We start from the raw sequence: 55,541 nt of genomic DNA, 5'->3' as shown, positions 1-55,541 counted from the left end.
ACCTTCCCGGTGGCCCGATCGACCACCACTGGACCAAGGACCTCACCGCCAGCCCCGACGGCAAGTACCTCTATGCCGGGGTCGGTTCGAACTCGAACATCGTCGAGAAGGGCCTGGAAGCCGAACACGGCCGCGCCGCGATCTGGCAGGTCGACCCGGCGACCGGGGCGAAGCGGCTCTACGCGACCGGGCTGCGCAATCCCAACGGCCTGACCTTCCAGCCCGGCACCAACGAGCTGTGGGCGGTGATCAACGAGCGTGACGAGCTCGGCAACAACCTCGTGCCCGATTATCTCACCTCGGTGAAGGACGGCGGGTTCTATGGCTGGCCCTACAGCTATTACGGCCAGCACGTCGATCCGAGGGTGATGCCGCAGCGACCCGATCTGGTGAAGACTGCGATCATCCCCGACTACTCGCTGAGCAGCCACGTCGCCCCGCTGGGGCTCGCCTTCCTGTCGGGCGGCGCATTCCCGTCACAATACCAGGGCGGTGCCTTCATCGGCGAGCACGGCAGCTGGGACCGCGAGGTCTACAACGGGTACGCCGTCGCGTTCGTACCGTTCGCGAACGGGCGGCCGAGCGGGCAGAAGCAGGATTTCCTGACCGGGTTCATCGAGGGAAATGGCGACACCCACGGCCGCCCGGTCGGCGTGGCGTTCGACGCTTCGGGCGCGCTGCTGGTAGCGGATGACATCGGGAACGTGATCTGGCGGGTCGCGCCCGCGGCGCGCTAGGCGTCCGGTTTCGGAGCGCGGTCCTTGTTCCGCTTGTCTGCGATCAGCGGCTGCGCGCCCTTGGGGCGGACGATGTCGAACAGGCCCGTCGCTTCGAACAGCGCGGGAAAGTTCTTCACGCCGTAGTTGCGCGGATCGATCGACGAGACCTTCTTGGCGTTGCTGCCGGCCGATGCGAGAACCGACCAGCCGTCGTCGCGCATCGCCGCGGTCACCGCGTTGCGCAATGTCTGCACCAGCTTCGCATCCTGGGCGAGCGGGTTGCCGGGCTTCTTCGCCTTGGCGGCCTTGGCGGCGGGCGGCGGGGCATTCGGCACGGCGGTGTCGGCGGCGTCGGCAGGTTCGGCCGCCCCTCCCAGACTGTCGAGATAGAGAAACCGGGTGCAGGCGTTCGAGAACGGCTCGGGCGTCTTGCGCTCGCCGAAGCCATAGACCGCCGCCCCGGCATCGCGCAGGTGCATGACCAGCGGGGTGAAGTCGGCGTCGCTGGAAACGATGCAGAAGGCGCTGGGCCGCTTGGTATAGAGCAGCTCCAGCGCATCGATCACCAGTGCCATGTCGCTGGCGTTCTTGCCGCTGGTGTAGCTGAACTGCTGGATCGGGCGGATCGCGAATTCGTGGAGCCTGTCCTTCCAGCCCTTGAGCTGGGCAGAGGTCCAGTCGCCATAGGCACGCCGCACGTTCGCCGTGCCATACTTCGCCAGCTCGGACAGGATCGTATCGATCCGGGCATGGGAAATGTTGTCGGCATCGATGAGGACGGCGATCTGCCAGTCGGCATTGCCGTTGGCGGGCGGGTCGGAAAGGGGTTGGCTCATCGGCGGGTATTAACAGGTTTGCGGCCTCGGTTGGGCAATTTCCCGCCGCGCGCCGTTTTCCTACCGACGCACGATCTGCCATAGGGCGCGGGTGAGCCATCCGCGCCCCTTTGCCCCGTTCGACGAGACCTGGCTGGACGAGGCCGATGGGCCCGATTTCCTGCAGGAAGAAACCGCCCCGGTGTTCTTCCCCAGGACCGTGTCAACTTCGTCAACTTCGATCCCGGAAGAGGCGCTGCACGCGGTCTTCGGCTTCAAGGCCTTCCGCGGCGTGCAGCGCACGGTGGTCGACCGGGTGCTGGCCGGCGAGTCGACGCTGGCGGTCATGCCGACCGGCGCGGGCAAGTCGCTGACTTACCAGCTGCCGGCGGTGATGCGCGAGGGAACCTGCGTGGTCATCTCGCCGCTGATCGCGCTGATGCACGACCAGCTCCGCTCCGCCCGCGCCAATGGCATCGCCGCCGCATCGCTCACGAGCGCAGACAGCGATGCGGTGCGCGAGGCGACGATCGATGCCTTCCGCGCAGGGCAGCTCGATCTGCTTTACGTGGCGCCGGAACGCGCCAGCCAATCGCACTTCCGCGAGCTGCTTTCCGCCGCACCGGTTTCGCTGTTCGCCATCGACGAGGCGCACTGCGTCTCCGAATGGGGTCACGACTTCCGCCCCGACTACCGCCTGCTCCGCCCGCTGATGGACGCGTTTCCGGCGGTGCCGCGCCTCGCGCTGACGGCGACGGCGGACCGGCACACCCGCGAAGACATCCTCGCCCAGCTCGGCATCCCGGCGGACGGGCTGATCGTCGCCGGGTTCGACCGGCCCAACATTCGCTACGCCATCCGCCCGCGCGACGGGGTGGCGAGCCAGCTCGCCGCGCTGCTGACCGAACAGCCGGGACCGGGCATCGTCTACGCCCAGACCCGCGCGCAGGTCGAGCGGCTGGCCGAGGGGCTCGGCAGGAATGGCCGCGCGGTGCTGCCGTACCATGCGGGCCTCCCGGCCGAGGTCCGCGCCGCCAACCAGGCCGCGTTCGTCGCGAGCGAGGACATGGTGATGGTCGCGACCGTTGCCTTCGGCATGGGCATCGACAAGCCCGACGTCCGCTTCGTCGCCCACGCCGGACTGCCCAAGTCGATCGAGAGCTATTACCAGGAAACCGGCCGCGCCGGGCGCGACGGCGATCCCTCGGTCGCGGTGATGTTCTGGGGCGCAGACGACTTCGCCCGCGCCCGCCAGCGCCTCTCAGAAGTCGAGGAAGCCCGCCGCGCCGGGGAGCTGGCGCGGCTAAGCGCACTCGCCGCGCTGGTCGAGACGCCGCACTGCCGCCGCGCCGTGCTGCTCCGCCACTTCGGCGAGGACCCGCCGCCGGCCTGCGGCAACTGCGACAACTGCCTCGAAGCGCCGGGCACGATCGACGCGACCCAGGTCGCGCAGAAACTGCTTTCCGCCGTCTACCGCACCGGGCAGAGCTATGGCCTCGGCCACCTGATCAAGGTGCTGACCGGGGTTGCCGACGAGCGGGTGACCGCGCGCCGGCATGACCAGCTTTCGGTGTTCGGGATCATCGGGGAAAGCGAGGCGAAGCTGCTCCGCCCCCTCGCCCGGGCGCTCGAGGCGCGCGGCAGCCTGTCGTCAAACGAGCACGGCGGACTGGTGCTGGCCGGCGACGCCAAGGCGATCCTCAAGGGCGAGCGGACCGTCGAGATCGTCGTGCCGCCGGAGAAGGCAAAGCGGCAGCGGCGTGACCGGGGCGTGCCGAACCCGGTCGGCGATCCGCTGTTCGACGCGCTGCGGGCGCTGCGCCGCGAACTCGCGCAGGAGGCGGGCCTGCCGCCCTACGTCATCTTCCACGATTCGGTGCTGCGCGAGATGGCGGCGACCCGACCCGCCAGCCTGGCCGAACTCGGGCAGGTCGGCGGGGTCGGAGACCGCAAGCTGGCGGCTTACGGCGACAGGTTCCTCGCCGTCATCCGCCAGCACTGACCCGCTCAGGCGTCGAAGAAGTCGACCGCCCCGGTCTTCAGGTCGTAGTAAGCGCCGACCACCTTGACCCGGCCGTCTCGCACCGGGGCACCGACGATCGGGTCGGCGGCTTCGCGCAAGCTGCGCACCACCCGCCGCACGTTGCCGTGGATCGCCGCGTCGAGCACGTCCTCGCCGTGGCCGCAGCGGGCCTTGGCGTCGATCGCGGCGGGGAGGATCGGCTGCACCATGCGGGTCAGCGCCGGCGGAAGCTGGGCGTTCTCCTCGACCACCGCGGTCGCCGCGGCCACCGCGCCGCACTTCTCGTGGCCCAGCACGACGATGAGCGGAACCTTCAGTTCGGAAACCGCGAAAGCGATCGAGCCGAAGCCCGCGTCGTCGAGGTAATTCCCGGCCGTGCGGACGATGAACAGTTCGCCCAGCCCGGCCCCGAACAGATGCTCCGGCCCGACCCGCGAGTCCGCGCAGCCGACCAGCGCCGCGAACGGCGTCTGGCCCTTGGCGATCGCGAGACGGCGGGCGGTCGAGATGTCCGCCTCGGGCTGCTCGTCGGCAACGAAGCGGCGGTTGCCTTCGCGGAGACGCTCAAGCGCTTCATCGGCGCTGAGTGCGCGGGTCAGCATATCGCTCATTTGACACTCCCCTTCTTGTTGTCCCGCCGCGTCAAGACGCGACGGGATCATTTGTTCCCCGCGTCTTCCATAGCGAGTAGACCACCCCGGCCCCGATCAGCCCGAAGGTGACCGCGAGGCTCAGAACCGGCGGGAACTTGTCCCCGCCGAGCACGAAGTCGGAGACGAAGATCTTGCCGCCGATGAACACCAGCACCGCCGCCAGCGCGTACTTGAGGTAGGCGAAGCGGTCGATCATCGCCGCCAGTGCGAAGTACAGCGCCCGCAGGCCGAGGATCGCCATGATGTTCGAGGTGTAGACGATGAAGGTGTCGGTGGTGATGGCGAAGATCGCCGGCACGGAGTCCACCGCGAACACCAGGTCGGCGATGTTGATCACCACCAGCGCGAGGAACAGTGGCGTCGCGGCGCGGACCATCCGACCGGACTTTTCGTCCTGCACCTTCACGAAGAAGTGCTGGTCGTGCAGGTCCTTCGTCACCCGCATGTGCCGGCTGATCCAGCGCACCACCGGATTGTTGCCGATGTCGGGATCGTGGTCGGAGGTGAAGAACATCTTCACGCCCGTGAACACCAGGAACGCCGCGAAGATGTAAAGCACCCAGTACGCCTCGGCGACCAGCGCCGCGCCTGCCGCGATCATCGCGCCGCGCAGCACGATCACCGCGAGAATGCCCCACAACAGCGCCCGGTACTGGTACTTTGCGGGGATGGCGAAGAAGGTGAAGATCAGGCTGATCACGAAGACGTTGTCGATCGACAGCGCCTTTTCGATGAAGAACCCGGTGTAGTACTTCATGCCCAGGTCGGCGCCCTTCTCCACCCAGACCCACGCACCGAAGGCGAGGGCGATGGTGATGTAGAACGCGGTGAGCTTGAGCGATTCGCCGATGCCCATCTCGCGGTCCTCCTTGTGGAGGACGCCGAGGTCGAAGGCCGTCAGCGCGAGGACAAGGCCGGCAAACGCCAGCCAGAACCAGGCCGGAGTACCCAGCCAGTCGGTAAAGAGAAATTCCATCAGGTGAATGCTCCGCTAGCCCCGCCTGCAAAAGCAGACGGGGCGCCGGGTAAGGAATCAGCCGCGGAGCGTGCCGGGCTTGCGGATCAGCCGCGCCAGGCGGTCCTTGATCGCGAGCTTGAGTTTCTTGAGCCGCGCCTGCTCCAACGGGTCGGCAAAACGGCGGCGCTGCAGGTTGCGCAGGCGCTCGTCGAGCTTCTGGTGCCGTTCGAGCAGGCGGAAATAACGGTCTGACATCGGTATGCTCCCTATCGGAACGAATGGACGTTCGATCGGATGCGCCGATGTGTGGTTCCGGTCCGGGAAGGGGGGGCTTGGAGCGGCCCGGACCACAAGCATCGGCGTCATCCGATGCGGTCCGACATCACGTGGCAGCTGCAGAAAGGCCCGACGACCTGTTTCACAGCATGCCGCGCCAGAGGGGCCCGGTCCCGCAGGAGTGAAAGTGGATAGAATCGGTCGGATTCGCAAGCCGGTGAATTGTATCGCTTTGTCGCAGATTGACAGCCGCGCCTCTTTCGATATTAATATGATATCACTTTAAAGGGGGATTTCCCATGTCCGATTCGCATCCCGCCATGGCCGCCAGCCGCGAACGCGCGGCGTGGAGCACCAGCGGCTACCTGATGCTCGGCGTGTTTCTCGTGCTCTTGCTGCTCGGCGCCTGGCGCGTCCTGTCGTTCGCGGCGAGCGAGCCGAGCGACGCCGAGGTCGGCGGCTTCGTTGCAAGCATCTTCCTGCTGCCGGTCGTGCTCGTGCTGATCGCCAAGGGCTTCTACATGATCCAGCCCAACCAGGCGGCGGCGATCACACTGTTCGGCTCGTACCGCGGGACGGACCGCAATCACGGCCTGCGCTGGATCTGGCCGTGGCTGGGCAAGACGCGCATCTCGGTCCGCGCCAACAACGTCGTGTCGGAAAAGCTCAAGGTCAACGACCTGCGCGGCAACCCGATCGAGATCGCGACCAATGTGGTGTGGCGCGTCGCCGACACTGCCCAGGCGCTGTTCGACGTCGACGACTACAAGGCGTTCGTCTTCGTCCAGATCGAGGCAGCGGTGCGTTCGATCGGCTCGCGCTATCCCTATGACGACATCGAGCATAGCGAGATCACCCTGCGCGGCAGCCACGACGAGGTGAACGCCGAACTGCGCGCCGAACTCAACGAGCGCCTGACGATGGCGGGGATCACCGTCGACAGCTGCGGCCTGACCCATCTCGCCTATGCGCCGGAGATTGCCGGGGCCATGCTCCGCCGCCAGCAGGCCGAGGCGGTGATCTCCGCGCGGAAGAAGCTGGTCGAGGGCGCGGTGACGATGGTCGAGATGGCGCTGACCCAGCTCAGCGAGAAGAATGTCGTTGAACTCGACGACGAGCGCCGTGCGGCCATGGTCTCCAACCTGATGGTCGTGCTGTGCGGCGAGCGCGACACCCAGCCGGTGGTCAACACGGGCACGCTCTACCAGTAAGGCCGACGAGCCATGGCGCCCCCGGCCAAGAAAGCCTTCCCGCTCCGCCTCGACCCGGCGCTCCACGCCGCGGTCGAGCGGGCAGCGGCAAGCGACCTGCGCTCGGTCAACGCCGAGATCGAATGCCTGCTGCGCGAAGCGCTGACCAGGCGCGGCGTGAAAGTCGGGCAAAGCGAGGCGCCGCGCCGCGGCCGCCCGCCGAAGGATGAGAACGATGGTTGATCGCAAGTACACGACCCGCCCCGGTGACCCCGTGGAAGGTGCCGACGACGGCGCATGGTTCGCGCCCAAGCGCTACGGCCTGGGCTCCGGCCTGCCGATCCGCTGGCAGGGATGGGCGGCGCTCGGCGGCTATCTGGCGCTGCTGGTGCCGTTCCACTTCCTGTCGCGAATGCCCGGGGCGCTGCCCAAAGCCGCTGCTTTCGGAATGCTCCTCGCGGCGACGATCTGGCTCGTCGACATCTCGCGCCGCAAGACCCGCGGCGGCTGGAAATGGCGCTGGGGCGACCGGGACTGACGCCGGCGCGGCTTACTCCTGGTCGGCGGCGGGTTCGCCGTCCTCGCCGGCCGGCTCGAGCTTGTCCTTGACGATCATCACCTTCTTCGGCGCCTTCTCGCCGGTCCGGTCGATCAGTTCGCTCTCGTCCTCGACGAAGCCTTCATCGCCGCCGCTGGCCACCTGCTTTTCGGCAGCGGCAACAGAGCTGGCGGCAGCGGCCTGCTTGTCGCGGTAGTGGAAGCCGTCGGAGAACGCGGCATAGAGGCCGGCGAGGATCAGCAAAGCGCCGACCATGGCGACCCAGCGGTTGGTAAGAACTTCCATCGGTCCAGTCCCGTTTGCGACAGTTCCGCCAGAATAGCAGGGAGCGGTTAGGCGAACCTTAAGGCCGTAGCATCGCTTAGGAGCGCGCCTCAGGAGGCCCGCTAAGCGCCGGCCCGCAATTGCTCCATTTTGGAGATATCGCTACGGCGGGCCATGAAATCCCGTCTCGCCCTGTTCGCTGCCGCCCTGTCGCTTCTCGTCGGAGCGGCGCCCTCAAAGCCATCCCCTCACGCCGCTTCGCCCCAGTTTGCGCTGTGCAGCGGGCCGCATCGCGTGACCTGCGTGGTCGATGGTGACACCTTCTGGCTCGACGGGGACAAGATCCGCATCGCCGATATCAACACCCCCGAAACCTCGACCCCGGCTTGCGCCGACGAGGCGGCACTGGGTCACCGGGCGGCGCAGCGGCTGATCGAGCTGCTCAACGCGGGCCCGTTCGAGCTGGAACTCTGGAAGGACCGCGATACCGATCGCTATGGCCGCAAGCTGCGTGTCGTGATGCGCGGCGGCCACAGCCTCGGGGCGCAGCTGACCGCGGAAGGCCTGGCGGAAACGTGGCGCGGCCGGCGCGGATCATGGTGCCCCGCAAGGGGCGATTCCGGCGCTTAACCGGGCGCTAACCATTACCTGCGAGACTTGCCGCTCCCGGTGGAAGCGGCGCGGTGGTTCGTGCGGCAGTCGGGGGAGGGCCCGGCATGGCCGACACGCAACCCGAACAGCGCACCAGCGGCGACCGCCGCCAGGTCGAGCGCCGGCGCTTTCCGCGCCACGAAGTCGAATTCACCGATCGCCGCGTCGCCGAGCGCCGCAGCGGGCAGGACCGCCGCGACGACTGATTGCGCCGTTCTCCGACGGCGCTTGCCGGGGGAGCCAAGCACAGGCAGGATGCGCTCCGGACACGAAGGGGAGTCCCGCGCATGACCGACAGCCTGCCACCCGTTCCGCCGCCCGGCACCAATCCACCCGCCTCGGGCTTCGACACCAACCGGCCGACCATCATCAGCCTCCTCTATCTCGGCTCGCTGGTACTGGGATTCACCTCGATCGTCGGCGTCGTGCTGGCGTATGTGTGGCGCAACGAGCCGCACGAGGCGTGGGAGGATTCGCACTACCAGTATCTGATCAACACGTTCTGGATCGGTCTGGTCGGCGGGATCATCGGCGTGGTCCTCAGCATCGTGCTGATCGGCATTCCGATCCTGATCGGGGTCATGGTGCTGATGATCGTCCGCTCGATTCTCGCGCTGCTCAAGGCGCAGAAGCGCGAGCCGATGCCCAATCCCTCGACACTGCTGGCCTGACACCACAACATTTTTTTCACGCACGCCGCGAGGCCCGATCGGCTTCGCGGCGCCAAGTCCTGCCTGCGCGGTAACCAGTCTTTCGCCGCGCACCGGCGGGCGGCGATGGTTGACGAGCGCTTGACCAGAACGGCTAACCGAACCTGCGCAAACATGGTCAACGCGGCAGTAACCGCCGTGCTTAAAGCCGGGTAAACGTCACGGGCGGAGGTTCGGCTCATGACCGACTATCGCCCGCATCGCCCCACCCTCCGCCGGCCCGACCCGCTAGCCGGAGGTCCTCGCCGTCACTGGTCGCTGCGCCTGTTTCACGGCCTGCGCAAGGCAACGGGCAACTTCGCGACGCTGGCAGTGGTGCTGCCATCCGCCGCGTTCGGGACCGCGTTCCTGTGGGACGGAATGCCTTCGGGCTTCACCAGCCCGGTCGCTCCTGCCGCGCTCTCCAGCAATGGCGCCGACACCGAGCACGGCCGCTTTGCCCGATGCCGCGGAAGCGAGGCCGATTGTACGGTCGACGCCGCCACCTTCCGCTATCAGGGCGCGATGGTCCGCCTTGCCGATATCGAGGCCCCCGGCCTCGCCAGCAATCGCTGCGCCGAGGAAATGGAAGCAGCCGAAGCCGGCGCGGACCGGCTCGCCGGCCTGCTCAGCCACGGCAAGTTCACGCTGGTCGCTGCAACCGGCGAGATCGACCAGGAAGGCCGCGCGCTGCGCATCGTCACCCGCGAGGGCAAGAGCCTCGGCGCGGAGATGATCCGGGCAGGGCTGGCCGATCCCGCCGGCGACGGCCGCAACTGGTGCGCCTGAGCTAGCGCAAGAAAACACTCGTCATTGCGAGGCCGCAGGCCGCGGCAATCCAGGGCGATTGCGCGCTCTGGATTGCTTCGTCGCTGCGCTCCTCGCCATGACGAGCTTAAGTCGACATCTTCGGCATCTGCTGGCTGGCGCAGTGGAAGCCGCCGCCGCCGGCGAGCACGGCATCGGCCATCAGCCCGACCACCGCCCTGTCCGGGAACAGCTCGGCAATCGCCGCGACCCCGTCGTCGTCGTGAGGCGAGCCGAACACCGGGACCACAACCATGTGCGTCGTGATGACGAAATTCATGTAGCTCGCGGGCTGGATGAAGTCGCCTTCGCTGACGAGCCCGGGCGAAGGCACCTCGACCACCTCCACCCCGAAATCCCGCGCCCGCGCCGCCGCGTCGGCATAGATCGCCGCGTTGGGGTCGCCGGGCCCCGTCGCGCGCGGCACCGCCAGCCGGTTTGGCGCAACGAACCGGGCGAGGTTGTCGACGTGGCCGTCGGTGTGGTCGTTGACCAGGCCGTCACTTAGCCAGAGCACGCGGTCAAAGCCGAGGTCGCGCAACAGCCGTGCTTCGAGATCACCGCGCGACAGGTGCGGGTTGCGGTTCGGGTTGAGCAGGCACTGCCCGGTGGTCGCGACCAGCCCGGTCCCATCACCATCGAGCGCCCCTCCCTCGAGAATCCAGTCCGCCCGTGTCGCCGGCAGCCCCGCGCTTTCCGCAAGATCGGCGCCGATCGCCTCGTCGCCCGGCATCAGGTATTTGCCGCCCCAGCCGTTGAACCCGAACAGCTTCGCCTCGCGCCGCGCTCCGTCCGACACGATGAGCGGCCCGGTATCGCGGAGCCATATGTCGCCATAGACCCGCCGCTCGAAATGGACCGACGCGCTCGCCAGGCTCCGCGCCCGCGCCTCGTTGGCGGCATCCCGGACCACGAGCCGGACCTCCTGCCCGCTCTCCGCCACGGTGCTGGCAAACCGCGCGATCTGCTCCTGCGCCGCATCGATGACGCCCGACCATTCCTCGGCGATGTGGGGAAAGCCGATCCACAGCCAGTCCTGCGGATGCCATTCGGGGGGCATCCGCATCGTCGTATCGGTCATCGTCGTCACTGTCCTCGTTCGCCCGCCGTCGCATCGCGCAGCGCGCGGAATTCGTCGCCTTCGCGCCAGTTGGGCCACGCCGTGGTCGTCGCCAGCATCCGCCCGATGCGGTAGGCGAGTTCGACGTCCTGCATGATGCCGGACCATTGCCAGTCGGGCGAATACTCGTCCGACGGCGCGTGATAGCGGTTGGTATCGTAGTCTTCGGCCTCGGCCGCGCCCTGCGCCTTGCCGCCGCGGGTCAGGTCGAGCCCGCGCTCGGGATTGAGCATCGGCACACCGCGCTTGGCGAGCGAGAAGTGGTCGGATCGGTAATAGCTCCCGCGCTCGGGATGCTCCTCGTCCGCCGCGACCAGCCGCATCTGTTCGAGCCCGGCCTTGAAGAACACGTCGAGGTCCGACTTGTCGCCGCCGACCGACACCACGTCGCGGGTCCAGCCGCCGGGACGCAGCGAATCGAGATTGATCCCCCCCGCGGTCTTCGCCAGCGGGTAGGGCGGGTTCTCGGCATAGTATTCGCTGCCGAGCAGCCCCGACTCCTCCAGCGTGGTCGCGACATAGACCTGGCTGCGCGGTGTCGGGCCCATCGCGGCGTTCATCGAGGCGAGTTCGGCCAGCGCGGCGACGCCGGTGGCGTTGTCGACCGCGCCATTGCAGATCGGGTCCTTCGCCTTGGGTTCGCACACCCCCAGGTGGTCCCAATGTGCGGTGTAGAGCACGGTCTGGTCCGCCTGGGTCGTCCCGGGAAGCACGCCGATCACGTTGTATGACTTGGCGGTGCGGATCGCGTTGACGAACGAGACGCTGGCAGAAACACCCATGTCGACCGGCTTGAACCCCGGCTGGCGCGCCGCGGTAGCAAGCGTCTCGAAGTCCTTGCCGGCCGCCTTGAAGATCTCCTTCGCCGCGGCGAGCTGGATCCAGCCTTGAACGGCGGTCGGATTGGCCGGCGCATCGGCGGCGGGCGGAAGCGCGTTCTGCGGGCCCGACCAGCCGGACTGGACGACGTTCCAGCTGTAGCCCGCCGGGTAGGTGTCGTGGACGATCAGCACGCCCGCCGCGCCCTGCCGCGCCGCTTCCTCGAGCTTGTAGGTCCAGCGCCCGTAATAGGTCATCCGCCGCCCGCCGAACGGGCCGCTGTCGGCCATGTTATCGGGGTCGTTGACCAGCACCACCGCGACCTTCCCCTTCATGTCGAGCCCGGCGTAGTCGTTCCAGCCCAGCTCCGGAGCATTGACGCCATAGCCGACGAAGACCATCGGCGCGTCCTTGAGCTCGCTCTTGGCCGGGCCGGTCGGGCTGACGGCGACGTATTCGCTGCCGAACTCGTATTGCACCGGCTGCACCCCGCCGGTGATCCGCAACGGGGAATAGCCGCTGCCGGTGATTTCGATGCTGGGCACCGGCTGGAGCCACGTGCCCTTGTAGCCCGGTTTCAGCCCCGCCGTCTCGAACTGGCGAACGATATAGTCGATGACGAACGCCTCGGCGTTGGTGCCGGGGGCGCGGCCGGCGAAATCGTCGGACGCGAGGGTGCGGACCATGTCCTGCATGTGCGCGACGTCGATCCGCGGAACGGCCATGCTCATCGCCGCGGGATCGGGCGGCGGCGGCGCGGGCGATGTCGGGCGGACCAGGGCGGGCGTCGCGGGTGCATTGCGGACGGCGACGGCCGGGGCGCCCGAGGGCGTCGGCGACGGCTTCGCACCCGGCGGCGGGAGCTCGGCGAAACCTGGTGTCACCACCGTGACTTCGGGCGATGGGGTCGCATCAGGCGACGGGGCCGCAGCCGGCTCTTCGAGCGCCTTCTTCCCGACAATGCCGGAGGCGATCACCGGGATCACCGCGGCGGCGCAGCCACCCAGCGAAAGCGAGAGGGGAGGCAGGGCGACGAGCGCGAGGCGGCCAAAGGGGCGACAGGGGAATCGCATGGGGCGATGCTTGGCAGAGCGGCCCGCGACCCGCAAGGCACGCTTGATCGCAAGGGCCGCCTCGGGCATCGCAAAAGCCATGGGCGACACCGCGACCACCGGCGATTTCGGCAAGGCCCTTGCCCGCGCCCGGAAATTCTCCCCGTTCCTCCATCGCGCGCTGGATCGGATGCCTGCGCTTGAACAGGTTCTTGCCGCCGGCGATCTCGCGCAAGCGCTCGCAATGGCCCGGGCCGCCGGCGAAGGCGCGGACGAAATCGGCGTGGCCCTCCGGCGCGAGCGGCTGGCGCTGGCGCTGGCGGTCGGCATCGGCGACCTGGCCGGGGCATTGCCCCTGGCCCGGGTGGTTCATAAACTCTCCGAATTCGCAGACCGCGCGCTCGACGCCGCGATCCGCGAAGCCGTGCTGCGCCGCGCGCCGGACGGAAGCGCGGCGAAGGGCTTTTCCGCGATCGCGCTCGGCAAGCACGGCGCGTGCGAGCTGAACTATTCCTCCGACATCGACCCGATCCTGCTCTACGATCCCGCCATCCTGCCCCGCCGCGACCGCGACGGGCCCGGCGAGGCGGCGGTGCGCGTGGCGCGGCGGGTTGTCGAAACGCTCGGCGCGATGACCAGCGAAGGCTATGTCTTCCGGGTCGATCTTCGCCTGCGCCCGGCTTCCGAAGTCAGCCCGCTGGCGATCCCGTTCGAGGCGGCCATCGTCCATTACGAATCGAGCGCGCTGGCGTGGGAGCGCGCCGCGTTCATCCGCGCCCGCGCAGCCGCCGGGGACGTCGCGGCGGGCCAGGCCTTCCTCGATACGATCCGCCCCTTCGTGTGGCGGCGCAGTCTCGACTTCGGCGCGATCGACGAGATCGGGCGGCTGACCACGCGGATCCGCGACCACTATGCCGGCGGGCAGGCCGTCGGTCCCGGCTATGACCTCAAGCGCGGGCGCGGGGGGATCCGCGAGGTCGAATTCTTCGCCCAGACCCACCTCCTGATCCACGGCGGCCGGCGGCCCGAACTGCGGCTGCGCGGTACGCGCGCGGCGCTCGATGCGCTGGCGTCGGCGGGAATCATCGCGGCCGAGGATGCGCAGGTGCTGGGCGAAAGCTACGACCGGCTGCGCACGCTGGAACACCGCCTGCAAATGGTCTCGGACCAGCAGACCCATTCGCTGCCGACCGACCCGGCGGCGCTCGACGGCGTGGCGCGGCTCGACGGGCTGGCGGACGGCGGGGCGCTAGTGGCCGAGCTTTCCGTCATCTCCGATGCGGTCGGCAGCCGCTTCGATACCCTGATCGCAACTTATGCGCCGACCGGCGCGGTCGCGGTCGCGGCGACGCCGCTGGCGCTCGAACTCGAGGCGATCGGCTTTGCAGAGGGCGAAGCCATGGCGGCGCGGATCGAAACCTGGGAGGGCGGCCAGTTCCGCTGCCTGCGCGGGGCCGAGGCACGAGAGGCGTTTGCCCGCATTCGCCCGCAACTGCTCCATGCCCTCGCCGTCGCGCCGGACCCGGAGCGCGCACTGCTGCGCTGGGAGGCGCTGCTCGCAGGCCTGCCGAGCGCGATCAACGTGTTCCGCCTGCTCGAGGCGCGCCCCGGCCTGCTCGACGTGGTCATGCGCGTCCTTGCCCACGCCCCGGCGCTGGCCGACGAACTGGCCCGGCGCGCCGACCTTATCGACATCCTGATCGACCAGAGCGCCTTCGCCCTGCCCGGCAGCGTCGAGGAGATTGCCACCGAACTGGCACGGGGCGAGGCCGGCGACGATTACCAGCGCCTGCTCGACGCGGTCCGAGTCAAGGTCGGCGAGCTCCGCTTCGCGCTGGGCGTCCAGCTGGTCGAGGGCGAGCGCGATCCGCTGGAGGTCGCCGCCGCACTGTCGCGGGTCGCCGAGGCGGCGATCGCGGTGCTGGTCCCGGCGACCGAGGCCGAGTTCGCGGCGAAGCACGGCCGGGTACCCGGCAGCCGCCTTGCGCTGCTGGGGCTGGGCCGGCTGGGCGGGGCCGCGCTGACCCACGCCTCGGACCTCGATCTCGTATTCCTGTTCAGCGGCGAACATTCTGCGGAAAGCGATGGGCCGCGGCCACTCGGGGCCACACTCTATTATAACAGGCTTGCGCAACGCGTCGTTGCCGCGCTGTCGGTGCCGACGGCGGCGGGCGCGCTCTATGAGGTCGATACCCGGCTGCGCCCGTCAGGCACGCAAGGGCCGATTGCGGTCAGCTTCGACAGCTTCGCGCGCTACCAGCGCGAGGAGGCCTGGACCTGGGAGCACATGGCGCTCACCCGCGCCCGCGTACTCCATGCCGAAGAGGCCGACCGGAGCGAACTCGAAAGCATCGTCGCCGCGGTGCTCGCAGCCGAGCGCGATCCGGCCGGGCTTCGAGCCGATATGCTGAAGATGCGCGGCGAGATGGCCGCACACAAGCCACCAAAGGGTCCGCTCGACGTCAAGCTCGCGCGCGGCGGGCTGGTCGATCTCGAATTCCTTGTCCACTTCCACCAGCTGCGCGACCGCGTTGGCGTCGTCCCGTCGCTCGGCGCGGCGCTCGATGCACTGGCGGACGCAGGCGTGCTCCCGGCAGAACTGCGCACGGCCCACGACCTGCTGACCCGGCTGCTGATCGTCGTGCGTCTCATGGCGCCCGACGGAGCCTATCCGCCCGAAGCCAGCCGGGGCATCGTCGCCCGCGCCTGCGGGTTCGAGGATTGGGCGACCTTGCTTGGCGGCGTGGTGGAGGCCAAGAGGCAGGTCGGTGCGGCATGGTTCGCCGCGTTCGGCGAGACACTGGAGGTATGACGGCATGAGCGAGCGGCCCGGCATTGGCGACCCCTTCCCCGACATCGCGCTGGAAACGCCCGATGGCGGCAGCGTGAAGGCCTCGGACTTCACCGGGAGCAAGCTGGTGGTGTTCTTCTATCCCAAGGACGATACGCCCGGCTGCACCACCGAAAACAAGGACTTCTCGGCACTGGCCGGCGAGTTCGAGACAGCCGGCACCGCGCTGCTCGGCGTCAGCAAGGACCCGCCGAAGAAGCACGCGAAGTTCGCCGAGAAGCACGGCCTCGTCGCCCCGCTCGCCAGTGACGCCGAGCACGGCGGCCTGTCCGACGCGCTCGGCATCTGGACCGAGAAACAGAACTACGGACGGACCTACATGGGCATGGTCCGCACGACGTACCTCGTCGGCCCCGATGGCCGCATCGCGCGGGTGTGGGACAAGGTGAAGGTCAAGGACCACGCGGCCCAGGTGCTGGAGGCGGCAAAGGCGCTGTGATGCAATCCGTCGCCGCAGCCATCCGCACGGCGATGCTGACCGCGAATCCGCGTGACAAGGCGATGGCAGCGCGCGCCGTCGCCCGCGACTTCGCGGCCGGGCGGCTGGCGTTCGACTTCGATGCGCCGATGCCCGACCGGCCTGCGCGGCCGGATCGTCCGGAACTGCTCCCGCCCGGGCAGATGCCGAAGCGCGGCAAGGGCGGGTCGGAGCGCGGGCGGATCGCCCTGCTGCACGCCTTGGCCCATATCGAGTTCGTCGCCATCGACCTTGCGCTCGATGCAGCGGGCCGGTTCGGTGCCGAGCGCGGGGCGCAGTTCGTGAAAGACTGGCTGTCAGTCGCCGCGGACGAAGCGATGCACTTCGCGCTGCTCGACCGCCGGCTGAGGACGCTTGGCAGCCAGTACGGCGCATTGCCCGCGCACGACGGACTGTGGGAGGCGGCACAGGCCACCGCGCACGACCTCGCGGCGCGGCTGGCGATCGTCCCGATGGTACTCGAAGCCCGGGCGCTCGACGTAAGTCCGGCGACTATCGACCGGCTCCGGACGGTGGGGGACGAACGCTCGGCCCGCATCCTCGAACGAATCCTTGACGACGAAATCCGGCATGTGCGCTTCGGCACAACCCACTTCGCGAATCTGTGCAAGGAGAGGACGATGGCGCCCGAGGTCCTGTGGAAAACCTTGGTTCAGCGCCACTTCGGCGGCACCATTAAGCCGCCGTTCAACGACTCAGCGCGTCTCGCTGCCGGTTTGTCGCGGCAAATGGTGGCGGCTGTTGCCAGCGCGTAAACCGCCCCGCATACCCCCAACACACGAGATGGCGGGGGGTTCCGACCATTTTCGAAACACTCTCCAGGCGGCCGGGCACCAGTCCTGCCAGACCGCGCCGGAGAACGTCGTACTGGGGGTTCAGCACGGCGATGGATGGCCTCAAGGCCGCCGCGCCGCGAATGATAAGGTCGAACGGGTCGTAATGTCGCACAAGTTTTCCCACTACGGTTTCGGTGCCTTCGCGGCCCTTGCTTTCGCTTCCTCGGCAGCTCCGGCCTTCGCCAACAGCGCCGCCTCCGCAGACATCGCCGCTCCGCTGCGCGCCGCCTCGGCCGCCAAGACCGGGGCCGAAGCCGGTGACGCGGAATTCCGCCAGCTCTTCGCTTCCTGGCAGTCGCTCGACAACGGGATCGTCCTCCCCTCGAAGACCAACACGACCGCCGCCGCCACCGGGGTTTCGACCCGCCGTGGCTCGGCCTCGATCCCCTCGATGATGCCGGTTGAAAGCAGCCGCGGCATGTCGAGCGGTTATGGCATGCGCGTCCATCCGGTTCTCGGTGGCCGCCGCGCTCACAAGGGCATCGATCTTCCCGCCGCCACCGGCACCCCGATCCGCGCCACGGCCGACGGCGTTGTCGAAATGGCTGACTGGTTCGGGGGCTACGGCCTTTATGTCCAGCTCGAGCATGGCGGCGCGATGGAAACCCGCTACGGCCACATGAGCCGGATTGCGGTTGCCGCTGGTCAGACCGTCCGCAAGGGTGACGTGATCGGTTATGTCGGCTCGACCGGCCGCTCGACCGGCCCGCACCTCCACTACGAAGTCCGCGTCAACGGCGAGGCGGTGAACCCCGTCCCCTACATGCACGCGCCGAGCGAAGCGCCGGTGCAGGGCGAAGACTTCAAGAAGGCGTTCGCGAGCATGGATTCGCTGGACGGCAAGGGCGGACCGGAGTAAGGCTCCCCCCACGAGTTTCGCATCTTGGAGAGGATGCAGAAAAGGGCGGCGAGAAATCGTCGCCCTTTTCATTTGCTTGCCTGACACAGCCTGCGGCGGATGACCCGCCGATTGTCCTTGGCGAATCATGACAATCCCCGGGCCTCATGCGCAATTGCGCTTTGCGGCGCTGGCGCACGGGCCTTAAACCGTCTGGTATGACGGCCGCAGGGCCGCGAGCGAGAGGATTGTCAGGCCATGCATTTCCACCCTTCGTTCCATGCGAAGAGCCACCCGGAAAAACCGGCCGTCATCATGGGCGGCACCGGCGAGACGGTGTCGTATGCCGATCTGGACGCGACCAGCAACCGCTTCGCGCAGCTGTTCCGCCAGCGCGGATTGCAGATCGGCGACACCGTCGCGCTGTGCCTGGAGAACCACCTCCACTACTTTTCGGTCGCATGGGGCGCGCAACGAGCGGGCCTTGTCTATGTCGCCATTTCCTGCCGCCTGACCGCGCCCGAGATCGCCTATATTGCCGAGGACAGCGGAGCGAAGCTGCTGATCGGCTCGGCTTATACATCCGCGACGCTCGACGAAGTGGCCAAGCTCGCGCCCGGCGTCGACCAGCTGCGGTTTGACGGCACCGGCACGCATGACCTTGCCGCCGAGCTTGCTGCGCAACTGGCCGAGCCGGTCCCCGACGAGCGTGCCGGCTGCGACATGCTCTATTCGTCGGGCACCACCGGCAAGCCCAAGGGCGTGCGCGTTCCGCTGCCGGAGGACCCGGCGATCGGTGCGACCAATTCGCTCCATGCGCTCGCTCACCAGGCCTTCGGCATCCGCGAGGATGCGGTCTACCTATCGCCCGCGCCCCTTTATCACGCGGCACCGCTGCGGTGGTCGATGACCGTGCACCGGCTCGGCGGCACCGTCGTGGTGATGGAGAAATTCGACCCCGAACACGCGCTCCAGCTGATCGAGACCTACAAGGTCACCGACAGCCAGTGGGTGCCGACCCACTTCGTCCGTCTGCTCAAGCTGCCTGACGAGGTTCGCGCCAGGTACGATATCTCGACTCTCAAGTGCGCGATCCATGCCGCCGCGCCCTGCCCGGTGCCGGTCAAGAAGGCGATGATCGAGTGGTGGGGGCCGATCCTCCTCGAATACTACGCCGGAACCGAAGGCAACGGCTTCACCTTCATCACCAGCCCGGAATGGCTGCAGCGGCCGGGTTCGGTCGGCCGCGCCCTCACCGGCATCCTGCGGATCTGCGACGAGAGCGGCGATGAAGTGCCGCGCGGCACCGAGGGCCAGGTGTTCTTCGAGCCAACCGAGGGCATGGCCCAGTTCCAGTACCATAACGATCCCGCAAAGACCGCCGACAGCCGTAACAAGCACGGCTGGTCGAGCCTCGGCGACGTGGGCTGGGAGGACGAGGACGGCTACCTGTTCCTCACCGACCGCAAGAGCTTCATGATCATCTCGGGCGGGGTGAACATCTATCCGCAGGAGATCGAGAACCTGCTCGTCACTCACCCGAAGGTCGCCGACGCGGCGGTCATCGGCGCGCCCGATGCGGACATGGGCGAGCGCGTCGTAGCGGTGGTCCAGCCCGCGAACTGGGCCGAAGCGGGGCCCGCGCTGGCCGCAGAGCTGACCGAATACCTCGCGCCCCAGCTCAGCCGGGTGAAGATGCCAAGGCAGATCGACTTCCGCGAGGAATTGCCGCGCGAACCCACCGGCAAGCTGTTCAAGCGCTTGCTGCGCGATGAATACAAGAAGGCCGCGGAAGCCGCCTGACCAGCGACATGAGGTGATAACGATGGCAACCGTTCCGACCGCTTCGCCCGAGGATGCCTGGGGCGTTATCGATCCGGCCCAGTATGGGGCGTGGGACCCGCAGCTCGACCGGCTCGACCGGCTTCGGGCCGAGATGCCGGTGGCGCGGATCGTTTCGCCCAGCGACGATCACGAGCCGTTCTGGCTGCTGACGCGGTTCGACGACGTGATGAAAGTGAGCAAGGACAATGCGACCTTCCTCAACAACCCGCGCCCGTCGGTTTTCTCGAATCGCCAGGGCGAGGCGCTCGCCAAGCAGATCACCGGCGGCAGCCCGAACCTCGTCGAATCGCTGGTCCAGATCGACGCGCCCAAGCATCCCAAGCTGCGCCGGCTGACGCAGGACTGGTTCATGCCCAAGAACCTGCGCAACATCGAGGCAAAGGTCCGCCAGATCGCCGAAGCCAATGTCGCCCGACTGCTCGACGCCGGCGGAGAAGGCGACTTCACCAAGCTCGTGTCCTCGCCCTACCCGCTCCATGTCGTCATGCAGATTCTGGGCGTGCCGGAGGAGGACGAGCCGCGGATGCTCATGCTGACCCAGCAGATGTTCGGCGGGCAGGACGAGGACCTCAACCAGACCGGCCTCAAGAACCTGCCGCCCGAAGCGATCATCCAGATCGTCGCCGGCGCGGTTGCAGATTTCGAGAACTATTTCGAAGGCCTCGCCGCGGACCGGCGAACGCACCCCACCGACGACGTCGCGACAGTCATCGCCAACGGCACCATCGACGGCCATCCGCTGGAAAAGAGGGACACGGCCGGATACTACATCATCACCGCCAGCGCCGGTCACGACACGACCTCGGCCTCGACCGCCGGAGCGATGCTGGCCCTCGCCCGCGATCCGGCGCAATTCCGGCTGGTCAAGGAGGACCGCTCGCTGCTGCCCGGCATCGTCGAGGAGGCGATCCGCTGGACCACGCCGGTCCAGCATTTCATGCGCACCGCGGCAAACGACACCGAGGTGGGCGGCCAGGCCATCGCCCAAGGCGACTGGCTGATGCTCAACTACGTTGCGGCCAACCACGATCCGGCGCAGTTCGCCGATCCGCGCCGCTTCGATGCCACGCGCGAGGGCAACCGTCACCTCGCCTTCGGCGCGGGCGCGCACCAGTGCCTCGGCCTGCACCTCGCGCGGCTGGAAATGCGGATCCTGTTCGAAGTCCTGCTCGACCGCCTCGACAGCGTCGAGCTGGCCGGTGAGCCGGCGCGGGCGAACTCTACCTTTGTCGGCGGGCTGAAGCGACTGCCGCTGCGGTGGAAGGTGCACTGACGGCCCCCTTCCCCGGCTTGTCCCTGGTCGCCCCGCTCTCCTCCACGGGCGGTGGCGGCGGGGCGTTGTAGGTCGGCAGGTCAGCCGGCTTGGCCGGGTTGTCGCTGACGACGCTGTCGCAGGTGGACTCAAGGTCACCGCAGGCGCCGCGCAGCCAGGCCGGCTGCTTCTTCCCGTCATATCCGGAGACGGTCAGGAGCACCCATTCCCCCTGGCAGAAGCTCGGCTTTTCGATGTGCAGGGTCTGCACCCCGCGCGGATCGATCCAGCTGGAGGCGACGACCGGCGAGGCCTTGTCGGGCATCTCGTAGGCATAGTCGCTCTGCACCGCGAACGAGATTGCGCTTCCCGGGATCCAGCCCGAGGCATAGACCACCGGGTCCTCGTCATAGTCGAGCCGCTGGTAGCTGGCCTTGTCGATGCGGAACCAGCCGTGGCGCGCCTCGACCACCTCGAACGTCGCCGCCTCGACCCCGCGCAGGCCCGCTTCGGTGCTGCGCGCCGCGGGCAGCGTGCCAAGCTTCGCAAACCCCGCGCCGGGCCCGGAGCGGATCGCGGTAGGCTCGGCCGCCGCCGCCCATGCGGAGAAGCGGCATTCGCCCGCGACGGCGGGCCGGGGCGGCGCGGGCTTGGGCTTGGCCGCACCGAACAGCGACCCGAAAAAGCCCGACTCCTCGTCCTTGAGCGCCTTTGTGTCCGGCCCGGCCTTCTCCCCCACCGCGCCGGTCGGCTTGCAGCCCGCGATCGCGAGCGCAGTCAGGGCGGCAGCAAGGGAAAGGCGAAGCGCGTGCATCAGCCGAGCAGCTTCCGCGCCACGGCGCGAACTTCGTCGGCCATGTCGGGGCGTTCCAGCGCGAGCGCGAGGGTGGCTTCGACGAAGCCGGTCTTGCTCCCGCAGTCGAACCGGCGACCGGCAAAGGTCACCGCGTGGAACGGCTGGCTGCCGATCATGCGCGCCATCGCATCGGTCAGCTGGATTTCGCCACCCGCGCCTTTTTCCTGGCCCTCGAGCGTCCGCATGACTTCCGGCTGGAGAATGTAGCGTCCCGAGATGATCAGGTTCGACGGCGCATCCTCGCGCTTCGGCTTCTCGACGAGGCCGACGACTTCGGTGACGACATCGTTCACCTTCGCCCCCGGCGCGATCACGCCATAGCTCGAAACCTCCTCTTCCGGCACCTCGAGCACCGAAATCAGGTTGCCGCCATGCTCATTATAAGCCTCGACCATCTGCTTCATGCAGCCCGGCTCGCCGATCATCAGTTCGTCGGGAAGGAGAATGGCAAAGGGCTCGTCGCCGACGATCGCCCGGGCGCACCAGATCGCGTGCCCCAGCCCGAGCGGAACCTGCTGGCGGACGGCGACGAGATTGCCCGGCTGAATCCGGGTCGGATCGAGCACCGACAGGTCCTTGTCCCGGTCGCTCATCGTGCGCTCGAGTTCGTATGCGGTATCGAAATGCTCGACGATGGCGGTCTTGCCGCGACCGGTCACGAAGATCATCTGCTCGATCCCGGCCTCGCGCGCCTCGTCGACCGCGTACTGGATCAGCGGCCGGTCAATGATGGGCAACATTTCCTTGGGGATCGACTTGGTCGCCGGGAGAAAGCGTGTGCCCAGGCCGGCAACGGGAAAAACGGCCTTGCGTATGGGTTTACGAGAAGTCGTGTCGGTCATGAGGCCCTTCTGCCCGCGCAATGTTACGGGAAGGTTTGGCCTTTACGCAGTTGCAGCGCAAGCATTGGTTTGCGCCGGTCTTGCGGTAAATCCGTACGCTCCCTAAACCGCCGCGATGGACAAGATCATCATTCGCGGCGGCAAGCGCCTGTCGGGGACAATCCCGGTTTCCGGGGCCAAGAACGCGGCCCTCACCCTGCTTCCCTGCGCGCTGCTGACCGACGAACCGGTGACCTTGCGCAACCTCCCGCGCCTCGCCGACATCGACGGGTTCCAGCACCTGATGAACCAGTTCGGCGTCTCGACCTCGATCGCCGGAAGCCGCCCCGAAGACTTCGGCCGGGTGATGACGCTGGAGGCGACGCGGATCACCTCTTCCGTCGCGCCCTACGATCTCGTGCGCAAGATGCGCGCCTCGATCCTCGTGCTCGGGCCGATGCTGGCGCGGATGGGCGAGGCGACGGTTTCGCTCCCCGGCGGGTGCGCCATCGGCAATCGCCCGATCGACCTCCACCTCAAGGCGCTTGAAGCGTTCGGCGCGCACATCGAACTGGCCGCCGGCTATGTCCGCGCGATCGCGCCCGACGGCGGGCTGCCCGGCGGGCGCTACTCCTTCCCGGTCGTGTCGGTCGGTGCGACCGAGAACGCGGTGATGACCGCGGTCCTCGCCAAGGGCAAGTCGACCCTTCACAACGCCGCGCGCGAGCCGGAGATCGTCGATCTCTGCAACCTGCTCGTGGCGATGGGCGCGCAGATCGAGGGGATCGGCACCTCCGACCTCACGATCCACGGCGTCCCGAGGCTCCACGGCGCGACCTACATGGTCATGCCCGACCGGATCGAGGCCGGGTCCTATGCCTGCGCCGCCGCGATCACCGGGGGCGAGGTGACGCTCGCCGGCGCGCGGATCGAGGAGATGGAAGCAACCGTCCAGGCCCTGCGCGACGCCAATGTCCATGTCGAGCCGGTGAAGAACGGCATCCACGTCGCCGCCAACGGTCCGCTGCAGCCGGTGACGCTGTCGACCGCGCCCTATCCCGGCTTTGCCACCGACATGCAGGCGCAGCTGATGGCCATGCTGTGCCTGGCCGATGGCGCATCGGTGCTGACCGAGACGATCTTCGAGAACCGCTACATGCACGTCCCCGAACTGAACCGGATGGGCGCGCAGATCGAGACCCGCGGGCGCACCGCGGTCGTGCGCGGGGTGAGCAAGCTCCACGGCGCGGAAGTCATGGCGACCGACCTGCGCGCGTCGATGAGCCTCGTGATCGCCGGCCTCGCCGCCGAAGGCGAGACCCAGGTGCACCGCCTTTACCATCTCGACCGCGGCTACGAGCGACTCGAAGAAAAGCTCGCGCTGGTCGGGGCGGAGATCGAAAGGGTCGGCGGGGATTGATGCATCGGTTTCGGAGCTGCCCCAAATCCCTGAATTTGCTAGCAAATCCATACAATTGACGGCCCACATAGGTCCATTTCCGTAGTCACACCGTGATGTGCCCTGAGGGTTAACCCCTAGACTGCTCTTCGACCCGATTCGGAGGCAGGCATGGACCAGGCGAACTTGAAGCGGCTGCACGAAGAGGCCGCGCTGTGGGTGTGGGCGGACCGCTGCGGAGAGGCCGGCGAGCGCCAGTTGCCGCGCCTGATCCTCGATTGCTGCCAGGCCAGCTACGACCTTGCGTTCGGCGATGCTCCCCCCGTCGCCCGCAAGCGCGCGGTGTTCGAGGCGGTCGCCGCCGGCCGCCTCGACGCCGCGGTCAAGGCGATGGAAGGCGACGGTCTGCGGGTCGAACTCGAAGACGAGGGCGAGAAGGGCGTGCGCGCCCGGATCGAACAACCGGAACTGGGCATTTCCGCGGCGACCAATGGACGTCACCCGCTGGGCGCGGAACTGCGCGGCCTGATGGAACTGGTCCTGCTCAGCACGCCGGAGCAGCGGGCGCTGGTGCTGGGATAGCATGGCGTGGTCCCGCGCCTGACCCGGGACAGATCAGATCCGCGACGACGTTTCCTCCTCCGTCGCACCCTCCAGCCACTGCTGCGCCAGCCACACCCGGATCGCGCCGGCCAGCCCCGGCGGCACCGCGCTGACGATCCGCTCCGCATCGATCCGCGCGACGAGGGCGTTGACCGGCACCCCCTCCCGCGCCGCCGCGGTCTTGAGCGCATCCCAGAACACCGGTTCGAGGCTGATCGAGGTCTTGTGCCCCGCGATTTCGACCGAGCGCTTCACCGGAGGGTGGTAGGGGGTGGTCATGGCCAATGACCTACCATACTCTGTCTGGGCGAGAACAACCCCGGATGCGATGCCCGATGCGAAACTTGGCCAGCCTGTTCATCGCAACGATTTTCGTTGCCGTGCCAACCGGCCTGCATTCCCAAACGAACGACCTGATACCGCAGCTTGCGCAGCTCGCTGAAGCCGGCAATGCCGAGGCCATCTATCACTTGGGAATGGCTTACCAGACCGGAAGCGGCGTCCCGCAGGATCGCCAAAAGGCCTTTGATGCGTTTCGCAAGGCGGCTTCAATGGGCGAACCGCTCGCCTCATACAAATTGGGCTGTTATTACGATGGCGACGACGCGCTCGTATCCCGAGACGAGCAAAAGGCACTCGAACTAAAGCTGGTAGCGGCGGAGGCCGGTTACGCCCTTGCGCAACAGGATGTCGCTGCAATGTATGCGCGGCGGGGTGAGACTGCGCGCGCATTGACGTGGCTTGAGCGGTCGGCCGCCCAGGGCTGGTCAGGCGGGATTAGGACCCTGGCTTCGGTCTACAACGGAGCGCCCGGGATAAAGCCTAATGCTGCCAAGACAGCCGGATACTTTCGCATCTACCTCACCCGCGAAGGGGGAAGCGACGCCCAACGCGGCTGGCTGGCAAAATTTGAAAGCCGGATGACTGCTAAGGAGAAGCTCGAAGCCGAGCAGATCGTTCAAGCCTTTCACCCCGTGCCCACCGCTTTGACGATACGGGCCCTCGCAGGCCAAGGTGCTGCCAGAGCGCTTTTATCGAAGGAATCTGCCGCGAGATAAGGACGCGACGACTCGCCTTGCAGGACGTGGGCTGTGAGATTTGCGGAGGCGCGCAACCCTCCGGCTGCTATTGGTTTTACGCCCCCGCCATCGTCAATACATATGCTGCCCGCCGTTGATGCTCATGGTCGAGCCGGTCATGAAGCCGCCGTTCTCGCTGGTCAGGAACGCCACGCCGCGGGCGATTTCCTCGGCCATGCCGAGCCGGCCGACGGGGATCTTGGCGACGATCTTTTCGAGCACCGGCGGCGGGACCGCGGCAACCATGTCGGTGTCGATGTAGCCCGGCGCGATCGCGTTGACGGTCACCCCGAACTTCGCGCCTTCCTGCGCGAGCGCCTTGGTGAAGCCGTGGATGCCGCTCTTCGCCGCCGCATAGTTGACCTGGCCGTACTGCCCCGCCTGGCCGTTGATCGAGCCGATGTTGACGATCCGCCCCCAGCCGCGCTCGCGCATGCCCGGGAAGGTCGCCTTGGCCATGTTGAAGCACCCGCCGAGGTTGATGCGCATGACATCGTTCCAGTCCTCGAAGCTCATCTTGTGAAGCACGCCGTCGCGGGTCACGCCAGCGTTGTTGATCACGATGTCAACGGTGCCGTATTCAGCCGCGACCCTCTCGCAGCCTTCGATGCACGCCTCGTGGTCGCCGACGTCCCACTTGAGGGCGGGAATGCCGGTACGTTCGGAGAACGCCTTGGCCTTCTCGTCATTGCCGGCGTAATTGGCGATGACCGTGTGTCCCTGCCGCTGCAGACGCAGGCTGATCGCCTCGCCGATGCCGCGGGTTCCCCCGGTCACGATTGCTACGCGTCCCATAAGACCTCCTGTCATCCCTCGCACTGACCTTACGGCAGGGCCGGGAAACCGCAAGAAACGCGCATACGAAAAACCCCGCCGGAGCGGGGCTTTTTAACATGAATGCAGCAGCTTTGCTGATGTCATTAGAATCGGAACTGGGTTCCGACGTAGACCGCCTGGCTGTCCTGCTTGCCATCGGTGAGCGGGGCAAGGCGGTCGCGGTCCGAGGTATAACGGACGCCGCCGATGACCTTGAGATTGCCGGTCACGCGATACGAACCGCCGAGGTCGACGCGGGTTTCGCCCTGCCCTTCGAGCGTCCGCGGAGCGCGTCCGGCGCGGTCCTTTTCATCGAGCGCGATGCGCGGCGCGAAACGGCCCGGAGCCGAAGCCTTGCCGCCCTTGGCCGCCGAGAAGCTGGACAGATCCGGCATGTCGATCTTCTGCACACTCGGCGCGACCACGGCCTTGCCGGCGGCGAAGTTCTGGTAGCCGCGCGAGACGCCGAGATTGTAGGCCACCGGGGCGATCCGGAACGGCGCTACGCCGGACTGGGCCGAAATGCCGCCTGCGCCGCCGCGTGCCGATGCGAGCCGGGCCGCATCGCCATCGACGCGGACTGCCACCGTCACAGCCCGGTCAGGGCGATTGGCGGAGCCCGCAGGCGTGAAACGGAACAGGTGGCCCTTCGACAGCGCGCCGACCCTGACGGTCGCGGCGAGGCGCGGATCAACCGAAGCCGGCGTGAACGAACCGATTGCGCCGCGCGCGTCAAGACTGACGGGCCGCGAATCGAAGCCGCTGGAAAAAGCGCTGGAGACAGTGGGAACCACAGTCGCGCCAATGAGCAACGCGCCACCGGCAAGCAGCAGCGAGCGACGGGGCGAACCCTGCGCTTTTCCGCCATTCCTTGTCCCGATGCTCACTGTAACCCAATCCCCGTAATCCGCCTGTCGTCGTCGGCGGTATCGATTCCGCCCTGCCACGAGTCCGCGACAAATGGAAGACACTCGCTGCTACATACGTTTGCAAGCCGAAAATATCCAGCGGGGTGAGCAATTTGAGTCCATTCCCGTGATACTGTGGCGCGATGTCCACAGGTGTCGGCCGGGTTCATCTGGCATTCACCGCTCGCGGGCTCAAAACCGCCCGGCGGGATGCCTGAACGCGAACCTGCTTGCCGCAGGGCGAGACGGGGTGATAGAGGCCCGCATGAGCCGCGCTGTCGGCACCCATTTTCGCGGCACCGGACCTGTCCGGGCCAGCCGCCAGCAAGGACGAAGCCCGACGTGAGCAAGCGCGCGATGACCCTCAAGGCCCGCAACATCCTCGTGCTGGGAACTGCCGCCCTGGCGCTCGCCGCCTGCGGCCAGAAGGAGCGCCCGAAGGCCGACCTCGCGGCCAGCCAGGTCACCACGATCGGCGTCAACGCGTACCTGTGGCGCGCCGCGCTCGACGCGCTGTCGTTCATGCCGCTGCTCCAGACCGACAGCAACGGCGGCGTCATCGTCACCGACTGGTACGCCAACCCGAAGAACCCGGGCGAGCGCGTCAAGGTCACCGTGACGATCCTCGACCAGGACCTGCGCGCCGACGCGGTGCGCGTCGCCGCCAGCCGCCAGGTTGCGCAGAACGGCGTGTGGGTCGACGCCCCGGTCCAGGCCGCCACCGTGCAGAAGCTCGAGGACATCATCCTCACCAAGGCCCGCGACCTGCGCCGCCAGACGATCACCGGCTAAGGACAAGAATCGCCTTTTTGAAGGTCATCCCCGCGTACTCGGGGATCCGCCTTCAGACCCCTCGATCGATAGTCCCGGTGATCTGCCCCCGCTTTCGCGGGGACGACGGCTGCAGGACAGGCCGGACGCAAAACGGGGGTGCGATTCCGGGATTCCCGCTCTAGAGGGAGCGCCATGACCGATACCCCGCCGACTTCCGAACGCTTCGATCCCGCGACCGCCGACGTGCGCTGGCAGCGCGCGTGGGACGACGCGCAGACCTTCCGCGCCGACGACGCCAGCGCCAGGCCGCGCAGCTACGTGCTGGAGATGTTCCCGTACCCGTCGGGCCGTATCCACATCGGCCATGTCCGCAACTACACGATGGGCGACGTGCTCGCCCGCTACAAACGGATGCGCGGGTTCGAGGTGCTCCACCCGATGGGCTGGGACGCCTTCGGGATGCCGGCCGAAAACGCCGCGATGGAAAAGGGCGTCCATCCCGGCGGCTGGACCCGCGACAACATCGCCAACATGAAGGCGCAGCTGAAGCGCCTGGGCTTCGCGCTCGACTGGAGCCGCGAGCTGGCGACCTGCGAGCCCGAATACTACGGCCACGAACAGGCGCTGTTCCTCGACCTTTACGAACACGGCCTCGTCTATCGCAAGGAAAGTGCGGTGAACTGGGACCCGGTCGACATGACCGTGCTGGCCAACGAACAGGTGATCGACGGGCGCGGCTGGCGCTCGGGCGCAGTGGTCGAGAAGCGCAAGCTCTCGCAGTGGTTCCTCAAGATCACCGACTTTGCCGACGAACTGCTGGAAGGGCTCTCCACGCTCGACAAGTGGCCTGAAAAGGTCCGCACGATGCAGGAGAACTGGATCGGCAAGAGCCAGGGCGCGCAGCTGCGCTTCGCCCTGTCGGACGGCAATGACCTTGAAGTCTACACCACCCGGCCCGATACGATCTTCGGCGCGACCTTCGTTGCCGTCGCCGCCGACCACCCGGTCGCGCAGGGCGTCGCGATGAACAATTGCGAAGCCGCCAAGTTCATCGAGCAGTGCAAGCGCGGCGGAACGACCGCGGCCGAGCTGGAGACCGCCGAGAAGCTCGGCTTCGACACCGGTATCGGTGCGAAGCATCCGTTCACGGGCGAATATCTGCCGGTCTACATCGCCAATTTCGTGCTGATGGAATACGGCACCGGCGCGATCATGGCGGTTCCGGGCCACGACCAGCGCGATTTCGAGTTCGCGACCAAGTACGGCCTGCCCATCATCCGCGTTGTCGCCGCGTCCGCTGCTGATGCCGACAAGCCCTTCGCCGGCGAGGCCGAGGCGGGAGACGGGATCTGCGTCAATTCCGGCTTCCTCGACGGGATGAAGGTCGTCGAAGCCAAGGCCGCGGTCATCGCCCGCGCCGAAGCGGAAGGCTGGGGCGAAGGCAAGACGGTGTGGCGCCTGCGCGACTGGGGCGTTTCGCGCCAGCGGTACTGGGGCACGCCGATCCCGTTCATCCACTGCGAGATCTGCGGCGTGGTGCCGGTGCCCAAGAAGCACCTGCCGGTCGTGCTGCCCGAGGACGTCAGCTTCGACGTCCCCGGCAACCCGCTCGACCGCCACCCGACCTGGAAGCATGTCGACTGTCCGCAGTGCGGCCATGCCGCCCGCCGTGAGACCGACACGCTCGACACGTTCGTCGATTCGTCGTGGTACTTCCTGCGCTTTGCCAGCCAGCCGGAAGATCGCCCGTTCGATCCCGAGGAAATCAGGCGCTGGCTGCCGGTCGAGCAGTACATCGGCGGGATCGAGCACGCGATCCTGCACCTGCTCTACGCCCGCTTCTGGACCCGCGCGCTGGCCCGGATCGGCAAGATCGACGTCAGGGAGCCGTTCGCCAGCCTGTTCACGCAAGGCATGGTGACGCACGAAACCTACGAGCGGACCAACCCCGACAACGGCCAGCCGGTCTTCTTCGCCCCGACCGAGGTCGAGCGAAGCGGCGACGGCGCAGTGCTACGCGCCGATGGCCAGCCGGTCGAGATCGGCCGGGTCATCAAGATGTCGAAGTCAAAGAAGAACGTGGTCGATCCCGACGAGATCGTCGCGAAATACGGCGCCGACGCAATCCGCTGGTTCATGCTTTCGGACAGCCCGCCCGAGCGCGACCTGCCGTGGTCGGAAGCCGGGATCGAGGGCTGCGCCCGCTTCGTCCAGCGGCTGTGGCGACTGTTCGGCCAGCACGACGCCGCTGCGGCAGGGGAAGACAAGGCGCTCGACCGCAAGGCCCACCAGACGGTCGCCGCCGTGGCTTCCGATATCGAGGCGCTCGGCTTCAACAAGGCGGTGGCGCGGATTTACGAGCTGACCGGCGCGATCGAGAAGGCCGCGCCCTCCGCCAGCCGGACCGAGGCCATCCGCAAGCTCCTGCTGCTCGTCGCGCCGATGATGCCGCACCTTGCCGAGGAGGTTTACGCCGCCTTCGGGCAAGGCATGGTCGCCGATGCGGCCTGGCCCGAAGTCGATCCGGTACTGCTGGTCGATGACGAAGTCACCATCGCCATCCAGGTGCTCGGCAAGCTGCGCGATACCGTCACTGTCGCCAAGGGACTGCCGAAGGACGAGCTCGAGGCGCTTGCCCTCGCCAGCGAGAAGGTCCAGCGTGCGCTCGACGGCAAGGCAGTGAAGAAGGTGATCGTGGTGCCCGACCGGCTGGTCAATCTCGTCGCGTGAAACGCTTCGCTCTCCTCCTCGCCGTTGCCGCGCCGCTTTCGGCCTGCGGCCTCCAGCCGCTCTACTCGGGCGGGAGCGCCGGCGCCACGTCGCAGGGCCTCGCTGCGATCAGCGTGCCCGCGATCGAGGGCCAATCGGGCTGGCTGATGCGCAACGCGCTGACCGACCGGCTGGGCGCGGGCGGCGATGCCGCGCCGCTCTACCGGCTCGACGTCAGGCTCGACGACCAGCTCCAGGGCCTTGGCCTCCTGTCGGACGATACCGTGACGCGCGAGCGCCGGACCTTGCGGGCGCGCTACCAGCTGGTCGAGATTTCGTCGGGCAAGATCCTGCTCGACGCGACCGCCGGGTCCGACGCCGGGATCGACGTGGTATCGAGCGAATATGCGGTCATCGCCGGCGAACAGACCGCGCTCGAGAACCTGACCCGCGACGTTGCCGACCAGATCGTCGCCCGGGTGGCGGTGCGGCTGCGCCAGGGTAAGTAGGCCGCCGGTGAAGGCGACCCAGAAGAATTTTGCCCAGACCGCTTCCCGCGCCGCGCGCGAGGCGAAGGTGTTCTATTTCTGCGGGCCCGACGAAGCCGGGGCCAGCGACGCGGCGGCCAAGATTGCCGAGCTGCTCGGCCCGGCCGAAAGGGTCGAACTGTCGGGCGCGGACCTGCGCAAGGACCCGGTCAAGCTCGCGGACGAGGCGCGATCGGTCTCGCTGTTCGGCGACAAGCGGCAAATCCACATCCGCTGTGCGGGGGACGAGGCCTACGACGCGGTCGAGGCGCTGCTGGCAAGCCCGGTCGATGGCTGGCCGGTCCTGATCGTCGCCTCGAGCGCCACTGACAAGTCGCGCATCGCGAAACTGCTTGGCGACCGGGCCGATGCGCTGGTCGCCATGTTCCACCCGCCCGAACTGCGTTCTGTCGCCGGGTCCGTGCGCGACATGGCCGAGGCGGCGGGACTGCGCATTTCCGGCGACCTCGCCGAGCGGATCGCTCGCAACGCCGCGCTCGACACGCGGATGGCCCGCTCCGAGATCGAAAAGCTGGCGCTGTTCCTGGACGCCAGCGTTCAGGCACCGAAAAGCGCCGATGCCAGCGCGCTCGACGCGATCGGCGCGTCGAGCGAGGACGATGGGTTCATGCCGTTGGTGAACGTCGTCCTGTCGGGCGAGTTGTCGCGCCTTACCGGCGAACTCGCGCGCTTCCGCGAGCTTGAGCTCAATCCGGTCGGACTGCTGTTGGCGATCGAGCGCCGGGCGGCCCAGCTCGCACAGCTTGCGGGGCGGCTCGGCCGGCGCAGCGACATCGCCCAGTTCCTCGAAGGCGAGGTCGCCGCGCGCCGCGTCTTCTTCCGTGACAAGCCAGACATCGCCGCGCAGCTCCGGCGCTGGCGCGGTCGCCGGCTCGACCGGCTGGTGGAAAGGACGATGTCGCTCCACCGCGCGCTGCTTGCCGACAATCGCAACGCCGAACTGCTCCTCGCGCAAGGCCTGACGGAGGTCGCACGCGCCGCAGCCCGGTAACGCCGGGAACGCACAGGCAAGCGGCGGGTTGTGCAGTGCGCCCGGTGACAGGTAGTCTCGCGCGAACCCGCCTGGCTTGCCATGCACCACGTTCCGGCTACTGTGGCCGCCGGTTGGCCCCGACACGAAATCAACGCGCCCGCTGGAGGGGCGCCCTGGAATGAACGAACTCGCGTGGATCGATGACGCGGCGCTTGCGCCCGCACCGGCGTCCCGGCGCATCGTCCTGCCACTCGCGCCGTCGCTGGAACGGCGGCGACTTCAGGTCTACCTGGTTCTCCTGCTCACCGACGCGGCGGCGATCCTCGCCGGATCGATGCTCGGCGGTTTCATTTATCTGGGCGACTTCTTCGAACCTGCCGCGGTGCGACAGGCCCAGCTTTTGATCCCGATCTACTGGACCGTGGCGATCAACCTGAAGGCCTATTCGCTGGACGCAATCGTCTCACCCCGGTTCAGCGCCTACCGCGCGCTGGGCTCGCTGGCGATCGCGGCGATCGGCGTTGTCTTCGTCGCGTTCTTCACCAAGTCGAGCGCCGACTTTTCCCGCGTCGCCTTCGTCATGGGGGTCAGCTTCGCCTTCGTCCTGCTTGGCTGGCTCCGAAGCGTGACCCGCGGTTTCGTCCACTGGCTTTGCGGCGCGACCGGGATCAACACGCTGGTCATCGACGATCGGGGCGAGCCTGTCCGACTCGCCCATGCCTTCCACGTAGACGCCTGGGAGCACGGACTCGTCCCGGACCTGTCCGATCCCCATATGCTCAACCGCATCGGGCGCTACCTGACCAACATGGACCGCGTGGTGGTGAGCTGCCCGCCCGAGCGGCGGTCGGCCTGGGCCCAGGTGTTCAAGGGCGCGAACGTGCAAGGCGAGGTGGTCGACCGGCAGGTGCGTGACCTCGGCGTGCTCGGCGCGCGCCGCCATCGCGATTTTGGGGCGCTGGTCGTGTCAGCCGGACCGCTGGGCCTGCGCGCGCGGGTGGCGAAGCGCGTCCTCGACCTGGCCCTGACGGTCCCGGCGCTGATCGTGCTGGCACCGCTGCTCGTGCTCGTCGCAGTGGCAATCAAGCTTGAGGACGGGGGCCCGGTCCTGTTCGTCCAGCGGCGTATGGGCCGATCGAATCGCTTCTTTCCGATCTACAAGTTCCGTTCGATGAAGGTCGAGAAACTGGATGGAGACGGTCGGACCTCGGCCAGCCGGGACGATGACCGGATCACGAGGATCGGCCGTCTGATCCGGCGCACCAGCATCGACGAACTACCGCAGCTCCTCAACGTGCTTCGCGGGGACATGAGCCTCGTCGGGCCACGCCCCCATGCGCTGGGCTCCAAGGCGGGTGAGAAGCAGTTCTGGGAAGTCGATGAGCGATACTGGCTCCGCCACTCGCTCAAGCCCGGCCTGACGGGTCTGGCCCAGGTCCGCGGTTTCCGCGGTGCGACCGATACCGAATCGGACCTGACGAGTCGGCTGCAGTCCGACCTCGAGTACATCGACGGCTGGACGGTCTGGCGCGACCTGCGAATTATCCTCGCGACGAGCCGAGTGCTGGTTCACGACAGGGCGTTTTGATCAAGAGCAAAGACAGTGCTCCAGGTCACACCTAAGTCTTTTGGGAACCATATCATTGTCAGAATGTTCAGAGCTTCCGGTGCATACCCGGCAGGTAGTTTTGCGGCACTTGCGAACACTTTCTGCTCGCGCCTGCAACAAAGCGTTGAAATCGCGCCGCCGCAGTGGTAACCAAGAATTGTAAAAGCGAATCTGGAGTTCGACTTATGCGCATGATTAAATCGATGGCCCTCGGGCTCAGTGCTTTCGGCCTTGCCGTATCCGGCGCAGCTCAGGCTGCCGCTACCCGTGCGTCTGACGCGGTTCTGGCCACCGGCGCTCGCGCCGAACAGGTCGACTTCTCTCGCGGCAGTGGCCCGGTCGCCAACGCTCAGGAACTTGGCGGCACGCCGTTCATCCTGATCCTGCTGGCGCTCCTCGCGGTGGCGCTCGGCATCTATTTCGGCACGAAGAGCGACAGCAACGGCTGATCGCGGCTTCATTGCCGACAGTGAAAGCCCGTCGTCATCGGCGGGCTTTTTCATTTTTGCTTGCCTTGGCTGCCGTGTGAGGGGATGACCGCGCGATGACGCGTGTGAAGGTGGCCACTCCCGCCCGGTCGCGACCGGGTCGATCTCGCGCCAGGCCCTCCTCGGCCATGCTGGGCGAGTGGCTGAAGGCATTCCCCATTCCCGATTCGCGTGCGCTGCTGGTTGTGGCGCTGACGATCATTGCCCTGGTCTTCGGCGGCGGCGGCTCCCCCGCACCGCGTCCGGAGCTGGTCGTGCAGCTGTCCGTGGCGCTGGGCGTCGCGTTGTGGTTCTTCCTGCCCCGGAACAACAGGGAGCCGCTGGACAAGAGGTTGCTGCTACTGGCCGCTGCCATCCTACTGTTGCCCGCCATACAACTGATTCCCCTGCCGCCTTCGGTGTGGCAGTCGCTGCCTGGCAGGCAGGTCGAGGTTCAGTCCCTGGAACTGGTCGGCGCGCACGACAGCTGGATGCCGTGGTCGATATCGCCGCCGCTCACGCTGGCAGCGCTCCTGGCCATGCTGCCGGCCGTCGCGGTGATGCTGATGGTCTCGCGCCTGGATCTGGCCGGACGCAAGGCCGTAATCGCCGCGGTGGCGATTCTTGGCATTGCATCGATAGCGATCGGCACGCTCCAGCTCGCGGCCGGGCCGAACGACTGGGTTACGTTCTACCCCGACAGCAATGGCCGGGTGTTCGGCTTTCAGGCCAACCGCAACGCCGAAGTCGATGTCCTGATGATCGCGATGGTGGCGGGCGTCGCGAGCTTCGCGTGGCTCGGACGGCGCGGCGTGGCCGCGTTCACGGTTGCGGGCGCGTATGTCCTGCTGATGGTGCTGGGCGCGGTGCTGACCGCCTCGCGCGCCGGAATTGCCCTCCTGCCACTCGCGCTCTTGTTCGCCGGGCTGATCGTCTATCGCGGGAAGCTCAGGTCCTGGCATGCCCTCGGCATTCTCGCCGCAGCCGTAGTCGTCCTTGGACTTGGCGCATTGCTGCTGCGCGACAACACGGCGCTGGCGCGCGTCGCCACGCGGTTCACGGGTACGGAGGATTTCCGTTTCGAACTGTGGACCGACACCATCTATGCCATCGGGCAGTACTGGCCGTTCGGCAGCGGCATGGGCACGCTCGTCCCGGTGCTGATCGGGGTCGAACGGCTCGAAGTGGTCGATACCACCCTGCCCAACCGCGCGCACAATGATTTTCTGGAGCTCGCGCTGGAAGGCGGGGTGTTCGGGCTGGTGATGCTGGCGATTGCTGCGGTGCTTGTCGCGCTGCTCGCGTGGCGGGCGTGGAAGCTCGATCGTGCAGCATTGCGACCCATGCTTCTCTTCGCAAGTGCAGCACTGGTTATCGTCGCATTGCACTCTATCGTTGATTACCCGTTGCGATCCATGGCATTAGCGCACCTTGCAGGGGTCGCAGCCGGATTGTTCGTCCCGCCGCCGCGGGGTAACGGCCCATCGCAAAGAACGCGGGAGTTTGCAGCTTAGTGTCGGTTTTTACTCGCTTCTCGCTGGCTGCCGCCGCGCTCCTCGCCCTTGCCGGCTGCTCGACGCCGCGCAATCCCGACCTTCCTTCCGGGCCTGAAGCCTACGCCGTGATGCCCGGTGCGGATCCGGTCGCGGTGCCGAAGGATTACCAGATCGGGGCCGACGACGTCCTGAACATCCAGGTGTTCCAGGAACCCGATCTCAGCAACGCCACGTCGCGGGTCGATGGCAGTGGGCGCATCCAGGTGCCGTTGATCGGCGAAGTTGAGGCGGCCGGGCGCACGGCCCCGCAGCTTGCGCAGGAAATCGCTGCACGACTGGGGCAGCGCTATGTCGTGAACCCGCAGGTCGTCGTGGGTATCGCCGAGGTCGCGCCCAAATTCTTCACCGTCGAAGGACAGGTCAAGACGCCGGGTGTCTACCAGATCGGCAACGACTACACCCTCCTCAGCGCGATCGCGCGGGCGCAGAGCACCACCAACATCGCCAAGCTCGACGAAGTGATCATCTTCCGCGTCGTCAACGGCCAGCGCATGGGCGCGGTTTTCGATCTCGGGGCGATCCGCAAGGGTTACGCCGACGATCCCAAGCTGCTGGCGGGCGACAAGGTCGTCGTCGGCTTCTCGTCGGTCAAGGGCGCCTACCGCGACTTCCTCCAGACCGCTCCGGTCATCAGCCTTTTCACCCGGTTCTGAACCGGGCGCCGCAACAGTCAGGACAAACAGTTTGGCAAGCTCCGCTAGCAACCCCAACTACGATGCCGCGAATGCCGCCGCGTCGATCGACCTGAACGACCAGGAGGCGCAGTACGTCACCGCCGACCGGGGCGGGATCGACTTCCGCTACATCCTTGCGACGATCCGCAGCAACCTGCTGCTGATCCTCGCGATCCTCGCGGTCGCGGTCGGCATCGCCGTCGTCCTGACCATGCTCGACACCCCGCGCTACACCGCGTTTACGTCTGTCCAGATCAACGACCAGGCCGACCAGGTCATCGGCAGCGACAAGGACGGGACGCAGGGCGAGAATTCGAGCTGGGATACCGACCGATTCCTCCAGACGCAGCTGGAGGTGCTGCGCAGCCGCGGCCTTGCCATGCGCGTCGCCCAGAAGCTGAAGCTGTGGGACAACAAGCGCTTCTACGAAGCGCAGGGCGGCGAGATGCCGGGCAAGGACGTGCCACCCAACGTGGTGCGCGAAATCGTCCTCGGCATGCTGATGGGCAACATGACGGTCGACCTGCCGCGTGAAACCCGCATCGCCAAGATTACATACAACAGCACCGATCCGGAAATCTCTGCGCAGGTCGCCAACGCCTTCGCGAGCGAGTTCATCCAGGCCAACCTCCAGCGCAAGTACGACAGCTCGGCCTACGCCCGCAGCTTCATCGCCGACCAGCTGGCCGAGGCCAAGCAGCGGCTCGAGGGATCCGAGCGCGCGCTCAATGGCTACGCGCGCGAAGCCGGCCTGATCCGCACCCGCGATGCCGAGCCGGCCGAAGGCCAGTCCTCTGCCGGCGGCGGCACTTCGGTGACCCAGTCGAGCCTCATCCAGCTCAACTCCGCCGCCAACGATGCGCGCGCCGCGCGCATCGCCGCGGAAGGTCGCTGGAAGGCGCTGACCGCGGCCCCGCTGCTCAGCACCCGTGAAGTGCTCGCCAACGGCACCGTCGGCCAGCTGATGGGCCAGCGCGCCGATCTCCAGGCCCAGCTCAAGCAGGAGCGTGCCAAGCACCTCGACGATTATCCCACCGTCGTCCAGCTCCGCGCCCGCATTGCAGAGGTCAACAACCAGCTGCAGAGCGTCGCCAATGGCGTGCGACAGTCCGTCCGCAACGACTACGACGCCGCGCTGGCCGCCGAGCAGCAGCTCCAGCTGCAGGTCGAAAAGCTCAAGGGCGACACGCTCGCGGAGCAGGATCGCTCGGTCCAGTACAACCTGCTCGCCCGCGAGGCGGACACCAACCGCACGATCTACGACGGCCTGCTCCAGCGCTACAAGGAACTGAACGCGGCGGCCGGGATCAGCGCGAGCAACATCGCGATCATCGACGTCGCCGAAACCCCGCTCGGGCCCTCGTCGCCGAACCTTTTCAAGAACGTGCTCAGCGCCTTCCTGCTCGGCCTCGGCCTCGCCGCAGTGGTGGTGTTCCTCAAGGAACAGTTCGACGACTCGGTCAAGGTTCCCGAAGACGTCGAGCAAAAGCTCCACCTGCCGCTGCTCGGGGTCATCCCGAAGGCTGACGGCTCGGATCCGGAAGCCGCGCTGTCGGATCCCAAGTCACCGGTCTCGGAAGCGTACAACTCGCTGCGCGGCTCGCTGCTCTACTCGACGACGAGCGGCCTGCCGCCGGTCATGCTGGTCACCTCGGCCCAGCCGTCCGAAGGCAAGACCACGACAAGCTGGGCGATCGCGATGGGCTTTGCCCGGATGGGCAAGCGAGTCGTCATCATCGACGTCGACCTGCGTCGCCCGTCGCTGCACCGCCGGATCGGATTCGACAACAAGTCGGGCATGTCGTCGCTGCTGACTTCGGCCGATCCGGTCGAGACGGTCATCCAGCAGACCCAGCTTCCGAACCTGTCCGCGATCCCTTCCGGCCCGATCCCGCCGAGCCCGACGGAACTGCTCTCCTCGCACCGGATGCAGGCAATCCTCGACGAGCTTGCCGACAAGTTCGAGGTCGTGGTGGTCGACAGTCCGCCGATCCTCGGCCTTGCCGACGCGCCGCTGATGGCCGCGCTGGTCGACGGGGTGATCTTCGTGGTCGAATCCGATCGCGGTCGCCGCGGCACGATGAAGGCGGCGATGCGCCGCCTGCGTGCCATGCGCCCGATCCTGCTCGGCGCGGTCCTGACCAAGTTCGACGCGAACAAGGGCGGCAACCGCTATTCCGAATACTACGGCTACGAATACTACCAGTACCGCGCGGACGAGAAGTCGGCCTGAGGCATGGCGAGTTCGCGCTGGCCGCTGCGGATCGGGGCCGTTGTCGGCGCGCTGGCCTTTGCCGGGCTGGCGATCGGCAGCGGGCTTGACCGCATCGCTCGTGACGATCCGCGAGTAGCGCTGGTAACCCCTGAACCGTTCCGGGCCAATGCCGCAAGGACGATGGCCCAAGCGGCTCTAGCCGGTCGCAACTTCGCCGGAATGAAGGGCCCCGGCGCAGAAGCGATCCGTCACGATCCACTGCACCCATCATCGGCAGCGCTTTACGGCTGGTCGCTGTTCTCGGCAGGCAAGGACGCAGAGGCGACGGCCGCGTTCCGGGTGGCCGGACAGCTCGGTTGGCGAGATCCGCTGACCCAGCTCTACTGGTACGCAGCCGCGGTCCAGCAAGCCGACTACCCGATTGCGGCAATGCGGCTGGACGCGCTGCTCCGCCAGAATCCGCAAGACCCGCGCCGCGATGCGATCGTCTATGCACTCGAAAGCATCCCTGCCGGACGTGCCGCGTTGATCGAGCGCATGAAGGAGCAGCCCGCCTGGGTTACGACCTATGCCGGGGATGCCTTCCCGCTGACCCCGGCGCAGAGCCAGGCGCGCTACGAGACTTTGCTTGCGCTTGGCCGCGCAGGCGCGCCGCTCGGCTGCGAAGGCATTGCCAAGTTCGTCCTGCGGCTCGCCAATGCCCGGATGCTCGACCAGGCTCTGACCCTGCGCGCCGCGCACTGCCAGGGAGACTCGCCAGCGGGCGCTCTCATCACCGACGGCGAGTTCACCGCGGCGCGGACGGACCGGCAGCTGACTCCGTTCGATTGGGCGTTCGACGCCGACGGCAGCGTAGGCATAACACTGGGCGACGTACCAGGCCTGTCCGGCAGGGCGCTGACGGCAGAGAACGGCGGCTCGCTGACCCGCGCCTTTGCCAGCCAGATCGTCCGTCTGACCCCTGGGCGCTATCGCCTGACCGGCAAGATCGCCGGTGACGAAAGCGCGCAGCGCCGCCTCGGCGCGAGCATCAGCTGCGGCGGCGGCGTGCGTGACCAGCTGCCTGGCATGAGCGTGCGCGGCGGGCAGTTCGCCGTGAGCTTCACGATCAAGGCCGACTGCGCGGTGCCGAAACTGGGACTGACCCTCGCGCCTGGCATGGGCCGCGTCAGCGTCGACAGCCTGGCCATCGTTCGCCAATAGCGGTCAGGCGGGCCGCAGCCCCCTGGCCTTGACCCACTGCGCCGGGTTGCCGGTGTATACCCCGTCCGGCTCAGCATCGGTGAACAGCGCGCCCCGCGCGCCGAGTACGGCATGGTCGCCCATCGTGACCCCCGGCCCGACAAAGGCCTCCGCCGCGACCCAGCACTGCTCGCCGATGACGATGGGGCGCACCACGAGCTGGAAATGCGGGTCGTGGATGTCGTGCGTGCTGGCGCAAAGATACGCGCCCTGTGACACTACGGTGCGAGACCCGATGCTGATCCGCCCCTGGTTGTAAAGTTTCGCACCGGGACCAATCAGGCAGTTCGGGCCCAGTTCGAGGTTCGATGGCAGCCAGATCGAGACGCTTGCGTGGACTTTTGCGCCGGGCGCGACCTTCGCTCCGAACGCGCGCAGCACCAGCCGCCGCCACGCGTGCAACGGCGGCGGGGTAAACCGGGCAAGGACCAGCCAGGTAAAGCCCCAGACAATGCGGAGCAGGCGGTTGGACAGCGGGAAGCTCGCTCCGCCTTCGAGCGGCCGGCTTTCGCCTGCGTCGAGAATCTTCACGCTGCGCCTCCCTTGCGCGCCGCCCGGCAGTAGGTTTCGCTCCAGCGGTCCGCGACGGTCCGGGCCGCGAAAGGACCGCTGGCAAGACCGTGGGCGGCGCGGGACATCGCAAGCCATCCGTCGTCGTCCAGCGCAAGGGCCACGCCAAGTCGCCGGGCGATCGCCGGGGTATCGTACCCGCATTCCAGCGCGGCCCCTGCCGCGAACCCCTCGGCAAGGTTGCACTCGGCAGTCATGATCGTCGGCGCGCCGGCCGCCCAGCCTTCGAGCACCGCGACCGGCAATCCCTCGCTGTGCGAGGGCAGCACCACAAACCGCGCGGCATCCAGCAGCGCCTGCTTGGCCTCGCCATAGACCGGACCGACGAATCGAACGCTGGCGGGAGCGCCCAGCATCGCCGCCTCCAGTTCGGCGACATGGTCCGGCTCACCCCACCCGGCGATGGTCAGCTCCGCCCCTTGCGGATCAAGCGCCCGCCACGCCTCAACCAGCGCGACGACGTTCTTCTTCGGATGGATGCGGCCGATATAAAGGAAGCGCGCCTCACGTCCGAGCAGGGCAGGAGGAGCGGCCGGCGGGCCGGCATTCGGGATCACCACGCTGTCACGCCGGCCGCTCTCGCGCGCGATGTCCGCTGCCTCCCGCGGGGTCAGTGCGTGGAGTGCGGTCGCCCGCCGCCAGCCGCGCCGTTCGTATCCGAACCTCGCCAGTGCCTTTTTCAGTTTGCCGCGCGCGGTGATCCACGGGTCGAGCATGCCGTGCGGGCTGATGAAATAGGGCTTTCCCGTCCGCTTCGCCCAGGCCGCGCCGGCAGCCGAGGGGTACATCCAGATCCCGTGGAGATGAAGAATGTCGAGGTTCGCCGCGACCATCTGGCCGACCAGAGCCGGGGCGAAGCCGATCTGCGGCGGGCCGACGACTTGCGCATGATGCACCTCGCTGGGCGCGAAACGAGCGGCGTCTTCGGCAGCGTGCGCGTCTTCGAGCGCGAATATCACCGGCTCCCCCCCGCGCTCGCGAATCATCGCGGCATGGACCGCAACCGCCTCGAACACCCCGCCACCGAGCCGCGAAGCCGAGGCGGTGAGGAGGCCGATGCGCAGGCCGGAAAGGTCGCCCGCCACCGTCACACCTCCCACGAATGGTTGGTGCAGGCGATGCCGTGGCGCGCGAGCATCGCCGAAATTCCGCGCAGAACGCCAGCGGCCTTGTCGAAAGAGCCGGCCCCGACTGCGCTTTGGCCGTCGGCCACGCCGCTCGCCCGCCCGCTCGAAAAGTCGCAGCCGATCAGCCCTATCTCGCGTGCGCCCTGCATCGCCGCGAAGACCACCGCGGTCAGCGCAGAACTGTGTTCGAGGATCGGCAGCGTCCGGCCAGGCGCGGGCAAGGAAAAGGTGGACCAGTCGGGCTGCACCGGATAGCGCCGCATCAGCAGCGGCAGGCGCAACGGGCCGGCCTTGACCGACTGGAAACGCCAATAGCTCTCGTCGGGGCGGAGCATCGTGAACATCGCCCGGCCTCCCTCGGTCAGGTAGTGCCAGTGGTCGAAAAACACCGGGGCATAGATGCAGCGCGCGGGCCCCAGGCGCACGAAGTCGTCCAAGCCATGGGCGTCCATGTATTCGCGCACGGGACCAAGGTCCGTCGTGAAGAAATAGGGCCGTGAACCAAGGTCTGCGCGGCGTAGCGCGAAGTTGATGTGCAGCACCGCGTCGTAGGACGCGAACAGATCGGCGTGTGCCCGGTCGAGGCTCGGTCCGGTGCCCATCACCAGCACCCGCTTGTCCGCGAAGTCGTCGTGCCAGACGGGCGGGCAGGCTTCATTCACGTGCGCGGCAATCGCTGCCGCGCCGCTGACCGACAAGCGGGGCAACTGCAGCGCAAAACGCCAGCGACTGTCTTTCCAGTCGATGACGCCGACAGGGGGGCGAATCAGTTGCCGGGTGTGCGGCTGGTAGGGTTCCGGGCGAGCCGGCGGCTGGGTAGCCATCAGCGGCGGTTCACGCCGGCTTGCCGAGCGCAAGCCGCCTCCTGACGCTGCGCGGCACGCTGCTGGCAGAAGGGGCCGCGAGCGTGGGCGCATCCGCCTCTGCCACCCGCGTCGCCTGCCGCGCCCGCATGGCGCGGGTGGGCCCTTGCGCCTGTCGGGCCAGGGCGAGACGGATCATGGCCAGCGTCGGCACGCCCTTGAACCGGCGCACCAACACCAGCAATCCGATCGGCAACAACAGGAACAGGCCCTGGCGAAAAATGGTGATCAGCCCGCCGTCGCGGAAGCCGATGATTAGGAGCGAATAGAAGACGAGGTACGTCGAAATCTTGATCGCATCCTGGTCCCCGCCCGCGAACCAGCGATAAAACCGCCCCAGCGCCCAACCCCACAGGCCACACCAGAACGCAACCCCCAGCCAACCGAGTTGCGTCCAGCCAAGCCCGGGTAACGAGGAGGTCATCCCCAGCGGCTGGCCATAACGGAACCAGTCGATCGTCTTGATCGGTGCGCCCGCCGGCTTGCCCGGCCACAGGACGCGCGGGATCGGTTCGGTGAGAAGTTGGAGGTTGTTGAGGAAGTAGTCGTAGGTTCCAGACCGCTGCGGAATGACGTAGACGATATACTCGAAGTACTCGAGATTGGCGAAATCCTGCCCTTCCAGCGGCCGAAGTCCCTCGCTGGAGTAACGCACCGTTTGGTTCTCGAACCCCAAGGCCTCGCGTAGAGCGTAACCGCGGTCGGTACCGATGGCATTGAAGACGAACCCTACGGCCAGAGCGAAAGCCAGAATTCGCGCACTCGGCAGCTTGATCTTGCGGTCGTAGAAAAAGAACAGTGCCGTCGCAAAGGCTGCCACAACAAACGGGCCACGCCCGCCACTCGCCGCCTTGATTACGAAAAACAGCGCGAGAGGCGCCAGCGAGTACAGCGTAAAGCGCCAATACCAAGCGATCAGGGCCGTGACCGGCACGAGCATCAGCATCGCTTCTGTCAGGTAGCCCACATCCGTCGTGTTGACGCGGATGTTGTCCTTCATGATCATCGAGTTCTCGCCGGTCACCGCGACATTGGTTGCGCGGTAGAGTGAGTACACCCCGATCGGCACGCAGATCGCCAGCATCCACGGCAAGACCCGGCGGATCAGCTTGCGCTCCGCGTCATGGGCAGGGCCGGACTTGAACGTCATTGGCACATTGCCTGAACGCATCGAGAACCACGCGAACGACAAAAGCCCAAGGTTGGTCGCGCCAAGTACCGTCAGCTTGTCCTCGAGAGAGGGCCGGAACTGGTATACATGATAGACGTAATCATAGCCGGCCAGATCGACGATGATCGGACGCAGTACGAACACGAACCCGTGAAAAGCCAGGTACAGGGTCAGCGGATGATAAAGCGATGCGAGGCCGCTCCGCAGGTAAAACGCGACCACGCCGAAATAGACCGCGACGGTCAGGAGCAGCATTGTCTCGTACATCGTGACTCCTGCATCCGCGATCGCAGCGAATGGGCCCGTTGGTCCATGTCCCTGTTGCGCAAGGACAGTTAGCCCGCATCCCCGTCAAGGGCAATGCTGCATCGCGGCGAGAGTGTCTACGCGGGCCTGTTCTCGGCCGCCGCCAGGCAACTGACTGCGAGATTCTCCGCCACCGTCTCGAGCGAGAACCGTTCGTTGTAGAGCGCCAAGCTCGCCTCACGCATCGCGGTGAGGCGGGCGCGGTCGGCCATCAAGCCGCTGAGCCGGTCCGCGATGCCCCTCGGATCAGCCGGGTCAATAACGTAGCCATTCACGCCCTCCCGAACGGTTTCCTCGGTCGCGCCGTCGTGGCGCGAGGCGAGGAGGGCGAGGCCGTAGCCCAGCCCCTCGAACCCGGCGAGCGAACGATAATCGGCCAAGCTGGGGATCGCGAGCACTTCTGCCGCGGCGTAATACGCCCCCAGCTCGTCATAGCGCTTGCGCCCTTCAAAGCGCACCCCGGCCAGCCCGAGCACGTTGGCCGCTGCTTCCAGCTCGGCACGCTCGGGCCCGTCGCCGACCACGGTGAGGTCGATCGCCGAGCGCCTCTCGGCATCGAGCAGCGCCAGCGCCGCAAGGAACTCGCGCAGGCCCTTGCGCGGGTTGATGGAGTTGGCGAACAGCACCTTGACCGGCCCTTGCGACTGCCCGATCCTGACTTCCGGCCCCGGCGGACGCGAGGTCAGGTAGGGGGCGACCCGCACCTTGGCAGGATCGGCGCCGAGATCCTCGACGAGGTAACGCGCGCCCTTGGCGTTGTTGGTCTGGATCGCGTCGGCGCGGCGCACCGCCCAGCGCTTGATCCGGCGAACCCAGCGATTGCTGCTGCCACCGCGGGCGACGGGATCGGATTCGACCAGAAGGACCAGTCGCTTGCCGGGGCTCATGCTGGCGGCAAGCGCGGTGAGCAGGGCGGGCGGGGTGAACTCTATCGTCACAAGCACGTCGGTCCGGCGGGCGAGCAACCGCGGCAGAAGGGCCGGGGACGGCACAGCGACCTCGGTTTCATAGACTTGTCCGTCGGGCGCAGTGCGCCGGATCGGACGGCGGATCATGTGCAGAAGCGGTGCGAGCGCTATGCCGTAAGGGTTGCGGTGCCCGGTCCGCCCGTCCACAGCCACTTCGAAACCAGGCACGATTTCGCGGAAGGCGCGGAAGATTTCGCCGAAATACATCAAGTCGTCGCCATAGCCGTAGCCGTGCGAGATCATCAGCACCTTGAGCCTCGCGGCGCGCTCGCGTTCCTCGGGAGTCATGGCAGCGCGGGAAGTCCTTTGGCGGCAGGAATGCGAATTTGGTTGCGGCGCAGCATAAGCGATTGATATTCGCATGCAACGCCCATGGGCCGCGAGGCGGTTCCGCCGAGCCGAGGGAATGCGCTTGAACGTCGCCGTCTTCCATCCCGGAACCCAGCATTCGTGGCAGACCGCGACCGCGCTGCAGGACCTCGATCGCCTTGAATTCTACGCGACGAGCATCTTCTACAAGCCTGAGGAATGGCCCTACCGGATCGAGCGAATGCTGCCCGATGGGCTGCGCGCCAGGATCCACCGCGAGTTTGCCCGGTTCGAGCACAAGGCTCTCGATCCGGCGAAGGTCCGCACGATCGGCATGTTCGAATGGGCCGAGCGGTTTGCGGCACGCGCCGGGCGACAGCGCCTGGCGGTGCGGCTCGACCAGATGGGCAATCGCCGCTTCTCGCGGCTGCTGGAGCGGGAGATCCGCTCCGACCGGCCGTTCGCGCTGTGGGGCTACAATTCCAGCTCGCTCGAAAGCTTCCGCGTCGCCCGCACGGTGGGGCGCAAATCGATCCTCGATCGCACCATCGGCGACTGGCGGTACTACAACGAGGCCATGGCCGCGGTGTTCGAAAGCCATGCCGAATGGTTTCCCGACGAGCACAAGGCCATGGAGCAGCTCGTCATCGACCGCGACGACGAGGAGTACGACGCGGCCGACCTGATCGTCTGCGGCAGCCGCTGCTGTGCCGAGACCATCGCGGCGCACTCTCCGGTGCCGGGGGTGGCCGAAAAGCTGCGGGTCCTGCCCTACTGCTTCGACGCGGCGCTGTTCGAAAACGTCCCTCCGCCGGCCCCGGTCGACCGGGGTGGGCCGGTGAAGTTTCTGTTCGTCGGCCAGGTCGGCTTGCGCAAGGGGGTGCACCATGTGCTCGAGGCGATCGCGCAGCTCCCGCCGGAGCAGGCACAGCTGACACTGGTCGGACAATTGCAGGTCTCGAAGAAGGTCTTCGCCCGCTATGCCGACCGGGTAACCTACCTGCCGACCGTACCCCGTGCCGAGATTCCCGCGATCATGGCGCAGCACCACGCCATGGTCTTCCCGAGCTACTTCGAGGGTTCGTCGCTCTCGCTGCTTGAATCGCTCGCCTCGGGGCTGGCGCTGGTCCAGACCCACGAGGCGGGCAACGGGGTCACGCCCGATACCGGAATCGCCCTGGCGAAGCCCGATACCGGGCTTACCCTCGCGGCGATGCAGGCGCTGATCGACGACCGCGACATGCTCGACCGCTGCCGCGGCAACGCCCAGGCCGAGGCACGCAATTATTCGTTTGCGCGCTACCGCGAGAACATCGCCGCGCTGCTCGCCGCCGAGGGAATCGGCTGATCACCCTGGGATCGAGCAGCGCGCGGTAAAGGTCTGCGCTGCCGGATCGAGCGTCGCTCCGCCGTCGATGTTGCGGACCCAGAACTTCACCTGGTCGGTCTCGCCCCGCACCGCGCTGATGACAAAGCCGGTCAGGATCGCCGGGGGCATGACCTCGACGCGGTGCCAGGGACGGCAGCCCGGCAGGGCGATGACATAAGGCCCGCTTTCGGCCCCGGCGGCGGTCGCTGCGATGTCGATCGAGGCGGCCGCGCTGCGCGGAGCCGGTGCCTGGATCACATCCCAGCGCACCTGCGTCCTGTTGCAGCGCAGCCGGACCCGGTCGCGAAAACCGACCAGCGCCTTCTTCGTGCCGGCATCGACCAGTTCGACGAAGTGCGCCGTCTTCGTTCCATCGATGTGCTCGATGCTGATCTCATCGCCTTCCTGATACATCGTCGTCGCCGGCAGATTGACCGAATAGACCCCCGCCCCGCCCGAGAAGGTCGCCGGGCGCAGGGCGTGATAGCCCCAGTCCGGACTTGCGGTCGTCGTCGGGTCGAACGGCATCGCGCCGGCGCTGGTTGAGGAGCGGTTCAACCCCTGGTCGATCAGCGCGACATAGTTGCCCGAGACGCTGGTCAGCCCGGCGCAGAACGCATCGACATGGCCGCGGGCGTAGATGTAGTTCGCCGGGCCGGTCGGAAACTTCTGCTCGTAGACGTTGACCACCCGCCTGTTCGCATCCTGCGCTTCCTTTGACCGGCGAATGTCGAGCCGCACGGTGTTGTTGCGGACGAACTGGTTGGTGCCGGTGGGGTCGCCGAGCACCCTCAGCGCGCTCGTCACGTCGGCGCTGTGCGCGGTAACGATCAGGTCGATATTGATGCCTTTGGCTTCGTTCACCGACGATTGCTGGCTGATTTCCGCCCAGCCGTCGATCAGGTGGACGCGGCCAGAGAGGAAGTTGCCAAGATAGGTGCGCCCGCAGTTCTCGAACAATACGTCCACCTGCGCGCGCGGCATCGTCCCGTCGCTGCGCAGCGCGCCGCTGTACTCGTACCCGCCCTTCAGTTCGCCACCACTCCCGCAGCCTTTGGCGTGGACGTTGACAAAGCGGCCGTACTCCCAGCCCAGCCAGCCCTCGATCACCCCGATTGCGTTCTCGCAGTAGGCGCCGTTGACGTCGACGGAGCGCGGCCCGTTGGGATTGAAGCTGCTCCCGTTGGTGTTGCGCGAGGTGTAGTTGCGCACCACCAGGCGCTGGTTGCTGGTCAGCCCGCCGCCGCAATAGATGTGTTCGCCGAGGAAGCCATCAAACCCGCTGTCGATCAGGGTGATGTTGCCGACATGCTTGTCGTTCTGGCACCAGATGCCCTTGTTGGAGATGTCCCACGCATTCTCCCGCCCTGGCGTACGCGAGGGCGGGTGGCAGGGCCACGCGCTGTTGAGCGAGGCGGTGATGCCGGTGAAGAAGGTGATCCCGCGCATGGCCAGGTGCGACAGTGCGGCATCGCCGGGGTTCGGAAAGCCGGGCATGTTGACCGTGCCGGTCAGCTTGATCGCGGCGCCGCGCCAGATCACATCGCCGCCATACGTCGCGGAATTGATCACCTGATAGTCGGTAAGCTTGTTGCCGCCCGTCGGCCCCTTGCAGTCGAGCACGGTGCCAAGCGGGTGGGTCGAAACAAGCGAACAGGCCCACTGGTCGACGACGAGGTGATTTCCGGTGTGGTCGGCCGCGTCGGTGAAGCTGCCGACATGAAGCCCGACCCACAGTTCGTAGCGTTGCTGCGGGAAAATGACGCCCTTGAGTCCGACCGCTTTGCAATAATCGAGTGCGGCCTGGATCACGAGGCGCTGGTTGGTCCCCGCGGCATAGGCCGGACAGCCCAGCTGTTCCGGTGCGATGAACCCTTCGGCATTGCCGATGAGGCGGAACCAGCGCCCTTCCGCGCCGGCGAAGACGGCGAGCGGATGCGCCGCTGCCAGCGCGGCGGTGGCGAGGCTGTCGCTGACATAGCTGCCCGCGCCGAGCCCCGCCGCGGTGTGCCCGCTCGACTCGATCCGGCGAACGCTCGCCGGCAGCCTGGCCTGCGCCAGTTCGGCGAAGGTCAGCGGGCTCTGCGCGGCAGCACGGACGGCGAGTGCGCGGGCGGTGAAGTCGGGCGCGCTCACTGCGACACCCGGTAGCTGACCGAGCCGGACGTCAGGGCGATGTCGAGATAGAGCGTCGCGCCCGCCTCGCCTTCCTGCCACACGACCTCGTTGCAGTTGTTGGTGAAGCGCGCCCAAGGCGTGCCGCCCGCAGTCAGCCCCTGCCTGGTCGAACCGCCATCGGCCGAACGCACCAGTGAGACCGTGCCAGCCCAGGTGCCCGAGAGCTGGAGGTGGACCGGCACGTCCCGCAGCGGCGCAAAGGGTCCTGCCAGCGTCGTCCCGCCGGCCTGTCCTGATAGCGGCGAGGGGGCGCTTGCGGCACGGGTCTGCGCGACCGGCAGCGGCGCGGCGGCGGTCACGAGGGCGAGGTCGCCGGCGGGATCGGCATAACCGACCGCGGTGGGTGTGGCGTAGTTGGCGGGGGGATTGATCGGGGTCTTCGTCGGCATCGGGCTTCCCTTCGCGGAAAAAAGCCCGATGCCAGCTATAGACGGGGTATCGTGTAGGACAGGCGAAGTACTGCCAAAATGGCGCGACCGGTTCAGCCGGGCTTGCGCTGCTGCAGCAACTCGATGGAATCGATGACGTCTATCCCGTTGGCGGCGGTAAAGGCCGGCCAGTCGGGTACTTCCGTCCAGTAACTGGCGAACACGAAATCGAGACCGGCCGCGCTGGCCGCACGCCAGTCGTAGGTGCTGTCGCCGATGAACAGCGCCGGTCCGGCGATGGTACCGCCGGCGAGCTCCCGTGCGAGGATCGTGTCCTTGTCGTCGGGACTGCCGAAGATTCCGCCGTCGAACAGGTCGGCGAGCCCGCGCTCGGCCAGAATCTCGCGCAGTTCGCCCTGGAGCGTGCCGGACACGACAAGCCAGCGCGCATCAGCGGTCGCTTCGCGCAGGGCGTGGAGGCCCGGCACCACCGCGCATTCCAGCATTTCCTGCCGAATCACCCGCGCGTAGCGTTCCAGCAGCTCGTCGAAGCCGGGGCCCGGCGATCCCGCCGGCACGATCTCGCCCAGGAAGTGACGGAACTTCGCGATCCGCGATATGCCGCCGTTGGCGACGTGGTGCGCCGCCAGCGCATCTGCGGCCGCCTCGCCGTAGGGCAGCCCGACGGTGCGGAAAGCCTCGGTCTTCAGAGCGTTGGAATCGAGGATCACCCCATCGCAATCGAACACGTAGGTCCGGTAGCAATGCCCGTTGCCAGCGCTCATTTCACCGTGAGGCCGCGCTCGGCAACGATGGCGCGAATGTGCTCGAGATCCTTGGGCGTATCGACCGAAAGCCCCTCCGGCGCCTCGGCCCGCACCATCCGCAGCGGCACGCCGTTCTCGATGAAGCGCAGCTCGTTGACGTCCTCGATCCGCTCGTTTGACCCGCGCGGAGTTGCGGCAAAGAAGCGCAGCGCGGCACGGTTGTAGATCAGCACGCCGACGTGCTTCCAGTAGTCGTAGTTGAGACTGGACTTGGGAAACGGGATCGGGCTGCGCGACATGTACTGCGCGGTGCCATCGGCGGCGAACACGACCTTGATGTTGGTCGGGTCCATCACCTCGGCCGGCGCCTTCATTCGCGCCGCGATGTTGGCGACATAGATCGCATCCGCGTCAGGCAACGCATCGGGCACGATCTTGCCAAGGAAATCCGGGTCGATCAGCGGCTCATCGCCGTTCACGCAGAGGTAGAGGTCGGCGTCCACCTTTTCCGCCACTTCGTTCAGCCGTTCGGTGCTGGTCCCGTGAGCGCTCGAGGTCATGATGTAGTTGAGCCCGTGCGCCTCGCACGCTGCGGCGATGCGCTCGTCGTCGGTCGCGACCCACGCTTCGGCGATCAGCGGCGAGCGGACCACGCGGTTGTAAACCCACGCGATCATCGGCGAACCGGCGATGTCGGCCAGCGGCTTTCCCTCGAACCGGGTCGAGCCATAGCGTGCGGGAATAACGGCGACGACCTTCATCGGGTGGACCTCACTTGAAGTACTTGTGGTGCTCGCTGGGCTGCACCGTCTTTTCCTCGCTGCCGACGATCACCTCGGCCTCGCGAACCTTGGCGACGTAGTCCTTGAACTCGCCGCGGGTCAAATCGAGCGCCACCGCGTCGAAGTGTGCCCATTCGGTGTTGCCGAGCTTGACGTGCTTTTCGACCATGCGCGCACCTGCGGCCACCGCCAGCGCCGAACCGAACCAGCCGTGATCGTGGCTCGAGTAGCCCGGTACGATCCGCGGGTTCTCCTTCGCAAGATGGGCGTAGTGGCGGACGACGCCGACGTTGCAGTCCTCGGCCGGGGTCGGATAGGCGGAGTTGCACTGGAGCAGGTGCAGCTCGGGGCTTCGCGCGAAGGTTTCCAGCACCCAGCTTTCGAAGGCCTTGTCGGTCATGCCGGTGGACAGGACGATCGGCCGGTCGCAGGTCCGGGCCACCAGTTCGAGATAGTCGGTATGCTCGGAAATGGTCGAGGGCAGCTTGATCGCGTGGCTCCCGGCTTCCAGCAGGAAGCGATACGAAGCTTCGTCGAGGGCGGAGGCGAACCACTTGATCCCCAGCCGGTCGCAGAGCCCGTGGAGGAACGCGAAGTCGTCGCGGTCGAGTTCGAGCTGGTGGCGATAGTCGCGAAAGGTCGTGCCGAACGGCGACTTGTACGGCGCGGCAAGCTGCTCGGGCGAATAGAAGCTTTCCACGTCGCGCTTCTGGACCTTGACGTAGTCGGCCCCGGCCGCCTTGGCCGCGCGCACCATCCGCTCGAGCCGCCCGCGATCGCCGAAGTGGTTGGTGGTAAGCTCGGCCACGACCGAAACCCGCCAGTCACGACCCGCTTCCTGCGGCTCGGGCAGGAACTGCTCGCGCAGGTCGTCGCTCGATAGGCGCGAGAACGGACGCTTGCCGACGTGGACGACATCGATCTCGCTGCCCTGGAGCATGTAGAGGGCGTTGAGCAGGAAGTTCTCCTGCATCTCGATCCGCAGGCGGCGCTGGTCCTCCGAGTCGGTCTCGTAGTGCCGGGCGATAGCGGAGGCGTTGCCGGCCTCGGCCCGGAAATCGAACCCGACCATGTAGACCGTCTGCGGGCGGCCGCGGCTCCTCGCGACCGCGCGGGCAACCTGCAGCGCGGTCAGGAAGAGCACGTCCTCGATCACGATCTCGTCCGACAGCAGGCGCTGGACCATCAGGTCCGCGCCTTCCTGGGACAGCGAGACGTGGCGGGTTCGCACGACCTCGGCGACCGGCGTCGCGAAGTCGGTGCTGGTGATGTAAAGCCGCGCGCGCGGGCCTTCGTGGGCGAGCGCATCCTTCACCCAATCGGCGTGGAAGATCGAGATGTCGCTCGGATAGATCCGCTCGGCATCGTTCAGACCGATGACCAGCGAACCGGCATAGACCTCGGCCGGGATCTCGTCAGCCGACGGACCCTTGCCCAGGATGAAGATCGTATCGGTGCCGTATGTCGACGCGATGGCGTCGATCTGGCGCGAGAAGCTGTCCACGGTAGAGTTCTCCTTCGAGATGGACTTCGCAGCCGTGCTCCGCGGCCAGCGACACGCCGGCCTGCAGGTCCCACGCGTAAGCGCCCTTCGGATTGACGAAGCGCGCGAACGTGCCGCGAATGACATTGTAGGCATTGTAGACTGCGCAGCCCATGATCCGGCTTTCCGGATTGTCCGCGATGATCTGACCGATTTCCGCATTGTATGACGAGGAAAGCCCGACCACGCGCGAATGGAACTTCTCCACCGCGTGACCGGTGAGGATCGCATCGCCCAGTTCGGGCAGCATCAGCGCGCTGCCCTTGTGTTCGCCGTCGTGCCAGATCGACAGCGCGACGCCCCATTCGCGCAGGCCCGAACAGAAGTTCTCCGTCCCGTCGATCGGGTCGAGGATCGCCATCCACCGGGTGGTCAGGTCCATGCCGGGGACATAGCTTTCCTCGGCCACCAGCAGCACGTCCGGCAGGCGTTCCTTCAGGAACCCACCGATCAGCTCCTCGTGCCAGTAGTCGGCCTTGGTGACCGGGCTGCCGTCGGGCTTCCAGGTGATCTCGCGGCGAAGCGAGAGGGTCTTGGGCAGGTTGGCGCGCACGAGGTCCCAGCACTCGCCGAGCAGCGCGGGAACGTCGATTGCGGAAGGCTCGGCCATGTCAGCGGGACTTTCTGAGGGATTGGAAGGTGGCGACCGGGCGGCGCAGGTCGGCAAGCGTGGCGTGCATCCCTTCGCGGAACGCGGGGATCGTCAGCCAGTGCCGCCAAGCGAATAGCAGCATCGCGCCCAGTGTGACACCATCGACGATCGCCGAGGCAATGGCCGCGGAAACGTTGCCCATTTCGTCGGCCGTCGCCCAGATGAAGCCGAGCCCGAGCACGCCGATCAGCAGGTTCGCACCCGTGATCTCCTTCTGCCGGTTGACCGCAAGAATGACGTTGAGCAGCGGGTTCCACATGCCGCCGGCGAACGACGACAGCGCGATGAACACCAGCAGTGCCATCGACGGATCGATCGCCCCGCCGGTCCACAGTCGGATCACCGGCTGGCCCAGCAGGACGAGGCCGAGCCCCATGCCCGTCGCCATGAACGCCGAGGTCGCGAGGACCAGCCCGAAGTACCGGCCCGCCTTGAAGTTCTCGCCCTTGGCCATCTCGTTGCCGAACTCCTGCGCGGCCGGCTGGGCGACGACCAGCGAGACCTGCAAGCCGATCCGCGAGATCGTCCGCACCGCGACGAACGCCGGAACTGCCGCCGCGCCTGCGACGGCGCCCAGCACCGCGACGCTCGCCTGGAGGAAGGTCATCAGCCCCAGCCCGAGCAGCGATGCGGCCAGCGCCGGCCGCCACATTTCGCGCCATTCCGTCCGGCTGGCGCCCGAGAACCCTGGCGCAACCTGGCGGAACCGGCTGAAGCTCAGCGCAAAGACGATTGCGATGGATACGCCGCGCATAGCCAACAGGGCAGCGGCCGCGACGACGGGGCCGTAGCCTGCGAACACCGCGATGATCACCGCGAAGTTCTCGATTCCGTAGCTCGCGGTGTTCGACCACACGGTAAGCGGAAATTGCCCGCTGGCGCGGAAGATCGTGGTGTTGAGGCGGAAAACGATCGTGCCCAGGCCATAGACCATCAGCATCAGGATTGTCAGGCGGGCATCCTCGGCCGGGAAGCCCGCCGCAGTGGGCAGTGCCGAATCGGGCAGGTACCACAGGACCGCCGCGAGAATCAGCGAGATGGCGACGCAGATCGCCGTGGCGACAAGCCAGGCGGTATGGATCACGGTCCGCGCCTTGTCGGTCTCGCCGCGCGACATGAACATCGTCATCCGCGCCCACGCCGAGGTGACGATGCCGAAGTCGCCCATCGCCAGGAACGTCGGGATCGTCCCGATCATGGCCCATGTACCGAACAGGGTCAGCCCCCAGGCATGAGTCAGCACCGGCACCATCAGCAGCTGGACCGCGCTGACCACGACCTTGTCGAGGACGATGGAGGCCGAGCCGACAAGGATCTTGCGCGCGCTCACCCGCGTCGGCCGTGCGCGACCAGGCGGGCAGCGCGCGCTTCGAAACCGTCGATGATGGCATCTTGCGACCAGCGCTCCGCCGCGCGGCGGCGGGCGGCGACGCCAAGCTCCGCAGCCATCGGCGCATCATCGAGCAGGCGCTCGATCCCGGCGGCCAGCGCGGCGGCGTCGCCCGGCGGCGTGTTGATCCCGCAGCCCTCGACCTCGTCAAACAGGCCCGTGCCGGGGGCGGCGGTCGCCACCACCGGGCGGCCGGACGCGAGCATGTTGGTCAGCTTGGAGGGAAGGACAAGATCGGCTGCGCCGACGATCTGCGGCAGGAGGTGGACAGACGCGAGCGAGAGGAAATCGGCCATCCGCTCGGCCGGCTGGAGATCGTGGAACTGGACGTTGGTGAGGCCCTGCGCCCGCTCCGCCAGCCGGGCGCGATTCGGCCCTTCGCCGCAGATGACGAAGGCGAGGTCGCCGCGGTGCGACAGCGCGCGGGCGGCATCAATGACGATTTCCAGGCCCTGCTTGTTGGCGATATTGCCTGAATAGAGCGCGACCTTCCTGTCGCCCAGTCCCCACTCGCGGCGGTATCCCGAAGCGTCGGCGGCGGCGAAATCGAAGCTCGCATTGCTCCAGTTGCGCAGCTGGTAGACACGCTCCCCGGCGATCCCCTTCTCTCCCAGCTTCGCGCACATCTGCGGGCTGATCGAGGAGACGAGATCGGCCATGCCAAGGATGCGGTTCTCCGCGCCGCGGGCCAGCCCTGCGAGGCCGCCGCCCTTGACCAACCCGGTGGCGAAGGCCGCCTCGACCTCGAAATCCTGCACATGCAGCCACAGCGGCGCGCCTGCTCGCCGCGCCGCCCGGGCCGCGACCGGGACGCCGAGCAGCGACGGGGCGACCGTGAAAACGAGGTCTGGCTTCGACTTGGCCGCTTTGATGGCCGGGCCATAGGCAGAGCGGGCAAAGCTCAGGTGGTGGGCGATGCGCTTGGCACCCGTGGGATTGGCCGGAATGAAGTGCGGAACACGGGTGACGACGACACCGTTCTCCGTGGTCGAGCTGCGCCCTTCCGGCTGGCCCGGGTATGCCTTCCACTGCGGATAATACGGCTTTCCCGCGACGACCTGCACGTCATGGCCTCGCGCCGCCAGCGCTTCGGCCAGCCCGGTCGTATAAGGTCCGATCCCGACCGGCTCGGGCGCATAGTTCAGGCCGAGGATCAGCAGCTTCATGCGCGGTTCCAGACCCGTGCCGACGCGGTCAGAGCGTGCCTTCCTTGACATGCCCGGCGAGGAACTCG

55 protein-coding genes (2 of these 55 running past the window's edge) are annotated in these 55,541 nt (G+C 67.2%); 29 read left to right on the top strand and 26 right to left on the bottom strand.

Features of this window, described 5'->3' with window-relative positions:
* Positions 1–737 carry the 3' portion of a PQQ-dependent sugar dehydrogenase gene (locus AC3WLD_RS03875; RefSeq protein ID WP_492555606.1) on the top strand. Its footprint begins 571 nt before the window's first position, so the window shows 737 of its 1,308 coding nt (coding positions 572–1,308); its start codon lies off the left edge, out of view; its stop codon occupies positions 735–737.
* Here the strand turns inward: AC3WLD_RS03875 and AC3WLD_RS03870 are convergent.
* Positions 734–1,555, bottom strand: coding sequence for an NYN domain-containing protein (locus AC3WLD_RS03870; RefSeq protein WP_492555605.1), 822 nt, complete (start codon positions 1,553–1,555; stop codon positions 734–736). The two genes, AC3WLD_RS03875 and AC3WLD_RS03870, sit on opposite strands and share 4 nt — an antisense overlap.
* A gap of 199 nt (positions 1,556–1,754) precedes the next feature.
* On the opposite strand from AC3WLD_RS03870, the gene recQ reads away from it, so the two are divergent.
* Positions 1,755–3,536: a DNA helicase RecQ gene (recQ, locus tag AC3WLD_RS03865; protein ID WP_492555650.1), complete on the top strand. Its 1,782-nt coding sequence runs from the start codon at positions 1,755–1,757 to the stop codon at positions 3,534–3,536.
* Between the two features lie 5 nt (positions 3,537–3,541).
* On the opposite strand, the gene AC3WLD_RS03860 is transcribed toward recQ, so the two are convergent.
* The 3 genes from AC3WLD_RS03860 to AC3WLD_RS03850 are packed head-to-tail and all read right to left on the bottom strand — an operon-like array spanning position 3,542 to position 5,423.
* Positions 3,542–4,168 (bottom strand): carbonic anhydrase, encoded by a 627-nt coding sequence (locus AC3WLD_RS03860; RefSeq protein ID WP_492555604.1) that lies wholly within the window; start codon positions 4,166–4,168, stop codon positions 3,542–3,544.
* Positions 4,169–4,199: 31 nt separating this feature from the next.
* Positions 4,200–5,186: a TerC family protein gene (locus tag AC3WLD_RS03855; RefSeq protein WP_492555603.1), complete on the bottom strand. Its 987-nt coding sequence runs from the start codon at positions 5,184–5,186 to the stop codon at positions 4,200–4,202.
* A 57-nt stretch (positions 5,187–5,243) separates the two neighbouring features.
* A complete protein-coding gene (locus tag AC3WLD_RS03850) occupies positions 5,244–5,423 on the bottom strand; it encodes a DUF465 domain-containing protein (protein ID WP_492555602.1) in 180 nt (59 codons plus the stop codon).
* A gap of 320 nt (positions 5,424–5,743) precedes the next feature.
* On the opposite strand from AC3WLD_RS03850, the gene AC3WLD_RS03845 reads away from it, so the two are divergent.
* Genes AC3WLD_RS03845 through AC3WLD_RS03835 form a run of 3 tightly spaced genes read left to right on the top strand, consistent with a single transcriptional unit; the run spans position 5,744 to position 7,172 of the window.
* Positions 5,744–6,655 (top strand): SPFH domain-containing protein, encoded by a 912-nt coding sequence (locus AC3WLD_RS03845; RefSeq protein WP_492555601.1) that lies wholly within the window; start codon positions 5,744–5,746, stop codon positions 6,653–6,655.
* 12 nt (positions 6,656–6,667) lie between these two features.
* Positions 6,668–6,877 carry a type II toxin-antitoxin system antitoxin gene (locus AC3WLD_RS03840; RefSeq protein WP_492555600.1) on the top strand — a complete coding sequence of 70 codons (210 nt, stop codon included), beginning with the start codon at positions 6,668–6,670 and terminating at the stop codon, positions 6,875–6,877.
* Positions 6,870–7,172, top strand: a complete 303-nt coding sequence (locus AC3WLD_RS03835) for a hypothetical protein (RefSeq protein WP_492555599.1) — start codon at positions 6,870–6,872, stop codon at positions 7,170–7,172. Before AC3WLD_RS03840 ends, AC3WLD_RS03835 begins: the two co-directional genes overlap by 8 nt.
* A gap of 12 nt (positions 7,173–7,184) precedes the next feature.
* Here AC3WLD_RS03835 and AC3WLD_RS03830 read toward each other — a convergent pair whose 3' ends face one another.
* Complete coding sequence (locus tag AC3WLD_RS03830) at positions 7,185–7,478, bottom strand: hypothetical protein (RefSeq protein ID WP_492555598.1); 294 nt, start codon at positions 7,476–7,478, stop codon at positions 7,185–7,187.
* A gap of 153 nt (positions 7,479–7,631) precedes the next feature.
* Between AC3WLD_RS03830 and AC3WLD_RS03825 the strand changes: the two genes are divergently transcribed.
* The 4 genes from AC3WLD_RS03825 to AC3WLD_RS03810 all read left to right on the top strand — a co-directional run bounded on the left by AC3WLD_RS03825 (position 7,632) and on the right by AC3WLD_RS03810 (position 9,586).
* On the top strand, positions 7,632–8,087 hold the full coding sequence (locus tag AC3WLD_RS03825; RefSeq protein WP_492555597.1) for a thermonuclease family protein: 456 nt from the start codon (positions 7,632–7,634) through the stop codon (positions 8,085–8,087).
* Between the two features lie 86 nt (positions 8,088–8,173).
* Entirely contained in the window at positions 8,174–8,314 is a 141-nt protein-coding gene (locus AC3WLD_RS03820; RefSeq protein WP_492555596.1) for a hypothetical protein, read from the top strand.
* A gap of 81 nt (positions 8,315–8,395) precedes the next feature.
* Positions 8,396–8,779 carry a DUF4870 family protein gene (locus AC3WLD_RS03815; protein ID WP_492555595.1) on the top strand — a complete coding sequence of 128 codons (384 nt, stop codon included), beginning with the start codon at positions 8,396–8,398 and terminating at the stop codon, positions 8,777–8,779.
* Between the two features lie 219 nt (positions 8,780–8,998).
* Complete coding sequence (locus AC3WLD_RS03810; RefSeq protein WP_492555594.1) at positions 8,999–9,586, top strand: thermonuclease family protein; 588 nt, start codon at positions 8,999–9,001, stop codon at positions 9,584–9,586.
* Between the two features lie 106 nt (positions 9,587–9,692).
* On the opposite strand, the gene AC3WLD_RS03805 is transcribed toward AC3WLD_RS03810, so the two are convergent.
* Both AC3WLD_RS03805 and AC3WLD_RS03800 read right to left on the bottom strand, forming a co-directional pair.
* Positions 9,693–10,685, bottom strand: coding sequence for an agmatine deiminase family protein (locus AC3WLD_RS03805; protein ID WP_492555593.1), 993 nt, complete (start codon positions 10,683–10,685; stop codon positions 9,693–9,695).
* A 5-nt stretch (positions 10,686–10,690) separates the two neighbouring features.
* A complete protein-coding gene (locus tag AC3WLD_RS03800; RefSeq protein WP_492555592.1) occupies positions 10,691–12,616 on the bottom strand; it encodes a M28 family metallopeptidase in 1,926 nt (641 codons plus the stop codon).
* Here AC3WLD_RS03800 and AC3WLD_RS03795 point away from each other — a divergent pair.
* The 6 genes from AC3WLD_RS03795 (at position 12,504) to AC3WLD_RS03770 (ending at position 20,716) form a co-directional block, all read left to right on the top strand.
* Positions 12,504–15,407, top strand: a complete 2,904-nt coding sequence (locus AC3WLD_RS03795) for a bifunctional [glutamine synthetase] adenylyltransferase/[glutamine synthetase]-adenylyl-L-tyrosine phosphorylase (protein WP_492555591.1) — start codon at positions 12,504–12,506, stop codon at positions 15,405–15,407. The two genes, AC3WLD_RS03800 and AC3WLD_RS03795, sit on opposite strands and share 113 nt — an antisense overlap.
* A gap of 4 nt (positions 15,408–15,411) precedes the next feature.
* Positions 15,412–15,885 carry a peroxiredoxin gene (locus AC3WLD_RS03790; protein ID WP_492555590.1) on the top strand — a complete coding sequence of 158 codons (474 nt, stop codon included), beginning with the start codon at positions 15,412–15,414 and terminating at the stop codon, positions 15,883–15,885.
* Positions 15,885–16,679 (top strand): ferritin-like domain-containing protein, encoded by a 795-nt coding sequence (locus AC3WLD_RS03785; RefSeq protein WP_492555589.1) that lies wholly within the window; start codon positions 15,885–15,887, stop codon positions 16,677–16,679. The genes AC3WLD_RS03790 and AC3WLD_RS03785 overlap by 1 nt, the downstream gene beginning before the upstream one ends.
* Positions 16,680–16,863: 184 nt before the next feature.
* On the top strand, positions 16,864–17,619 hold the full coding sequence (locus tag AC3WLD_RS03780) for a M23 family metallopeptidase (protein WP_492555588.1): 756 nt from the start codon (positions 16,864–16,866) through the stop codon (positions 17,617–17,619).
* 237 nt (positions 17,620–17,856) lie between these two features.
* Positions 17,857–19,401 (top strand): acyl-CoA synthetase, encoded by a 1,545-nt coding sequence (locus AC3WLD_RS03775; protein ID WP_492555587.1) that lies wholly within the window; start codon positions 17,857–17,859, stop codon positions 19,399–19,401.
* A 22-nt stretch (positions 19,402–19,423) separates the two neighbouring features.
* Complete coding sequence (locus tag AC3WLD_RS03770; RefSeq protein WP_492555586.1) at positions 19,424–20,716, top strand: cytochrome P450; 1,293 nt, start codon at positions 19,424–19,426, stop codon at positions 20,714–20,716.
* Here AC3WLD_RS03770 and AC3WLD_RS03765 read toward each other — a convergent pair.
* Both AC3WLD_RS03765 and galU read right to left on the bottom strand, forming a co-directional pair.
* Positions 20,664–21,509 (bottom strand): hypothetical protein, encoded by an 846-nt coding sequence (locus tag AC3WLD_RS03765; protein ID WP_492555585.1) that lies wholly within the window; start codon positions 21,507–21,509, stop codon positions 20,664–20,666. The two genes, AC3WLD_RS03770 and AC3WLD_RS03765, sit on opposite strands and share 53 nt — an antisense overlap.
* Complete coding sequence (galU, locus tag AC3WLD_RS03760; protein ID WP_492555584.1) at positions 21,509–22,393, bottom strand: UTP--glucose-1-phosphate uridylyltransferase GalU; 885 nt, start codon at positions 22,391–22,393, stop codon at positions 21,509–21,511. The genes AC3WLD_RS03765 and galU overlap by 1 nt, the downstream gene beginning before the upstream one ends.
* A 115-nt stretch (positions 22,394–22,508) precedes the next feature.
* Here galU and murA point away from each other — a divergent pair, with 115 nt between their 5' ends.
* Both murA and AC3WLD_RS03750 read left to right on the top strand, forming a co-directional pair.
* Entirely contained in the window at positions 22,509–23,792 is a 1,284-nt protein-coding gene (murA, locus tag AC3WLD_RS03755; protein ID WP_492555583.1) for a UDP-N-acetylglucosamine 1-carboxyvinyltransferase, read from the top strand.
* Between the two features lie 150 nt (positions 23,793–23,942).
* Complete coding sequence (locus AC3WLD_RS03750) at positions 23,943–24,353, top strand: hypothetical protein (protein ID WP_492555582.1); 411 nt, start codon at positions 23,943–23,945, stop codon at positions 24,351–24,353.
* A gap of 33 nt (positions 24,354–24,386) precedes the next feature.
* Here AC3WLD_RS03750 and AC3WLD_RS03745 read toward each other — a convergent pair whose 3' ends face one another.
* Positions 24,387–24,653, bottom strand: a complete 267-nt coding sequence (locus AC3WLD_RS03745; RefSeq protein WP_492555581.1) for a ribbon-helix-helix domain-containing protein — start codon at positions 24,651–24,653, stop codon at positions 24,387–24,389.
* Positions 24,654–24,718: 65 nt separating this feature from the next.
* Here AC3WLD_RS03745 and AC3WLD_RS03740 point away from each other — a divergent pair, with 65 nt between their 5' ends.
* Positions 24,719–25,432 carry a tetratricopeptide repeat protein gene (locus AC3WLD_RS03740; RefSeq protein WP_492555580.1) on the top strand — a complete coding sequence of 238 codons (714 nt, stop codon included), beginning with the start codon at positions 24,719–24,721 and terminating at the stop codon, positions 25,430–25,432.
* Between the two features lie 93 nt (positions 25,433–25,525).
* On the opposite strand, the gene phbB is transcribed toward AC3WLD_RS03740, so the two are convergent.
* Positions 25,526–26,248 carry an acetoacetyl-CoA reductase gene (gene phbB / locus AC3WLD_RS03735; RefSeq protein WP_492555579.1) on the bottom strand — a complete coding sequence of 241 codons (723 nt, stop codon included), beginning with the start codon at positions 26,246–26,248 and terminating at the stop codon, positions 25,526–25,528.
* 125 nt (positions 26,249–26,373) lie between these two features.
* Positions 26,374–27,156, bottom strand: coding sequence for a hypothetical protein (locus AC3WLD_RS03730; protein WP_492555578.1), 783 nt, complete (start codon positions 27,154–27,156; stop codon positions 26,374–26,376).
* Positions 27,157–27,534: 378 nt separating this feature from the next.
* Between AC3WLD_RS03730 and AC3WLD_RS03725 the strand changes: the two genes are divergently transcribed.
* From AC3WLD_RS03725 to AC3WLD_RS03680, 10 genes are all read left to right on the top strand, one after another.
* The gene (locus AC3WLD_RS03725; RefSeq protein WP_492555649.1) at positions 27,535–27,969 is read left to right on the top strand and encodes a DUF3576 domain-containing protein; all 435 of its coding nucleotides are present in this window, start codon (positions 27,535–27,537) and stop codon (positions 27,967–27,969) included.
* 174 nt (positions 27,970–28,143) lie between these two features.
* The gene (gene leuS / locus AC3WLD_RS03720; protein WP_492555577.1) at positions 28,144–30,681 is read left to right on the top strand and encodes a leucine--tRNA ligase; all 2,538 of its coding nucleotides are present in this window, start codon (positions 28,144–28,146) and stop codon (positions 30,679–30,681) included.
* The gene (gene lptE / locus AC3WLD_RS03715; protein ID WP_492555576.1) at positions 30,678–31,169 is read left to right on the top strand and encodes an LPS assembly lipoprotein LptE; all 492 of its coding nucleotides are present in this window, start codon (positions 30,678–30,680) and stop codon (positions 31,167–31,169) included. The genes leuS and lptE overlap by 4 nt, the downstream gene beginning before the upstream one ends.
* Positions 31,170–31,176: 7 nt before the next feature.
* Positions 31,177–32,199: a DNA polymerase III subunit delta gene (gene holA, locus AC3WLD_RS03710; protein WP_492555575.1), complete on the top strand. Its 1,023-nt coding sequence runs from the start codon at positions 31,177–31,179 to the stop codon at positions 32,197–32,199.
* A 160-nt stretch (positions 32,200–32,359) separates the two neighbouring features.
* Positions 32,360–33,769 carry an exopolysaccharide biosynthesis polyprenyl glycosylphosphotransferase gene (locus AC3WLD_RS03705; protein ID WP_492555574.1) on the top strand — a complete coding sequence of 470 codons (1,410 nt, stop codon included), beginning with the start codon at positions 32,360–32,362 and terminating at the stop codon, positions 33,767–33,769.
* A gap of 212 nt (positions 33,770–33,981) precedes the next feature.
* Positions 33,982–34,239 (top strand): hypothetical protein, encoded by a 258-nt coding sequence (locus AC3WLD_RS03700; RefSeq protein ID WP_492555573.1) that lies wholly within the window; start codon positions 33,982–33,984, stop codon positions 34,237–34,239.
* A 167-nt stretch (positions 34,240–34,406) separates the two neighbouring features.
* Positions 34,407–35,771: an O-antigen ligase family protein gene (locus AC3WLD_RS03695; protein WP_492555572.1), complete on the top strand. Its 1,365-nt coding sequence runs from the start codon at positions 34,407–34,409 to the stop codon at positions 35,769–35,771.
* Entirely contained in the window at positions 35,771–36,466 is a 696-nt protein-coding gene (locus AC3WLD_RS03690; RefSeq protein WP_492555571.1) for a polysaccharide biosynthesis/export family protein, read from the top strand. The genes AC3WLD_RS03695 and AC3WLD_RS03690 overlap by 1 nt, the downstream gene beginning before the upstream one ends.
* A 31-nt stretch (positions 36,467–36,497) precedes the next feature.
* The gene (locus AC3WLD_RS03685) at positions 36,498–38,720 is read left to right on the top strand and encodes a GumC family protein (protein ID WP_492555570.1); all 2,223 of its coding nucleotides are present in this window, start codon (positions 36,498–36,500) and stop codon (positions 38,718–38,720) included.
* 3 nt (positions 38,721–38,723) lie between these two features.
* Positions 38,724–39,905 carry a tetratricopeptide repeat protein gene (locus tag AC3WLD_RS03680; protein WP_492555569.1) on the top strand — a complete coding sequence of 394 codons (1,182 nt, stop codon included), beginning with the start codon at positions 38,724–38,726 and terminating at the stop codon, positions 39,903–39,905.
* 3 nt (positions 39,906–39,908) lie between these two features.
* Here AC3WLD_RS03680 and AC3WLD_RS03675 read toward each other — a convergent pair whose 3' ends face one another.
* The 5 genes from AC3WLD_RS03675 to AC3WLD_RS03655 form a co-directional block, all read right to left on the bottom strand.
* Positions 39,909–40,475: an LbetaH domain-containing protein gene (locus AC3WLD_RS03675; protein WP_492555568.1), complete on the bottom strand. Its 567-nt coding sequence runs from the start codon at positions 40,473–40,475 to the stop codon at positions 39,909–39,911.
* Positions 40,472–41,599, bottom strand: a complete 1,128-nt coding sequence (locus AC3WLD_RS03670) for a glycosyltransferase (RefSeq protein WP_492555567.1) — start codon at positions 41,597–41,599, stop codon at positions 40,472–40,474. The genes AC3WLD_RS03675 and AC3WLD_RS03670 overlap by 4 nt, the downstream gene beginning before the upstream one ends.
* A gap of 2 nt (positions 41,600–41,601) precedes the next feature.
* On the bottom strand, positions 41,602–42,465 hold the full coding sequence (locus tag AC3WLD_RS03665) for a hypothetical protein (protein ID WP_492555566.1): 864 nt from the start codon (positions 42,463–42,465) through the stop codon (positions 41,602–41,604).
* A 10-nt stretch (positions 42,466–42,475) separates the two neighbouring features.
* Entirely contained in the window at positions 42,476–43,942 is a 1,467-nt protein-coding gene (locus AC3WLD_RS03660; protein WP_492555565.1) for a hypothetical protein, read from the bottom strand.
* Positions 43,943–44,058: 116 nt separating this feature from the next.
* Complete coding sequence (locus AC3WLD_RS03655) at positions 44,059–45,237, bottom strand: glycosyltransferase family 4 protein (protein WP_492555564.1); 1,179 nt, start codon at positions 45,235–45,237, stop codon at positions 44,059–44,061.
* 124 nt (positions 45,238–45,361) lie between these two features.
* Here AC3WLD_RS03655 and AC3WLD_RS03650 point away from each other — a divergent pair, with 124 nt between their 5' ends.
* A complete protein-coding gene (locus tag AC3WLD_RS03650) occupies positions 45,362–46,606 on the top strand; it encodes a glycosyltransferase family 4 protein (protein ID WP_492555563.1) in 1,245 nt (414 codons plus the stop codon).
* Here AC3WLD_RS03650 and AC3WLD_RS03645 read toward each other — a convergent pair whose 3' ends face one another.
* The 9 genes from AC3WLD_RS03645 to fcl form a co-directional block, all read right to left on the bottom strand.
* A complete protein-coding gene (locus AC3WLD_RS03645) occupies positions 46,607–48,763 on the bottom strand; it encodes a hypothetical protein (RefSeq protein ID WP_492555562.1) in 2,157 nt (718 codons plus the stop codon).
* Positions 48,760–49,194, bottom strand: coding sequence for a hypothetical protein (locus tag AC3WLD_RS03640; protein WP_492555561.1), 435 nt, complete (start codon positions 49,192–49,194; stop codon positions 48,760–48,762). Before AC3WLD_RS03640 ends, AC3WLD_RS03645 begins: the two co-directional genes overlap by 4 nt.
* 92 nt (positions 49,195–49,286) lie before the next feature.
* Complete coding sequence (locus AC3WLD_RS03635; protein ID WP_492555560.1) at positions 49,287–49,958, bottom strand: HAD family hydrolase; 672 nt, start codon at positions 49,956–49,958, stop codon at positions 49,287–49,289.
* Entirely contained in the window at positions 49,955–50,701 is a 747-nt protein-coding gene (locus AC3WLD_RS03630) for a 3-deoxy-manno-octulosonate cytidylyltransferase (protein ID WP_492555559.1), read from the bottom strand. Before AC3WLD_RS03630 ends, AC3WLD_RS03635 begins: the two co-directional genes overlap by 4 nt.
* A gap of 10 nt (positions 50,702–50,711) precedes the next feature.
* On the bottom strand, positions 50,712–52,226 hold the full coding sequence (locus AC3WLD_RS03625) for an N-acetylneuraminate synthase family protein (RefSeq protein WP_492555558.1): 1,515 nt from the start codon (positions 52,224–52,226) through the stop codon (positions 50,712–50,714).
* On the bottom strand, positions 52,138–52,875 hold the full coding sequence (locus AC3WLD_RS03620) for an inositol monophosphatase family protein (RefSeq protein ID WP_492555557.1): 738 nt from the start codon (positions 52,873–52,875) through the stop codon (positions 52,138–52,140). The genes AC3WLD_RS03625 and AC3WLD_RS03620 overlap by 89 nt, the downstream gene beginning before the upstream one ends.
* A 1-nt stretch (position 52,876) precedes the next feature.
* Positions 52,877–54,247 carry a lipopolysaccharide biosynthesis protein gene (locus AC3WLD_RS03615; protein ID WP_492555556.1) on the bottom strand — a complete coding sequence of 457 codons (1,371 nt, stop codon included), beginning with the start codon at positions 54,245–54,247 and terminating at the stop codon, positions 52,877–52,879.
* Positions 54,244–55,473 carry a WcaI family glycosyltransferase gene (locus AC3WLD_RS03610; protein ID WP_492555555.1) on the bottom strand — a complete coding sequence of 410 codons (1,230 nt, stop codon included), beginning with the start codon at positions 55,471–55,473 and terminating at the stop codon, positions 54,244–54,246. Before AC3WLD_RS03610 ends, AC3WLD_RS03615 begins: the two co-directional genes overlap by 4 nt.
* A gap of 28 nt (positions 55,474–55,501) precedes the next feature.
* Positions 55,502–55,541, bottom strand: the 3' end of a protein-coding gene (gene fcl / locus AC3WLD_RS03605) for a GDP-L-fucose synthase (RefSeq protein ID WP_492555554.1). The gene runs 920 nt beyond the window's last position; the window shows 40 of its 960 coding nt (coding positions 921–960); its start codon lies beyond the right edge, outside the window — the gene reads right to left on this strand; its stop codon occupies positions 55,502–55,504.

The organism is Novosphingobium sp. FW305-C-111 (assembly GCF_058783565.1).
This window is presented reverse-complemented; position numbering and strand designations above follow the sequence as displayed.

What these genes read in the sequence shown, in the direction of transcription:
- AC3WLD_RS03870 (WP_492555605.1), bottom strand. Translation starts at nt 1,555, where the DNA reads ATGAGCCAACCCCTTTCCGACCCGCCCGCCAACGGCAATGCCGACTGG.
- AC3WLD_RS03860 (WP_492555604.1), bottom strand. Translation starts at nt 4,168, where the DNA reads ATGAGCGATATGCTGACCCGCGCACTCAGCGCCGATGAAGCGCTTGAG.
- AC3WLD_RS03855 (WP_492555603.1), bottom strand. Translation starts at nt 5,186, where the DNA reads ATGGAATTTCTCTTTACCGACTGGCTGGGTACTCCGGCCTGGTTCTGG.
- AC3WLD_RS03850 (WP_492555602.1), bottom strand. Translation starts at nt 5,423, where the DNA reads ATGTCAGACCGTTATTTCCGCCTGCTCGAACGGCACCAGAAGCTCGAC.
- AC3WLD_RS03845 (WP_492555601.1), top strand. Translation starts at nt 5,744, where the DNA reads ATGTCCGATTCGCATCCCGCCATGGCCGCCAGCCGCGAACGCGCGGCG.
- AC3WLD_RS03840 (WP_492555600.1), top strand. Translation starts at nt 6,668, where the DNA reads ATGGCGCCCCCGGCCAAGAAAGCCTTCCCGCTCCGCCTCGACCCGGCG.
- AC3WLD_RS03835 (WP_492555599.1), top strand. Translation starts at nt 6,870, where the DNA reads ATGGTTGATCGCAAGTACACGACCCGCCCCGGTGACCCCGTGGAAGGT.
- AC3WLD_RS03830 (WP_492555598.1), bottom strand. Translation starts at nt 7,478, where the DNA reads ATGGAAGTTCTTACCAACCGCTGGGTCGCCATGGTCGGCGCTTTGCTG.
- AC3WLD_RS03825 (WP_492555597.1), top strand. Translation starts at nt 7,632, where the DNA reads ATGAAATCCCGTCTCGCCCTGTTCGCTGCCGCCCTGTCGCTTCTCGTC.
- AC3WLD_RS03820 (WP_492555596.1), top strand. Translation starts at nt 8,174, where the DNA reads ATGGCCGACACGCAACCCGAACAGCGCACCAGCGGCGACCGCCGCCAG.
- AC3WLD_RS03815 (WP_492555595.1), top strand. Translation starts at nt 8,396, where the DNA reads ATGACCGACAGCCTGCCACCCGTTCCGCCGCCCGGCACCAATCCACCC.
- AC3WLD_RS03810 (WP_492555594.1), top strand. Translation starts at nt 8,999, where the DNA reads ATGACCGACTATCGCCCGCATCGCCCCACCCTCCGCCGGCCCGACCCG.
- AC3WLD_RS03805 (WP_492555593.1), bottom strand. Translation starts at nt 10,685, where the DNA reads ATGACCGATACGACGATGCGGATGCCCCCCGAATGGCATCCGCAGGAC.
- AC3WLD_RS03795 (WP_492555591.1), top strand. Translation starts at nt 12,504, where the DNA reads ATGCCGGAGGCGATCACCGGGATCACCGCGGCGGCGCAGCCACCCAGC.
- AC3WLD_RS03800 (WP_492555592.1), bottom strand. Translation starts at nt 12,616, where the DNA reads ATGCGATTCCCCTGTCGCCCCTTTGGCCGCCTCGCGCTCGTCGCCCTG.
- AC3WLD_RS03790 (WP_492555590.1), top strand. Translation starts at nt 15,412, where the DNA reads ATGAGCGAGCGGCCCGGCATTGGCGACCCCTTCCCCGACATCGCGCTG.
- AC3WLD_RS03785 (WP_492555589.1), top strand. Translation starts at nt 15,885, where the DNA reads ATGCAATCCGTCGCCGCAGCCATCCGCACGGCGATGCTGACCGCGAAT.
- AC3WLD_RS03780 (WP_492555588.1), top strand. Translation starts at nt 16,864, where the DNA reads ATGTCGCACAAGTTTTCCCACTACGGTTTCGGTGCCTTCGCGGCCCTT.
- AC3WLD_RS03775 (WP_492555587.1), top strand. Translation starts at nt 17,857, where the DNA reads ATGCATTTCCACCCTTCGTTCCATGCGAAGAGCCACCCGGAAAAACCG.
- AC3WLD_RS03770 (WP_492555586.1), top strand. Translation starts at nt 19,424, where the DNA reads ATGGCAACCGTTCCGACCGCTTCGCCCGAGGATGCCTGGGGCGTTATC.
- AC3WLD_RS03765 (WP_492555585.1), bottom strand. Translation starts at nt 21,509, where the DNA reads ATGCACGCGCTTCGCCTTTCCCTTGCTGCCGCCCTGACTGCGCTCGCG.
- galU (WP_492555584.1), bottom strand. Translation starts at nt 22,393, where the DNA reads ATGACCGACACGACTTCTCGTAAACCCATACGCAAGGCCGTTTTTCCC.
- murA (WP_492555583.1), top strand. Translation starts at nt 22,509, where the DNA reads ATGGACAAGATCATCATTCGCGGCGGCAAGCGCCTGTCGGGGACAATC.
- AC3WLD_RS03750 (WP_492555582.1), top strand. Translation starts at nt 23,943, where the DNA reads ATGGACCAGGCGAACTTGAAGCGGCTGCACGAAGAGGCCGCGCTGTGG.
- AC3WLD_RS03745 (WP_492555581.1), bottom strand. Translation starts at nt 24,653, where the DNA reads ATGACCACCCCCTACCACCCTCCGGTGAAGCGCTCGGTCGAAATCGCG.
- phbB (WP_492555579.1), bottom strand. Translation starts at nt 26,248, where the DNA reads ATGGGACGCGTAGCAATCGTGACCGGGGGAACCCGCGGCATCGGCGAG.
- AC3WLD_RS03725 (WP_492555649.1), top strand. Translation starts at nt 27,535, where the DNA reads ATGACCCTCAAGGCCCGCAACATCCTCGTGCTGGGAACTGCCGCCCTG.
- leuS (WP_492555577.1), top strand. Translation starts at nt 28,144, where the DNA reads ATGACCGATACCCCGCCGACTTCCGAACGCTTCGATCCCGCGACCGCC.
- AC3WLD_RS03705 (WP_492555574.1), top strand. Translation starts at nt 32,360, where the DNA reads ATGAACGAACTCGCGTGGATCGATGACGCGGCGCTTGCGCCCGCACCG.
- AC3WLD_RS03700 (WP_492555573.1), top strand. Translation starts at nt 33,982, where the DNA reads ATGATTAAATCGATGGCCCTCGGGCTCAGTGCTTTCGGCCTTGCCGTA.
- AC3WLD_RS03695 (WP_492555572.1), top strand. Translation starts at nt 34,407, where the DNA reads ATGCTGGGCGAGTGGCTGAAGGCATTCCCCATTCCCGATTCGCGTGCG.
- AC3WLD_RS03680 (WP_492555569.1), top strand. Translation starts at nt 38,724, where the DNA reads ATGGCGAGTTCGCGCTGGCCGCTGCGGATCGGGGCCGTTGTCGGCGCG.
- AC3WLD_RS03665 (WP_492555566.1), bottom strand. Translation starts at nt 42,465, where the DNA reads ATGGCTACCCAGCCGCCGGCTCGCCCGGAACCCTACCAGCCGCACACC.
- AC3WLD_RS03660 (WP_492555565.1), bottom strand. Translation starts at nt 43,942, where the DNA reads ATGTACGAGACAATGCTGCTCCTGACCGTCGCGGTCTATTTCGGCGTG.
- AC3WLD_RS03655 (WP_492555564.1), bottom strand. Translation starts at nt 45,237, where the DNA reads ATGACTCCCGAGGAACGCGAGCGCGCCGCGAGGCTCAAGGTGCTGATG.
- AC3WLD_RS03640 (WP_492555561.1), bottom strand. Translation starts at nt 49,194, where the DNA reads ATGCCGACGAAGACCCCGATCAATCCCCCCGCCAACTACGCCACACCC.
- AC3WLD_RS03635 (WP_492555560.1), bottom strand. Translation starts at nt 49,958, where the DNA reads ATGAGCGCTGGCAACGGGCATTGCTACCGGACCTACGTGTTCGATTGC.
- AC3WLD_RS03630 (WP_492555559.1), bottom strand. Translation starts at nt 50,701, where the DNA reads ATGAAGGTCGTCGCCGTTATTCCCGCACGCTATGGCTCGACCCGGTTC.
- AC3WLD_RS03620 (WP_492555557.1), bottom strand. Translation starts at nt 52,875, where the DNA reads ATGGCCGAGCCTTCCGCAATCGACGTTCCCGCGCTGCTCGGCGAGTGC.
- AC3WLD_RS03610 (WP_492555555.1), bottom strand. Translation starts at nt 55,473, where the DNA reads ATGAAGCTGCTGATCCTCGGCCTGAACTATGCGCCCGAGCCGGTCGGG.